Here is a 57499-nt window from a genome sequence, read left to right on the forward strand (position 1 = left end):
GGCCTGGACATCGAGCGTATCGTGCGGGTTCCACGCATGGATGTCGGTCTCGTGCGCGGTGGTAGGCGAGGTGAGTTCGTCGATCAGCGCCAGCAGTCCGCCCGGACGCAGCTCTTGCGCGTGCAGTCCGAGCGAATGGAGCATGCCCATCAGCCCTTCGCGGCATTCGGAGAGTTCTGCGTCGGTTACGCTGCCGGGCACCGGCACGCCGAGCGAGACGATCAGCCGGACGTTGCGGGCATGGAAGGGCGCATGCGCCGAGCCCGAATTCCAGACGAGATCATAAAGGCGCCTGGTGCGCGCCCTGGCAATCGCCTCGTAGATGCCGCCCTGCTCATAGCGCGGAGCGAACCAGGGGCCGACCACGCTGCCGATCCGCGGAGATGCGAAGTTCAGGACCTGGAGGCAGGCGCCCTGCGGCAGGCCTTCGGAGAAGAACTGGCCGAGGATTTCGCCGGTCCGTTCGTCGGCCCCGATCAGCGGGGTGACTTCGAGCACGAAGCCTTTGGAGCGGGCGTTGCGGTAGAGCTTCGCCCCCTCGTCATAGACCCGGTAGGGCAGCCAGTCCGAGAGCATATCGAGCCCGAAATGCGCCTGCGGCTTTTCAGGCCGAGCCGTGTCGGCAAACAGGCCCCGCGAGAGTGCGTCGCGCGCGGCAGCAAGGGATAGCGTCACTGGCTCTCTCCTTCGGTCATGTCAGGGTGGGGGACCGGCTCGCGGGGAGGGGAAAACGAGCCAGGTCCCCCGGGTTCCGGCGCGTCAGCGCCGGGCATCGCCGGAACGGGCTGCGAGGGGATGAACAGCTGTTCCGGCAATGTGTCTGCCTCTTGGGTTTTTGGCGGTTGGAAATCGGTTGCGGGGTTGCTCTCGGGCGTCGCGGCAATAGTCGATGCCAGCGAGCGCAGGACTTCGCGGCGGCCCTGCGGCGCGCGCCAGCCTGTCCCTGCCTGTTCGGGCAGCGTCAGGTGAACGACGCGCGCCTCATGGTCGCGGCCCGCCGCGTCACGGTAGGGCGTCAACACGACCTGCAGGCGGCGAACCGCTTCGCCGGTCGGGGTCACCGTCCGATGCGCATCGACCGTGTCAGCCTTTTCAATGCCGGTCGCCCCGGCATCGATCGCGGAAGTCGGCGCGCAGGTCCCTTCGGGAGCGCGGCAGGCAAAGCTGCCTTTGACGTTGCCGCCAAGGCTGGCGCAGCCACTGGCCAAAAGGAGCGGCGCAGCGAGCACCATGGCGCGAAGGATCGGAAGCCGGCTCATTGCGCCACTCCTTTGCCTTCGGCGACGAAGCGGCGGATCGCCGCGGCATCGCGGTAGCCATGAAGCACCGCCCCATCGCGGGCGCGCACGATGACGGGAGTTCCGGCAAACCCGTTGGCCTTTGCGAAGGCTTCGTTGGCATCGAGTGCCTTGGCGTCCTTGCAGGTCTTGCCGGTCGTCGGAGCCTCGCCGGCGTAGGCCGCATGGAGCGCCTTTGCCGGATCCTTGGCACACAGCACGGCCTCGGAAATCTTGCGGCTCGCCACGCCAAAGATCGAGATCGGTCGCTCTTCGACATGGACCTTGGCCTTGGCGAGCTGCGCGGTCAGGCGCTGGCAGTAGCCGCATTGGAAGTCCGAGAAGACGACCAGGCGTTCGCCCTTGGGGTTGCCCCAGTGGATCGCACCGGCGGCCGGAAGCGACGAGAGGTCGACATGGCTGGCAGCCGCCTGGACAGGCGCTTCGTCGCGTCCCGCCGGCGCATCGCTCGCTACGCGTGCCGCACCGGCCGCGAGCAGGTCGGGATTGAGTTCGAGCAGGCGGGCGGCGGTCACGTCGCGCCGCTCTTCCATGTCGTAGAGACGGCCTACGAACAGGTAGCGCGCGGTCTCGTCGATGTAGAACAGCGTGTCGCCCGAGACGACTTCGCACCAGGGGCCAAGCGTGTCGCAGCTGATCGCATCGATCGGGGTCTTGGGCAACCGCAGTTTCAGCGCCTGCGCGACATCGCTCGCCATGCCGGCGGCGCTCGCAGGCATCGCGGTGACGGCAGAGACGCCGAGCGTCAGCACGGCGGCGGCGCTCGAGAGGGCAAGGGCAAGGTGGGCGGCGCGGGCCTTCAGGCTTGGCGGCGAGTCATTGTAGTTCATTTGGAGGGGCTCCTGACGTGGACGCCGTCGAGAAAGACGATCTCGACCTCGATGCCGGTCGGCATCTCGACGACGGGTTGGTATTGTTCGGCGCGTTCGATGAGATATCGGCTGACGGTGTCGGCGGCTTCGCCGGCACCCTGGCCGAAGCCACCGGCGAGGATGTCGGTCGGCGACAGCGCTTCGCGCTGACCGTTGGCGCCGACCTGACCGGTGAAGATGCCGTTGGCGTTGGCGGAAAATCCGCGCCCGAAGCCGCCGACGATCCCGGCCAGCAGCGCCTGGCTGACAAGGCTGCCTTCGCGGCTGACCACGCGGCCGCGCACGCCCGACTTGCCGGCAAAGGAGATGAACCCCTTGACCTCGCTGACCGCGAAGCGGCCACCGGGCTGCGCGCAGGTCATGCGCACCAGCTTGACGTAGACCTTCTCGGCCGAGAGATCGCCGCGCGCAGCGCCATTCACGAGGCAGCCGGTGATGTCGGTGGTGAGCAGCTTGTTGCCGCGCATCACCGAGCGGGCCGGCCCGGTGATCCGGAGCACCACGGGAAGCGGATCGCTCTGGCTGGCAACGCCGGTCGAGGCATCGACACCCACGATGACCGTCGCCGGTGCGTAGCTGTTGGGCGGAAGGTAATCGCGGCTCGCCTCGAGCAGCAGGGCTGGCGCAGTCTCAGCCGCACGCGGCTTGCCGTCCTTGCCCGCCTCCGTGCCGAAACTCATCAGGCTGAGCTGGCCGCCCTGCGCCTCCGGCACTCCTCGCGGTGGCTGGACAGTTCCGCCGGTGCCGACGCCGGGGCCATAGGCAGGTGGCGGTGGCAGCGGCGGCGCGGCGGCCGGCGCTTTCGCAGCGTCGCTGAGCTGTGACCGCAGATTGGCATTCTCGGCCGAGATCGCGTCGATCGCCGCCTGGCCGTCGGAGCGCATCTGCGCGTTCTCGCTGCGCAGCGCTTCGAGTTCCTGTTCGATCTCGGGGCGTGGGAGCTGGGCTTGCTGCAGATCCTTGATCGCACGACCCTGTGCATCGAGCCGGTTGCCGTAGCTCGCAACGAATTCGCGCTGCGAGAGGTTGCGATTGACGAGGCCGCCGGTGTCGATCGTCGCCGCACCATTGGCATCACTGCCGCCCTCGTCGCCGTCGCCGCCGAAGATGAACATCCCGCCGCCGATGAGCGCGATGGCTCCGATCCCGGCGAGCAGCATCTTCTGGCGCTGCGCGATCTGCGAATTGAGGTTGCGCCGTCCGCTTTCGCGCGCTTCTGGCGAGCCCGGCAGAGGCCTCTTTTCGGCATCCTTCTGTGTTGCCTCGGCCATCAGTCGAGCCCTCCCCTGGCAAAGACAAGGAAGGCACTGGTCGCTTCACCGGGAGCGAGTGCATCTCGGCCATAGGCGAAGGCGAGCGCGCCTGCGGGACCTTCGCGCTCGGAGCCAAGCGCAAGGCTTTCCTGGCCAAGGTTGCGTACGAGGAAGCGCTGTCCGGTGAGTTCATCGCCCTGGTATTCGGCGACCAGCTGGACCTCGATCCCGCCGGTGCGGCGCGGAGCAGACAGTTCAGCGCGAGCGGTGAACCCGGGCAGGACGGCATCGCTCGCCATCGCCTCGATCAGGCGGATCGCGGCGTCCTCGGGTCCGGTCTCGGTCTCCCAGTCGGCAGCTTCGTTTTTCGCGAGCGCGGGATTGGTGATGAAGAGCTGGGTCGCTTCCTCGCCGCCGAGGCGGCAGGCGAACTTGTAGACGTAGCCCGCCTCGCTGGTCGCAAAGAAGCTGACCCGGGCAGCGGCAAATTGCGGGGGCACGGAGATATAGATGTCTCCACGCACCGGCTCGTGCGTCACCTGGAAGTCGTTGTAGGGAAAGCCGCTCGCGATCTTCGAGACATTGGCAAAGCCGTCATCGATGAGCGCGATCCGCGTGAGTTCGCCGCGAGCGAGCTCGCAGTCGATGGTCGCATTGTCAGCGGCTTCGACGAACTGATCGGCATGCGCCGGGACCGGCGCGAGCGCGAAGGCGAGTACGGCGAGGCCGGTCAGCTTGAGCCCTGGATCGGGGCGCCTTGTCGCGCCGATCGCGAAGCAGGCAAGGCCGGTTCCGGCAAGCGCAGCAGCGAGGGGAGATGGGAGAAGGCTCATTGGCCGGGTTCCTCCTTGTCGGTGGGAAGTTGCTCGAAGCCGGCGAGCGCGAGGCTGAGACCACGCTTCGACCAGCGGAAACGGAAGGAGCGGCGCTGGCTCGCGATCACTTGCGCGCCGACAAAAGTCTTGAGAGTGCCGGTAACGGTCGAGGTCAGGGCCTTTGGATCGACATGCATTTCCGCGATCACGAAGGCCTGGCTGATGTCCGAGCCGCGCTGTTCCTCGACGATTCTGACGAGCTCGGCCTTGAGGCGACCGTGCGCGGCGGGATCGGCGAGCTTCAGGATGTTCGCCATCCAGTAGTCGAGGCTTTCGGGTGCCCGGTTGAGGAGCATCAGCGCCGTGTCGCGGGTGACGAACTCGAGATAGGGCGCGTCGATCCCGCCGCTCGAGACGGTGATTCGCTCGGCGGTAATCGGCACCAGCACAACCTGCTCGTCGCGGGTGACCGCGGCGCCGAGGCTGACCAGCGCGGTCAGGCCCAGGACAGCTGCCAGCACGGCAAAGCGGTTGCGTTGCCGAAGGTAGGTCTGCGCCTGTTCGTGCGCGAATTCTGCTCGCATGGGTCGCCTCCCTCAGCCTGCCAACAGGCGGCAGTGGGAGGGCGGCGTGGCTTTCAGCCCGAGAAAGCTCCCGGGCAGGTACCAGTACGCAGCATGCACCAGTGCCGAACCGGCGCCGCGTGCCTTTGCCTTCCGCAAGGCGAGCCAGGCCCCGGCGGCCAGGCCGATACCGATGAAGATATGCTGCGAGAGAATGCCCCAGGCGAAGGGAATGAGAATCCCTGCAAACTCGTCGATGGTCCAGAAGCCGATGAGCTCCGGGTCGTCGAGCCGCCGTGGAACGAGGTACCTGTCGGCCATGCCGCCCTCCTGTCGTAACCGGAACCGCTGATCAGATGACCGCGGTCACGACCGAGGTGACGATCGGCACGCCGGTGCCGACGCCGATCCCGACGCCGACCGGCACCGCGACCTGGCCGAGCGAGAAGCGCCCGGAGGCGAGACCGATCAGACCGCCCGCGAGGCTGAGCACGGTGATGATCTTGCCGCCCGAGCCTTCAAGGAAGTCGGTGAACTTGGTCAGCGCGGGATCGAAGGTGGTGTCGGCGCCGGCAAAGGCTGCACCGGCGCATGCCAGCGCCACGCAGGCGGGAAGAATGTAGTCGCGGCCGCGAGCACGGTTGGTCGTGCGCTGCTGGGCCGGAAGGGCTGTCTTGGTGGTCATGGATGAAAACTCCGAGGGATTGAACATCAGCCAGCGATGCGTTCGCTGTATGTTCTTTCCTCTCCCCGGAGCAGGGATGTAGGAAATCGGGAATTGGATTTTGGGGCTGCCGACCAAGCAAAAAGCGACATCGGGAGGTGCGCTGGCCGGGATTCGCGCAGGCTGATCGCGAAGCAGCGCCGACTGTGCCGGCATCTGAGCGAAGCGTGCCGTGATACGCGCAAATGCGGCCGGAATTTGCGCGAATCACTGAAGGAAGCCGATTCGCTCCCTCCTCTATGTTCTCTTAATGTTCTTTTCGTTTTCCTACAGGCTTCCTTCGCGGTTAGCCGGTGAGTCGATCACCTCCAGAGAAAAGGACTCGTCGATGACCAACATGGCGCTCTTTGCCGAACAACAGGTTCGCGCCGACCTCGCCCGGCTGCTTTTGGCAGCCGTCGAAGCCAGCGGCCGTGCCCGCTGCGACATCGCACGCGACGCGCAGATCCATAAGGATGCCCTGCGCCGGGTCCTTGCAGGCGAACGCTCGGCCAGCCTCGGTGAAGCCTTGCGTATTCTCGCGGCGTGCGGCGTCGCGCCGCACGCACACCTGCTCCTGTTCCTCGTCAGCAGCGGCGATCACGCGATCGCTTGGCTGCAATCGGACCTCGCGCAGTTCCTCGAGGACTTTTCCGGCGAACTGCCTTCAGCACTCGAACGAGTCCTCGGCAATCAGGTTCATGACGTGAAGCCGCGTTGGGCCAAGGGTACGGCGCACCGTGTCGCCCGCCTGCTTTCCGATCACATCGATGAGCTCGAACGCAAGGACGCGCTGCTTGGCGATGTCTTCGCCGGTGCCGAAGGAGGCCATCGTGGGTGAAGAGATCGACAAAGGAGCGACGGAGTCTCGCAGGGTGACGCGGCTAATTCGCTTGCCCGAAGTGCAGCACCGCGTCGGGCTTGGCCGTTCGACGATCTATCGCTGGATGAGTGAAGGCAAGTTTCCGAAGCCGGTGCAACTCGGTGGTTATGCGGTCGCATGGGCGGAAGACGAGGTACAGGCCTGGATAGCGACGCGGCTGAAATGAAGGCGAACAGTCCATTCATGGACGATCTGGATCTGAATCTCGGAATTGCGGAAGCGGACGGGGCTTGGGGTCCTGCGCAGGAATCTTCGCAGACGGATCGAGACCCGGATAATCCTTATCGAAGCCGACCCCATGTCTTCGCGTGGATTAGGGCAAGGGATCCTGTCCGGACCACCATGGTTGCAGGCAGTTATCGCAACAGGCGCCGTCACATCACAATCGTCTTAAGCTCGATGCTTGCTTGCTACTGGCTTGCGGGGAAGCTGGCCTGTCCGGAGCGCACGTTCAACTATGGATCGTAGCGAAGAAGTCGCAACGCATTGAACACGACGAGAAGCGTCGATCCTTCATGCATTACGACAGCGGGCCCGATCCCAAGCCCGAATATGGTCGCGGGAACCAGCAGAGCGACCACGCCCAGGCTGACATAGACGTTCTGGCGGATGATGCTGCGCGATTTGCGAGACAGGCCGACAGCAAAGGGCAGATGGCGCAGATCATCCGCCATCAAAGCGACGTCCGCCGTTTCAAGCGCGACGTCGGATCCGGCGGCGCCCATGGCGATGCCGACTGTGGCGCGCGCCATGGCGGGCGCATCATTCACTCCGTCGCCGACCATGGCGACCTTTGCTTCCCGGCTGAGCGCCTCGATAGTCGCGACCTTGTCTTCGGGCATGAGGTCGCCGCGCGCCTCGTCCAGCCCCACCTCGGCGGCGATAGCCTCGGCAACCTTGGCGTGATCGCCCGAGATCATGAGCATCCGTTCAATGCCAAGCTTGCGCAGTTCCTTCAGCGTCTCCTGCGCGCCGTCGCGCGGCGTATCCATCATCCCGATTACGCCGAGATCGCGTCCGCCGTAGCGCACGGCCATCGTCGTGCGCCCCTCATCGCGCAGCTTCTCGATGGCGTCGGCTGACGGTGTGCCGAGTGGTTCGAGCCCATCCGCGCCGAACATCTCCGCCTTTCCGATCCATGCCGTCTTCCCTTCGAGCATGGCTTTCACGCCGCGTCCGGTCAGGCTTTCCAGGCCCTCGGCTTTCCGATCCGCTGGTGCGTCCAGACGCGCCTTGCCATCCCTAACGACCGCTTGCGCCAGCGGATGGTCGCTCAGCGCCTCGACCGCCACGGCGACTTGCAGCAACTCACGTTCATCAATGCCCGGGGCCGGGATCACATCGGTTATCCGCGGCTCACCTTCGGTGAGCGTGCCGGTCTTGTCGAAGGCGATGGCCTTCAGCGTGCCGAGATCTTCCAGCGCTGCACCGCCTTTCACCAGCACGCCGCCACGTGCCGCGCGGGCAACGCCGGACAGCACGGCACTGGGCGTGGCGATTGCCAGGGCACAGGGACTGGCCGCGACCAGCACGGCCATGGCACGATAGAAACTCTCGCTGAAAGGCTCGTCAATCACCAGCGGCGCACAGAGCAACAGCGCGGCCAGCAGTAGCACGAGAGGGACAAATATGCGTTCGAACTTGTCGGTCATCCGCTGGGTGGGCGAGCGTTCGGTTTCCGCTGCAGCCACCAGCGCGGCAACCTTGCTGAGCGTGCTTTCGTTCGATTTACGCGTTACCTCGATTTCCAGCGCGCCGCTGCCATTGATGGTCCCGGCAAAGGCGCGCGAGACGGCATCGACGGCGCCGGCAGCCGTGCGCGCTGCGGCACGATCCTCAACCGGACGTTTGTCGACCGGAATGCTCTCGCCGGTCACGGGTGCCTGATTGATGGCAGACTGACCCTTGATGATGAAACCATCGGCAGGCAGGCGCTCGTTGGGACGGACCAGCACGACGTCGCCGACGACAAGTTCCTCGACTGCGACATCGACCGGCGATCCGTCGCGCAGCACGGTCGCGCGTTCGGGTGCAAGTTCGGCCAGCGCGTCGATCGCGCGCTTCGCGCGGCCCATGGCGAAACTTTCCAGCGCATGACCCAGGCTGAACAGGAACAGCAGCAGTGCGCCTTCCGCGAACTCGCCCAGGATCGCCGCCCCCGCCGCCGCGACGAGCATAAGCGAATCGATCTTGAACTGGCGTGCCCGCGCATTCTCGACTGCTTCGCGAAGCGTGAATAGTCCGCCGAAAAAGTAGGCGGCGACATACCCTGCCAGAGGCACCCAGTGCGGCGCGGTGGGCACCAGCTTCTCTACCGCAAACCCCACCGCCAGCGTGATGCCGGAAAGGATAGCGAAGGCCAGTTCTACGGGGAGGCCGAAAAGCTTGGCAACCCCATGCGCGTGATCGTGATTGTCAGCCATATATTCAGATCTCCCCAGAGGGATATTCGCGGCGTTCGGCGCGAGTCAGGTTGAGCCGGAGCATCGCTCGCCAATTCTCACGCCATCCGACATCTTGGCCGTTCGCGCGCAGCACCAGCCGGGCAATGGCAGGAAGGACGAAGAGTGTCAGCGCGGTTGCGGTGATCAATCCGCCGATCACGACAGTGGCGAGCGGACGCTGGACTTCCGCGCCCGTGCCGGTCGCAAGGGCCATCGGCACGAAGCCGAGCGAGGCCACCAAGGCTGTCATCAGCACCGGTCGCAGCCTTGCCAACGCACCGTCACAGATCGCGTCGTCGAGCGACATTCCCTTGTCGAGGCGCTGTCGTATCGCGGTCATCATCACGAGGCCATTCAGCACCGCGACACCCGATAGGGCGATGAAGCCCACGGCGGCGGACACCGAGAACGGCATCCCCCGTAAGGCAAGCGCGAAAACCCCGCCTGCCAGTGCCATCGGGATCGCGCTGAACACCGCCAGCGCTGGCACCCATCCGCCGAGCGCCATGAACAGGAGCAGCAATACCAGCGCGAAGCAGACCGGAACGACGAGGGCGAGCCTTGCCTGCGCGGCCTGGAGGTTCTGGTATTGCCCGCCCCATTCGATGAAGGATGCGGCCGGCAGTTCGACGCTTTCGAAGACGCCTGCCCGGGCCTCCTCGACAAAGGACCCGAGATCGCGTTCGCGCACGTTCGCCGACACGATCACCAGTCGGCGACCCTGCTCCCGGCGAACCTCGGCGAGACCATCTACCACTTGGAAATCCGCCAGCGTGCGAAGCGGGACCGTGACCCCGCTTTCGAGGACTATGGGCAGAGCGCCGAGCTGATCGAAATCGTCCCGGGTCGCATCGGCAAGCCGCACGACGACATCGAACCGGCGGTCACCCTCGAACACCAGCCCGGCGGGGCGGCCGCCCAGCGCGATGGCCACGGACTGCGCGACCTCCTCCACGGTCAGACCATAGCGGGCGATCGTCGGTCGATCGAAGGCGATGTCGAGCGTGGGGAAGCCGGTGACCTGCTGGACCTTGACGTCGGCAGCACCCTCGACGCCGCGAAGCACCCCGGCCACTTCTCCGGCTGACCGGGTCAGCGCCGTGAGGTCGTCTCCGTAGAGCTTGACCGCTACGTCGCCGCGAACACCCGCGATCAGCTCGTTGAAGCGCAGTTCGATGGGTTGGCTGAACTCGTAGAGGTTGCCGACCAGACCGCTGAGCGATTCCTCCATCTCGGCGACGAGTTCGTCCTTCGACAGGTCGGGATCGGGCCACTCTTCGCGCGGCTTCAGGATGACGTAGGCATCGGACGCGTTCGGCGGCATCGGATCGCTCGCGACCTCGGCCGTGCCGGTGCGCGAGAAAACCAGTTCTACTTGTGGGAAAGCCTCGAGCTTGTCCTCCACCTGTCTCTGCATGGCGAGCGAGCGTTCGAGCGAGGTCGACGGTATCCGCAGCGACTGAACCGCGATGTCCCGCTCGTCGAGCTGCGGCGTGAACTCGCTGCCGAGAAAGGTAAACATGAAGGCTGCTACGGCAAACATCCCGGCACCCGCCCCGATCACCGGCCATGGGCGTGCGATGGCACGTCGCAGGGCCGGGCCATAGCGTTCCTTCGCGATCCGGACCGGCTTGACCTCCTTCTCGGTCAGCTTGCGATTGAGGAGCACCGCGATCATCGCCGGGACAAAGGTCAGCGACAGCACGAAGGCGGAGGCGAGCGCCAGCATGACCGTGATGGCCATGGGCGAGAACGTCTTGCCCTCGACACCGGTGAAGGTGAGAAGCGGCGCATAGACCAAGAGGATGATCGCCTGGCCGTAGACGGTCGGCCTGATCATCTCCTGTGCCGCCAGCCGCGTCTCGGTCAGCCGCTCGCCGAGGCTGAGCAGTCTGCCTTCGTGGTGCTGCCTCGCAGCGAGCCGCGCGACGCTGTTCTCGACGATGATAACTGCGCCATCGACGATTAGGCCGAAGTCCAGTGCCCCGAGGCTCATCAGGTTGCCCGAGACACCAAGCCTGTTCATTCCCACCGCTGCCATCAGCATGGATATCGGAATGACCAATGCGGCGATGATCGCTGCCCGGATATTGCCGAGCATCAGGAACAGGACTGCGATCACCAGAAGCGCGCCCTCGACGAGGTTCTTCTCGACCGTGGCGATGGTCGCATCGACCAGCGACGAGCGGTTGTAGACGATCTCGGCGACCACTCCGGCAGGGAGCGAGGCGCGGACTTCTTCCAGTCGCTCGGCCGAGGCGGCAGCCACGGTGCGGCTGTTCTCGCCGCTGCGCATCAGGACCGTGCCAACGACCGCTTCCTCGCCGTTGAGCGAGGCAGCGCCGGTTCTGAGGTCGCCGCCGATGCGAACCGAGGCGACATCTCCGATCCGGATAGGAACGCCCTCGCGGGTCGCGACCACTGCCTGTTCGATGTCCTGTGTGCCCCCAAGCCGCGCATCGACGCGGACGAGCAGAGCCTCCCCTGCACGATCGACGAAGTTTGCGCCTTCGGCGAGGTTCGCCGCTTCCAGAGCATCGATCAGGGAGTCGAACGACAGACCGTAGCCGGTCAGACGGGCAGGATCGGGCTGGACGAGGAACTGCTTCTCGTAGCCACCGATCGAGTCCACGCCCGCCACCCCGTCGATGGAGCGCATGAGCGGAGCCACCACCCAGTCCTGCACCGTGCGAAGATAGGCTGCCTTGGCGACCTCGGTGTCGAGGCGCTCGCCGCGTTCGGTGATGAAGCTCCCGTCCGCCTGCCAGCCGGTTCGACCACCCTTGGGCGCATCGCGACCTCCCGGATACACGTATTCGATCGTATACATGAGCACTTCGCCCAGGCCCGTCGAGATCGGCCCCATCGTAGGCTCGGCGCCTTCCGGCAGCGAGGCGCCGATCGGGGCGAGCCGTTCGTTCACCTGGCTGCGTGCAAAGTAGATATCGGTGCCTTCTTCGAAGATCGCCGTGACCTGGCTGAAGCCGTTGCGCGAGATCGAGCGGGTCATCTCGAGCCCCTCGATCCCGGCAAGCCCGGTCTCGATGGGAAATGTCACCTGCGTCTCCACCTGCGACGGGGAGAGCGCGGGCGCGCTGGTGTTGATCTGCACCTGCGTGTTGGTGATGTCCGGCACCGCATCGATCGGCAGGCGCAAAAGGTTCATGGCGCCGTAGATCGCGGCGAAGACGGTCAGGACGATGACCGCCCAGCGGAACCGCACGGCGATGTCGAGGATGGCCCCGATCAAACCGTGGCGATGGCTGGCCGAACCGGTGTGGTTTCCCACCTCGGGCGTGGGCCGTGTCTCAGTGACCATGTTCGGCGCCCTCCTTCCCGAGTTCGGCCTTGAGCAGGAAGGCGTTGGCGACAGCGATCCGCCATCCCTCCTGGAGGCCGGAGAGAATTGTCACCATGCCCGCAGACCGAGTTCCGACTTGGACCTCGCGGGCCTGGAACCCGGTCTTCGTCCGGACAAAAACGACATCGCGCCCCTCCACCACCTGGATAGCGTCCTCCGGCACCGCGATGCGGTCGCGGTCGATCTCACCCGAAGGTCTGATCCGCGCCTGGAGAAACGCGCCCGGCTGAAGGCCAGGAATACCGCGCGACAACGACAGGACCGCAGTGGCACTGCGGCTTTCCGGATCGAGAGAAGGCGTGACCGAACGCACCCGGGCGCCAATTTCGCGGCCATCGCCGACGACCAGCACGGCCTCGTCACCAGGCTGGATGCGGGAGGCTTCAGCGGAAGGGAGCGCCACCTCGATCTGAAGCCCGTTCGGATCGACCACGCTGTAAAGCTCCTCGCCGGCGTTCACGAAGGCTCCGAGCACAATGGGTGCCGCGGTGATTCTGCCGGCCAGAGGAGAGGTGACTGCCAGCGATCGCCCATCACCGCTGACACCGGCTGCTGCTACTGCCGCCTGCGCCCGTTGCAATTCCGAACGCGCTACGCTGAGATTGGCCTGCGCGGCTTCCAGATCCTGGCGGGCGGTGACGTTTGCTTCGAACAACCGCCGTTCGCGTTCGTAGGCGGCCGACAGCTCGGTCACCCGGGCCCGTGCCGCGCTGAGTTGCGAGGCAAGCGCGGCGGCATCCGCGCTCTCGATGCGCGCTACGGTCTCGCCGCGTGCAACATAGTCGCCCAGCGTCTTTCCCACCGAGCGAACGACGCCAGAAGCACGGGCGTCGATCCGCGCGGAAGCGCTGGGGCTTGCAGCGACAGTCGCCGGGAAGACGAGCTCGACAGCGGCGCCAGACCGCACGGCGGTCAGCTGTATCCCGGCCTCGCTGATCTGCTCCTCGCTCAGCGTGACCACCCCCTCGGGTGTCTCAGCCTCCACTTCCTCCTGCGCATGGTCGTCGACTTTGGCGGTCGGCCAGAAGATCAGCGTCAGCGCGCCGATCGCGATTACGATACCGACGAGGATCGCCAGATTTCTGCGTGTCATTGATGTATCTTTCATTGTGCGGCCAGCCCGATCAGTTCGGCTGCGGCCAGCCCCCTCTGTTCGCGGGCTGCGATAAGCGCCTCGCGGATCGTGTCGCGCGCCTCGGCGGCAGCTAGAACTTCGATCAGGGGGAAACGTCCGTTGCGATATCCGATGCTCACGAGGCGTAGCGCCTCCTCCGCCTGCGGGAGCGATGTCCGCGACAGGGTCTCGACGCGCGCTTCGGCACCAAGATACCTCGCCCGGGCGGTGGCGACCGTCTGCTCGTAGTCCGCGAGGGCTACGGCTTCGCGAGCGTTCGCTGCCCGCAACCGAGCCTCGGCAGCCGCAACGTTACCCTGGTTGCGATCCCGAAAGGGAAGCGGGATCGAAACACCGACGAGGAAGGCGTTATCGCCGCTTTCCCCGAAGCGCCGCACGCCCGCGGAGACTGTCGGATCGGGAATACGCAGACTTCGCTGCCGCTCGATTTCCGCCGCAGCAGCCGTGCTATCGGCACGCGCAACCCTGTAGGTCAGGCTATCGGCCGCCCCGGCCATAAGTGAGGCGGGCGGGAGGATATCCGGAAAATCCGCCGGAACGAAGGGCGCTTCACTGCCCGCCCATAGAGCGGCAAGCGCAATCCGGGCCGACAGGCTCTCCGCCTCGGCCTCGACGAGATGCGCGCGCGCTTCGGCGAGGGCTGCATCCGCTCTCAGCGCGCGCAGAGGCGGCTCGCGGCCGACCTCCACAAGGACACCGGCGATGCGCGCCAGTTCTTCATTGCGCGCGACCACATCCTGCGCAAGTTCGACCCGGGCAGCAGCGGCAGCAGCCCTGAGGTATCGTTCGCGCACTAATTGTCCGAGTTCCACCGTGGTCAGATCGGCCCTGAGGGCTGCGAGTTCCGCCTGGGCTTCAGCCGCACCGACACGGGCGGAACGTTTGCCGCCGAGTTCGAGACGCTGGCCTACAGAGAGGGTATACTCGGTCGCCTGAAGGCCGGAAAAAGCCCCGCTGCCAGCGAGGTTCTCGACCTCGAAGGACACTTCGGGATTAGGCCGGAGACGGGCCTGATCGACAAGCGCCGCTGCCGCCTCGGATTCCGCGCGGGGTCCCACGAGGCGAGGGTTGGTGGCGGGGGTATCGGTCTCAATGGCAACCCCGCTGAGCTCGAGGGCGTCGTCGAGCGTGACGACACGCTGGGCCTGCGCGCTGGCAGATCCCGTGGACAGGGCGAGTATCAGTCCCCAGACGGGGACTGCTCGCCACGATATGGCGGACATGAATGACTATTCCTCTGCTGACGTTCAGTTCGGCGTCGGATCACTGGTCCGACGCGCGGCGAACGTCAGGCTCGAGGAGGGGGTGTGGCCAGTTCTGCCAAGCCAGAAGCGGACCAGGGTTGGTCGGCCGCCCGGAGCACCGCTACAACCTTGCCGAGCACAGCAGGTTTTGACGATTGGCCCACGGCCTGCGATGCGTGATGGCAATGGCCATGCGCACAGGTACCGTGCTTCTCCGGACCCGTGTCGTCATTGCCCGGCTCGTCATGCTGCTCAAGCTGAGATGCGACCGGAGTCTCTCCCGCGCATTCGGCCGCTTCCGCCACCGGAGTCCACAGGACACCGAATGCGGTGCACAGCGTGATCAGCTGCAGCAAGAAGGAGCGGGCGAAGAGCCGGGTCATCGCGTGTCCGATACCAGCGCGAACTCCACTACGGAAGAACTATTTTGAACGAGGAAATGTGATGTCATCACAAAGCGATAGTCCTCTCTAGCGCGTTTCTTTTTTACCCATCATTTCGATTTGTTGGTAGACCTAGCACACGTCTGATCTCCGGCTCTATTTCCATCCGGGTGAAAGCACTGACATTGGAACGGCCGGTGTTTCCGACCGGCAGCTTTCCTGTAGCGTTACCCAGGGGAGCGAGCGCAAGCCTGAACATCTGACCGCGGACCTCCCGCCAGTCTCCTACTCTCCAGGCAAGCCGCAGCATGCGCAAATGCGCGACGCAGTGCGGTCCGAAACGGTCTTGAGCGACCACGTGGGCGCGCTGGAGATGGTGCCAGGCTTCCTCGAAATTCTGCTCCTTCGCGGCCTTCGCTGCGCGTCGGTATTCTTCTGCGAGGAATGCATTCCTGCTGCTGATAGTATTGCTATTCATGGGCCAGCTCCCGCCGCGCCTGCCCGAATACCTCGATGCTTCCCCAGAACGCCAGTCCGGCCATGATCGAGGCGACCAGCAGGTCGGGCCATGCCTGACCCGTTCCGAAAACGCCGAGAGCGGCCCCGAGAACCGCGATGTTCCCGATGGCGTCGTTGCGCGAGCAAATCCAGACCGACCGCATGTTCGCATCGCCCTCGCGGAAGCGGAAAAGCATAAGTGCGACGATTACGTTGGTCGCCAACGCCAGCGTGCCGACTATTCCCATCGTCGAAGGCTCCGGATCGGCACCTGCTATGAGGCCATAGATGGCGTAGCCGATCACCCAGATACCGAAGGCGAGCATGGTTGCTGCCTTTATCAGAGCAGCTTTCGCCCGCCATGCGAGCGCCATCCCGGCAACGCCCAGGCTGATCGCATAGTTCGCTGCATCGCCGAAGAAATCGAGCGCGTCGGCCTGAAGGGAGCGGGAATCGGCAGCGATACCCGTTACCATTTCGACTATGAACATGGCTGCGTTCGCGATGAGCGCGATCCAAAGGGCGCGGCGCCAGCGCGGCTCATTGTGCGCAGCGGTATCGGGTTCCGGTGTCTGGCAGCAGGACTTGGCCATGCGGCTCTCCTTGCAACATTCGAGTCGCAAGCACATATGCACCTTGTAGCAACTACAAGGTCAAGCGATGCGTATCGGAGAACTCGCCAAAGCCACCGGCACCAAGGCGGAAACCATCCGCTATTATGAGCGTGAAGTTGTTCTGCCCGTCGCCGACAGGACTGATAGTAACTACCGTGATTATTCCGACAGCCATTTGGCTACCCTGACTTTCGTGCGTAGGGCTAGAGGCTTGGGATTCAACATGGTGCAAGTGAAAGAATTGCTCATGCTTTCCGATCACGACGACAAGCCCTGCGAAGATGTTGATCAAATCGTGCGGGATCATCTCGAGGATGTCGAACGCAAGATCTTAGATTTGCAGTCACTCCATGGCGAGCTTGGGCAGCTTCTTCATTCCTGCCGTTCGGACAGGGTAGGCGAGTGTCGCATTCTCGAAAGCCTCGCGCGCCCCATGCGTTGACAATGACTGGCGGAGGGTCGGCTTTGGACGTCATTGGATGCAGTCTCAGAAGACCGAAATGAGGTGCAAGGCGTACATTGATCCCGCCCTGACTTCAGTAGCCGCAGAACCAATGTTGAGTCCCAAAAAAGCTACGTGATCATCCAAATAGGATGTTCATTAGCTGTCCTAAATTGAACACATCAAAAATGAAGGCCCGCCATTCGCCCACACTAAGCGGCGGTGTTCAAAACCAGAATCGGACGCCCACAACGTAGTTGGTCACGCTCGGATCCTCGCCCGCAATGCGGGCATAGTCGGCGCTTTGGCCCACCTTCCATTCCTGTTCAACGCCGACATAGGGCGCGAATTCACGCGCGAATTCGTAGCGCAGCCGCAGTCCGAGTTCGACCGATTCGAGACCTGCTCCGACACCCAGTTCGGGAATGTCCTGCGCTGACAGGTTTACTTCGGCGCGCGGTTGCAGGATCAGGCGCTGGGTAATGCGCTGGTCTAGTTCGGCTTCCACACGTGCCGTCAGATCGCCTTTGGTGGACAGGAACGCGGCCGCGTCGATCTCGAACATATAAGGCGCAAGTCCCTGCACGCCGATGACGGCATGGGTGCGTTCGGGACCGGTCAGGTCCTGTCGAACACCAGCCTGCAGGTCCCACCAAGGACCGATCGCGTGGCTCCAAAGGCCTTGGATTTCGGCGGACTCGGGCTTCTCTCCGAAGGTACCTTCGCCCTCGCTCTTGAACCAGAATTTGTCGAGGTCGCCGCCGTAATAGCCTTGCACGTCCCACAAGTAACCATCGCCACCTTCCCGTGCGCGATACTCAGCCCGATCGCCCTGGAACCAGAACACGTTCATCCCGCCGTTCTCGGCGCGCAGAGCATCGCGCGAGGCGCGCATCGCTTCGGCGCCCCAGATCGCGTCGGCGGCGCGGGGCGGTCCCGATCCCGCCGCTGCCGGAGGCGGTCCTTGTGGGATGGGTGTCATGTCCATCGTGCCATGGTCCATGGCTCCGTGGTCCATGTCTCCATGGGCCATCGTCTGATGGTCCATCGGCGCTTGGCCGGACGATTGCATCCCTTCATGGCCCATCGCCGCGTGGTCCATGCTTTCCATATTGGAATGTTCCATCGCCGGCATCTCGCTATGATCCATCGCCGAATGGTCCATGGCGGAATGGTCCATTCCTTCCATTTGAGCGTGGTCCATCTGCGAATGATCCATGCCAGAATGGCCCTCGTGCCGATCGGCGGAGACTGGTTCCCCCGGTGGCGTGGCAGGCTCACAAGCCCCCTCGGGCACCGGATGGCCCATGGCGCGATGGCGTGCGGCTTCCTGTTCGCATTCGGTCTGGGCTGGCGATTGCGCGCTAGGCAGCGCGTGACCTGAATGGTCCTGTGCGATAGCGGGAGTTGCGGCGCTCGCGAGGAGCATGGCGACGACCAGGCGCATCAGTCTTCTCCCACCCGCTTCACATCGGGTGCCGAAGGCGGCTTGGCGACGGTCACGATCTGAAACATGCCCGAATGCATGTGGTAGAGCAGATGGCAGTGGAAGGCCCAGTCGCCCTGTTCGTCGGCGGTGAGGTCGAAGGTCGCGCTGCCGCTGGGCTGGACGATCACCGTGTGCTTCTGCGGCTGGCGATCGGCAGGCGCGCCGTTGACCAGTTCGAAGAAATGGCCGTGCAGGTGGATCGGGTGCGCCATCATCGTGTCGTTGACGAGTTTGACCCGCACGCGTTCGTTATAGGCGAAGCGGATCGGATCGTCGCTCACGGCGGTGAACTTCTTGCCGTCGAACGACCACATGTAGCGCTCCATATTGCCGGTCAGATGAATCTCCATTTGTCGTGACGGGCGGCGCAGATCGTCGTTCGGTTCGAGCGCGACAAGATCTTTGTAGTTCAGGACTTTGTGCGGCACGTCGTCCAGCCCAAGGCCAGGATCGCCCATGCGATCGACCGGATTCATCGACACCATGTCGATACCGGGGCCGACCTTCACACTGGGCGGCAGCAGGGACGTGTCGCGCATGTTCATGCCGCTCATATCCATTCCGGACATCGGATCGGGGGTCGCACCCTGCGATGACATGTCATGGCCCATGGCCGTATGATCCATGCCGGCCATGTCGCCGCTGCCATGGTCCATTCCACCCGACCCGTGGCTCATACCCATGTCCGCCATCGTCAGAAGCGGCGGATCGCGCAAGGGCGGGATAGGAGCCCGCGCGCCGGGACGCGAGGCGAGGGTCGCCACCGCCATGCCCGACCGGTCCATGCTCTCGGCCACGATTGTCCGCGCCTCACCGGTCGGCTCGACAACGATGTCGTAGGTCTCCGCCGTGCCGATCTGGAACTCCTCGACCTCGACCGGGCGCACGTTTTGCCCATCGGCGCCAACCACCCAGAACTTCACCCCGGGAATGCGGACGTTGAAGAAGGTCATCGCGCTGCCGTTGATGACGCGCAGCCGCACCCGCTCGCCGGGATTAAATAGGAACTCGAGACCCTCTTCCGGGCCGCGTCCGTTGGCGAGATAGGTGTAAGTCGAGCCCGTCACGTCCAGGATGTCGGTCGCCATCATGCGCATGCGCGCCCACATCCGCCGGTCTTCGCCAGAGAGCGGATAGTCGTCGGTCCAAGTGTTCTGCTGGTAATTGAAGTAGCCTTCGCCCTTCTTCAGCTTGTCCATGATGGTGTGCGGGTGGAGCGGGGTGAAATCGCTCAGCAGCAGCACGTAATCGCGGTCTGCCTGCACCGCGTCCGGGCCGGAGGGTTCGACCACGATCGGCCCGTAATGCCCCGCCTGTTCCTGCAGTCCCGAATGGCTGTGCCACCAGTAGGTGCCGTGCTGGCGAAGCGCAGGGATGTCGTAGACGAAGGTCTCACCCGGCTTAATCCCGGGGAAGCTGACGCCAGGGACGCCATCGAACTGGAACGGCAGCAGCAGGCCATGCCAATGGATCGAGCTGTCCTCATCAAGAGTGTTCGTGACCGCGAGGCGAACCGGCTGACCTTCGCGCAGGCGCACCAGCGGACCGGGCACGCTACCGTTCACGGCGACTGCGTGTCCGCGGCGGCCCTGCACGACGCGCGGGCCTTCGCCGATTGTCAGGGCAATGTCGCGGCCTGACACCGCGTCGAAGCCAGGGCGGATCGATCCACCGCCGTGCAGATCGGCACCGCGTGCCCAGGCGGGCAAGGCCAGTGCACCTGCGCCAAGCGCTCCTGCTCCAATCAGTCTTCGACGGGAAACCAGCAATTGAGACATGGGTCTTGCAACTCCTTCTGCCCTTGTCATATATACCCCCCAAGGGTATTGCAAGATACCCCGCAGGGTATTCCCCGCAGATGGAGCGTTAAACGTGTCAGCAACCGATGGTTCCCGCATCGTAAATCGTCTTCGCAGGATCGAGGGACAGGTGCGCGGCGTGGCGCAGATGATCGAGGATGATCGTTACTGCATCGACGTCCTGAACCAGGTCCAGGCGATCAAGGCTGCTCTCGGCCGTGCCGAGAGCGAAATCTTAAAGCGCCATGCGGCTTGCTGCGTGGCTGAAGCGATCGCCAGTGGTGACGCAGATGAACAGAAGCAGAAGTTCGGCGAACTGGTTGACCTTTTCGAGAAGGCCAAGCGGTGAACTTCGTTCTGCGCCTTTTGGCCAGCCTGGCTCTTCTTCTCTCTGCGACGATTGCGTTCGCGCATGGCGACAAGAAGCACAGGGAGGCGAAACGTCCTGCTGCAACCACAGCGGTCGCTGCTCAGCCCGCTCACGATATGGAAGCGATGGGTCGCGCCGCAGTTACCGAAGAAACCACGCAAGGCCATGATGCCGAGCAGGTGGAGCGCGGTGGCATCGCTGGTGCCTTGAAAAGCCTGCATCCGGCAACCGTCCACTTTCCCATAGCGCTCTTGCTGATGGCAGCACTTACCGAGCTGTTCGTGATGGCGCGCCGCACTCCCGAACGCGAAGCTGCCGTGAAGATCATGATCTACGGCGGCGCTGCGGGCAGCGCTGTTCGGATGGATACATACCGGACTGTGGTTCGGCGGTGATACCGTCATGCAGCTTCACCGGTGGAACGGGATGTTGATCGCAGCCCTCAACTCGGTGGCAGCGTGGATCGCGTTTCAAAATCCGCAGTCTCGCCTTGCTTTTCGCCTCATGCTTTTCCCGATTGCAGCGCTGCTGATCGCTCAGGGTTACATGGGCGGCGAACTCGCTCATGGTCTCAATCACCTCAAACTCTGAAGGAGCCTGCAATGCGATTCAATTCTCACGCACTCGCCGGAAAGTCGTTGCTTGCGTCAGCGCTCTTGCTTCCGCTGGCAGCTTGCAGTGATGCCGGCGCTCCGGTGGAAGAGAAAACTCCGGCAGCTCATTCAATTAGCGCCACGCCGGCTCCGGTTGCTTCCGAGCCGGTCACCGAACTGGTCGCTGAGCCCACAGATGACACGCCAGTCGCCGCATCGGTTCCGCAGCCTGCAACCACCAGCGCGCCCGCGCCTTCCGCTCGCAAGGCTGCGCCGGCACCCGTCGCAACTCCCACGCCGACTGCAGCCGCTGATCCGCATGCCGACCACGACATGTCCACCATGTCCGACGAAGAAATGAAAGCAATGGGACACAACTGATGAGCCAACACAGAAATCTGACCCGTCGCCCGCTTCTCCCCATACTTGGCACGATGTTGCTCGCAGCCTGTACGGGCGCGGCGCAGGCAGCCAGCTTCACCATGTATCGCGATCCCAGCTGCGGATGCTGCGAAGCCTGGGCCACGCACATGCGGCAGCGCGACCGGCATGAAGTCGCCACATTCGATCACCCCGACATGGCGTCTGTAAAGACGCAGAACGGCGTGCCCGATGACCTTCGTTCGTGTCATACCATGATCGCGGATCGCTACGTCATCGAGGGCCACGTACCCGCCGCCGAAGTCGAGCGTCTGCTCGCGGAAAGACCCGACTGGGTCGAAGGGCTCGCGGTCGCCGGTATGCCGCTCGGGTCGCCCGGCATGGAAGCGGGGGGCAAAGTGCAACCCTATCAGGTCATAGCGTTCGGCAACGGTCGCCGCGAGGTGTTCGCGTCCTATCCCTGATTTTCAGTCATACGTACCTGCGAAGCAGAGGAGCCAATCTATGAGCTGTTGCGACACCCACCACGCAGGCAAAGGCCAAGGTGAAGCTACCGCCATCGACCCGGTCTGCGGCATGAGCGTGACGATCGAGGGTGCTACGCATATCGCCGAGCACGACGGCGCGACCCATTACTTCTGTTCGGTGCGGTGCAAGGACAAGTTCGTCAGCGATCCGGAACATTATCTATCCGGAGCGCATCTCAAGCAGGTCGAGGACGTTCCGGAAGGGACGATTTACACCTGTCCCATGCATCCCGAGATCCGGCAGGTAGGACCGGGAAGCTGCCCCATCTGCGGAATGGCTCTGGAGCCTGAGACGGTCAGCCTCGAGGATGGACCCGATCCCGAACTCGTCGACATGACGCGCCGGTTCTGGGTCAGCGCGCTCTTCACCATGCCGTTGTTCGTTTATGCGATGAGCGACATGGTGCCCTGGATCAGCTTCGACCGGCTGATCGAACCGGCACGCGCGCAATGGGCGCAGCTGGCGCTCGCCACACCAGTGGTTCTGTGGGGCGGGTGGCCGTTTTTCGTGCGGGCGTGGCAGTCGCTCAGGACCCGCAACCTCAACATGTTTACGCTGATCGGCTTCGGCGTGGCGATCGCGTTTCTGTTCAGTCTCATCGCGACGCTCCTGCCCGGCATATTCCCACCCGCGTTCCGCGATCACTCAGGCCGAGTCGGCGTCTATTACGAGGCGGCGGCTGTCATTACGACTCTGGTGCTGCTGGGCCAGGTGCTCGAACTCAGGGCGCGGGGCTCGACCTCGAGCGCGCTGCGTGCACTGCTCGAACTTGCGCCGCCGACCGCGCTCAAGATCTTCGGCAGCGGAGGTGAGCGCGAAGTGTCGCTCGACCAATTGGCAAGCGGTGACCTGCTCCGCGTCCGCCCCGGTGACAAGGTGCCGGTCGATGGCGAAGTGACCGAAGGTGCGAGCGCGATCGACGAGTCAATGATCAGCGGTGAGCCATTGCCCGTGTCCAAGAAGGCCGGCGACCAGGTTATCGGCGGAACGGTAAACCAGACGGGCGGCTTCGTTATGCGAGCGGGCGCGGTTGGCAAGGACACGATGCTGTCCAAGATCGTCCAGATGGTCGCCGAAGCTCAGCGCAGCCGCGCACCGATTCAGCGTCTGGCCGATCAGGTCGCGGCCTGGTTCGTGCCTTCGGTGGTCGTGATCGCGGTCGTTACCTTTATCGTCTGGGCGGTCTGGGGGCCATTCCCCGCGCTTGCCTATGCGCTGGTCAACGCGATCGCCGTTCTCATCATTGCCTGCCCATGCGCGCTCGGCCTCGCAACGCCGATGTCGATCATGACCGGGACCGGCAAGGGCGCCCAGCACGGCATCCTCATTCGCAACGCCGAGGCACTTGAGACGCTCGAAAAGATCGACACGCTGGTGGTCGACAAGACGGGCACTCTCACCATGGGGAAGCCTGATCTCGTCGCCGTCACTCCCCGAGTGGGCCTGGACGAGGCCGGGTTCCTTTCCGCCGTCGCCGCGGTCGAAGCGGGGAGCGAGCATCCGCTCGCCCATGCAATAGTTGAAGGCGCCAAGGCGCGAGGCGTGGCGTTCGAGGCAGCGTCTGATTTGTCGTCGACTACCGGCGAGGGTGTCGAGGCGCGCGTAGGCCCGCGCAAGGTCGCCATTGGCAACGAGAAACTGATGCGGCGGCTCGGTATCGATGATGCGGAATGGCTCGCGTCCGGAGAAGCCGGACGCTCTCAAGGCCAGACCGTGATGTTCGTGGCCATCGATGGCGCACCGGCAGGGCTGATCGCGGTCGCCGATCCGATCAAGCCGACCAGCGCTGCGGCCATTCGGGCGCTGCACGAGCGCGGGATCGAAGTGGTCATGCTGACCGGCGATAGCCGCGCCACCGCCGAAGCCGTGGCCCGCCAACTCGGCATCGATGAGGTCGAGGCAAACGTCTCGCCCGAGGACAAGCATCGCAAGGTCGAGGCGCTCAAGGCCTCCGGTAAGCGTGTCGCAATGGCAGGGGACGGCATCAACGACGCGCCAGCGCTGGCGGCTGCGGATGTCGGCATTGCAATGGGAACCGGCACCGATGTCGCAATCGAAAGCGCCGGTGTCACGCTGGTCCGCGGCGACCTGACCGGTGCGCTCCAGGCTATCGTGCTGTCGCGCGCCACCATGCGCAATATTCGCCAAAACCTCGTATTCGCGTTCGGTTACAATGCGCTCGGCATACCGGTGGCGGCGGGCGTGCTGTTTCCCGCCTTTGGCCTTCTTCTCAATCCGATGATCGCCGCCGCGGCCATGAGCCTCTCGTCGGTGTCGGTCATCGCCAATGCCCTGCGTCTTCGTGGGCTCAAACTTCCAACCTTGAGCGAAGGTCGGCCATGATCCCGGCAACGGCAATCGGGATTTCACTCTTTATTGCGTCACTGATCTTGCACCTGGCCATGCTGAGACTTGCGAAGAAGCTTTCACCGCCGGGGCTTGCGCCGACCGGTTTGCGGCTGACGGGCGGATCATTGCTCGTTCTCATCAGCCACATGATGGTAGCCGTTGTTTTCGCGGCCGGTTTTGCATGGGCCACCTCGCTCGGTCTTGGCGGGTTCGCCAAGGAACCGGCCATGTCGCGCATGGATTACTATTACTTCGCCCTGATCACCGTGACGACAGTGGGCCTGGGCGACATCTATCCAACCGATCACCTTAGGGTGATTGCGGGCATCGCGTCGCTAACGGGCTTCATCCTGATCAGCTGCACAGCCCAGTACGTATACAAGACGATGAGCCAACAGGAGGATTGAATGGCCGACAACCAGAACGCGGATCACCAAGAGCATGGTGGTGGAGGCAACTACTGGCGCTTCATGGCGATGGTGGCGACTTCGACCGCGATCATGTTCGGCCTGATGTATCTAAACACGTACGAGCTCGATCACGCGTTCTGGAGCGAGACGCGCTTCTGGATGACGTTCGTCATGGGCGGCATGATGATGATCGTCATGCTCCTCTTCATGTGGGGCATGTACAAGGACAAGACCAAGAACTTCATCATCCTGGGCGTAGGCGCGCTGGTCTTTGCCGTTGCACTTTGGCTGGTCCGCAGCCAGGCGACCGTCAACGACGAAGAATACATGTCGGCCATGATCCCTCACCATTCGATCGCAATCATGACGAGTGCGCGGGCTGAGATCACCGATCCACGTGTTCGCAAGCTGGCGGACTCGATTATTGAGGCTCAGGTCAAAGAGATTGCAGAGATGAAGTTGCTGATCGAAGATATCGAACGGAACGGTGAGATGGGCGACGGTGAGCCACTCCCCGCGCGGACGACCGATCTCACACCAGAGCTATTGCAGGAAGCCGAACAGGCGGTCGAGCGTCCTATCAGCCCGGAGGTGAGCGACGAGGTTACGATGGGCGAATAGAGGCTCCCGGCGGATTTATCCCGCAATTCACGGAAATGTGAATTTGCGGGATAAAAACGTGCTCGGATGGCTCTGCGGAGAGGGTTTGCGGATCGTTTTTGCGAACCCCCATCGACGATGCCAAAGCTAGAAAATGGCGAAATCTAAGTCCTGAAAAAGGTATCGAACCAATGCATTAGACGGCTTTTGAGGGCCTTTTGAGGGCTTTTTGGAGTCGGCCGAATTCCTATCTATCTGATAAAATGTAGAAAACTAGTTCGAATTTGATGCCCAAAAAATACCGCAATGTTCTTACAAATAATTGGGCGAGGGGGACCTAAGTCCTTGCGACGCATTACCTTTGCATGAGCATACTTCACACGCGACTAGGCCGCGGAAAACCCATCCTGCTCGTCCACGGCTTGGGGGGGAAGCCGTCGGTCCTGGGATACGATCTCGCCTGCCCTCGCCCAAGCGAGGGAGGTGATTATCCTGGAACTGCCTGGCCACGGGCAGGCTCCCGCACAGGCCGACAGCGGTACGTTCGAAGGGCTGGCGCGGAGCCTGGACGATTGGCTCGTCCAGCCGTTCGTTGTGCTGATAGATGCAGAAGCCGACTACCTGTCGGAAGAGACTGAACGATCAGGAGTTCCAACGCGGAAACGTCGCCATCCGCCGAAACGACTTGGGTATATCCTGCCAGCACGGCACTGCGCGCTGTTCTGTCACACACAGCAAAAACCGGAATATCAAGTAACGGAAGAGGTGAAGGATTTGCGCCGTAAAGCCCGCGATCTGAAAGAGTGCGTGGCCGACCTGACGCTGGAGAACCGTCTGCTCAAAAAAGCATGACCGGGCTTGGGGAAGACGACGCATGAGATATCCCGCATCCGGGAAGCTGGAGATCATCCGGATCGTCGAGCAGTCGCACCTGCCCGCCAAGCGGACGTTGGACCAGCTCGGTGTGGCACGGCGAACCTTCTACCGCTGGTACGACCGCTACCTCGAAGGTGGGCCGGAAGCGCTTCAGGATCGCCCCCTCAGCGCCGAGCCGGGTGTGGAACCGCATCGGCGAGGACATCCAGCAGCAGATCGTCGGACTCGCGCAGGAGCAGACCGATCTATCCCCGCGCGAACTGGCGGTGCGCTTCACCGACGAGAAGCGCTACTTCGTTTCCGAAGCCACGGTTTACCGGCTGCTCAAGGCCCATGATCTGATCACCAGCCCGACCTTACACTGTGATCAAGGCAGCAGAGGCGTTCCACACCAAAACCACGCGGTCCAACGAGATGTGGCAGACGGACTTCACCTACTTCAAGATCATCGGATGGGGCTGAGTCTATCTCTCGACCGTGCTGGATGATTACTCGCGCTACATCATCGCCTGGTGGCTGTGCTCCACAATGTGTGCCAGCGACGTCACCGACACGCTCGATATGGCGCTGGCCGCCTCCGGCTGCGACCATGCCAATGTTCTGCACAGGCCGCGCCTGCTCAGCGACTATGGCCCCAGCTACATCGCCGGAGAACTGGCCGAATACATCGAGGCCAATAGGATGAGCCACGTGCGCGGCGCCCCCTTTCATCCGCAGACGCAGGGCAAGATCGAGCGCTGGCACCAGTCACTCAAGAACCGCGTGCTGCTGGAAAACTACTTCCTGCCCGGCGATCTCGAACAACAGATCGAGGCCTTCGTCGAGCACTACAACCACCAGCGCTACCACGAGAGCCTCGACAATGTGACGCCTGCCGATGCCTACTTCGGCAAGGCTCCTGCCATCATCAAACGCAGAGAAAGGATCAAACGAAAGACACTCGAATATCGGCGCTTGCAACACCGCAAACTCGCCGCCTAAACATCAATCCCGGACGAGGCCCACGCTCCGCAAGCCTACGCCGCAAGTTGTGCCAAATGTTCTGACGACTGACACTATAAGGCCCGCTGAACAACAAGGCTTATACAAAAGCCCAGCGTATAGTTCCCATGCCGAACGAGTATCAATCGGCCATCAAACCCTGCCAGCAAAGGTCAATGTTCACCCGCTCCGGACTAATTGCCGGTAGATTGATTACTGGAAGCGACCTTGCTGAAGTTTTTGTTAGGGTGCGCGTGTCATCCCGCGCTATCCCATCATCTGAACCATCCCCGCAATCGATGCGTTCTAGGAGCGCGAGGCGGAAACGATTGCGAGCAATAAGGTTCGACGTTCCCGCCAAGCTTGAGGTAGATCAAGTTGTCTGGCGCAAAGATGTGCTACCGGCGACCTTGCCGAATGAGGTCGCCCATGATGCCTACCAATACTGAAAGACTGGAACTGCGCCGGAGACGAATGGCGGAAAGCCCGCCTATCCTGCGCGGTGGCTTCAGACCATTCTTCCTCGGTGCCGCAGCTTGGGCCATAACCGCCCTCGCGGTATGGCTGACCGTGTTTTTTGGCTTCGTGCCGTTCGAACTTCTCGACAATCCGCTCGCATGGCACCGTCATGAAATGCTGTTCGGCTTTGTCGGTGCAGCAATCGCGGGATTTGTGCTTACAGCAGTTCCGAACTGGACGGGGCGGCTGCCCATTGCAGGTGGTCCCTTGGCCGCACTTTTCGCAATATGGCTCGTCGGAAGACTTCTTCCGTTCGCATCGTCCGACCATAATCCCATACTCATTCTCGTCGATGGAGGCTTCTATCTCCTTCTGGCATCCCTCCTCGCACGCGAGATAATTCAGAGCAGGAACCGCAATCTGCCTGTCGTCGCGATCGTCCTCCTTTTTGGAGCCGCCGGTATTTTAGACCGGCTCGAGATGGCAGGTTCGTTAGATTCTTCGCTTGGATGGCGCGCCGGACTCAGTCTCGTCGTCCTATTAATCGCCATCATCGGCGGACGGATTATCCCGAGCTTTACGCGCAATTGGCTATCCTCCATCGGCGCTCGTGAACCATTGCCGGCTCAGCCCCGCACGTGGGACAAGCTGATTATCGCGCTGACAGCCGCCGCGCTTCTGGCGTGGCTTAGCACACCGTCCAGCTTAGTAAGTTCGGTGCTTCTATCGAGCGCTTCCGCTGCCCATTTTTTCCGCCTGTCGAAATGGCAGGGCTGGCGGTGCTGCTCCAACGCTCTGGTGTGGATCCTGCACTTGGGATACATCTGGCTGCCGGTGGGACTCTTGCTTCTCGCCGTTGCCCAAGTCGAGATCACATCAGAGACAGCGGGTATCCACGCCCTGTCGACAGGAGCGATGGCAACGATGATCCTCGCTGTCATGAGCAGAGCCAGCTTAGGGCATACCGGCCGAGCGCTCATCGCCAGTCGGGAGATCACCGCCTCATACATCCTCATCACGGTTGCGGCTGTTACGCGGGTTCAGGCAGCCCTCTCCATCGGCGACGGTCGGGTAGCACTGGCAGTTGCTGGAGCGGCTTGGTTCGGAGCGTTCGGCCTCTTTCTTTTCCGATACGGACCGATCCTGTGCGCGCCGCGACTCGATGAGAACACGAAGGAGGGTCAGGCATGACAGACCGCTCAGTTCTCAGAACACTGGTTCTCGCTGTCGCCGCTCTTGCGACGCTTTTTTCGCTATCGTTTATCGCAACGCCAGTAAAATTCCTGGCAGCTGACGTGCCGATGTCTCATTTGCTCGCGGTGGGACGAGTGACCTTCCGGGCGTCCATCGCAATCGAGAGCATTTTGCTGTTTGCCCTTTTCGTCTCGGCACGAGGGCCATCGCGCCGTTTGATCATTGTAGCGATCGCGACTGTGGCACTGCAATGGATCTTCATCATGCCTGAATTGAACGATCGCACGATGGCGCGGATCGCAGGGGCGGCGGTCGGACCATCGGCGCTTCACCATTGGTGGATCATCCTCGATGTCATCCGTTTGGCAACTTATGCCTTCGTCGTCCACACGTGCTCACGCCATTTGCGCAATACTGTCGGGACGAACGTATTGGAAAGCTGAGCATGCAGGGCTAAATGGTGGCCATGCAGGCCGATGATCCGACAAACGAAATCAATTTCTGTCAGGCTTGTTCCGTCCGAAACCGCGCGATCTGCGCCGACCTGGACGACCAAGAGATAGCGCTGTTGAACAAGATCGGGCGCAGAAGGCGTCTGGCGCCCGGAGAAACCCTTTTGTGGGAAGGCGACGAAGCCGTCTTTGTCGCCAACGTGGTTTCCGGTGCGCTGAAGCTCTTCACCCAGACGAGTGATGGCCGGGAACAGATCCTCGGGCTCGCCTATCCATCCGATTTCCTCGGTCGTCCCTTCGGCGAGGTTTCTCCCTACAGCGTAGAAGCTCTGGGCGAATCAATCGTCTGCGTCTTTCAGCGATCGGATTTCGAGCGCTTTGCCGAGGAGCATGGGCGGCTGGAGCACAAGTTGCTTGAACGAACGCTGGGGGAGCTCGACAGAACTCGACGCTGGATGTTGCTTCTGGGGCGGATGAACGCCGAAGAAAGGCTCGCCGCTCTGTTGCTGGAAATCGCCTCACGAACAGTCTTGGCCACTTGTGAGAATACGAGCCGGAAATTGCCTGACGAGTTCGAGCTTCCGATGTCGCGCCAGCAAATCGCGGATATTCTCGGCCTCACGATCGAGACGGTAAGCCGCCAGTTCACAAAGTTCCGCGAAGAAGGCGTGATCGAAATACAAGGCCGCCGTGACATCACCATTCGCAAGCGTGACGCTCTCGAGATGCTGGCTGCATAGGAGCGCATTTTGCCCTGTCGCCAAACCTCACGCGCCAAACCGTAAAAACTATTCGAACCATTTGATCTGTCTCAAAGACCTGGCTGAAGATTCACCGCAGACCGCGATCTCGAACCTCCTGCGGAGCTCCGCGCTTTGTCCGACAATGATTTTCAGCGCCTTTTCGCTGCCATACTCGATTTGGGTCTGCCAAAATCGATGGCATCACGCCTTCGCGCATTTGGCCGTGAAATCGACGTCAAATGCGGCACGGTCGCCGAGTTCGATGAGACCAGCGATAGGTTCATTGTGTTTGTCGCGAAGGGCGTTGCGAAACTAGTCGGACATCTGGGAAACGATCGAGAGCAGATCGTCGCATTAGTGCTGACAAACGATCTCATCATGCAATCCCGGACGGGAACCGTGCCATATTTCCTATACGGCATCACCGATTGTCGCCTGCTTGCCTTCCCAGCGGATGCTTTCATCCGAACCGTAGCGGCCGATCCTGACATAGCGAAGGCGATTTTCGACCGTATGTTCGTCGCGTTCGATCAATCCCGAGACATGTCAGTGCTCCTCGGCCGCAAGACCGCTCAGGAACGCGTTGCCAGTTTCCTGTCATCGATGGCTGATCGCATCGGGAACGAAGATGAGAATGCAGGATTGCTGAGTCTCCCGATATCACGACGTGAAATCGCCGATAGTCTTGGGTTGACCATCGAAACGGTCAGTCGACAGTTCACCGAGCTGCGGCAACTTGGTGTCATAGACACGAATGGAAGGTCCGAAGTCAAAATTCTCGATCGGCTTCGCATTCGGAAACTGGCAGCCCTTCCTCTCTGAAAAACAAAACTTTTCGAAATTTGACCCAGATCAATGCGGTCTGCTGGCGAGCAGCATAGGCAAGGGAAAAGTGATCGGAGTATTAGATGCAAGCTGAAGCTGCACTGGGGCGGGTAGGTCTCTGGTTGTTGGTCATGGTTCTTTCAGTCGTCATGGTTGCGACGGCTGCGGACCAAGGGATGGCCGCGCACGCAACGATAATCGGAATTATCGCCTTTGTGATGGTGTGGGTTACCGCAGCGCGCTTCGATCCGCTGGGGAAGGCGCAGGGCTTCTTCAAGATGCCCGAAGGGCCATCGCGATATGACGACGATCCCATTCGCTGGGGTGTCTTGGCTACCATGTTCTGGGCTTTGGTTGGCTTGCTTGCTGGCGTTTTCATCGCGTCGCAACTGGCGTTCCCGCAGCTCAATATCGAGCCCTACTTCAATTTCGGCCGCGTGCGACCGCTTCATACCTCTGCGGTGATCTTTGCGTTCGGTGGCAACATTCTCATCGCGAGCAGCTTCTACGTCGTCCAGCGCACCTGTCGCGCTCAGCTGGCATTCCCCGCGCTCGCCCGGTTCGTCTTTTGGGGCTACCAGTTGTTTATCGTCCTGGCGGCATCGGGTTATCTTTTCGGTGTCACGCAGAGCCGAGAATACGCCGAGCCGGAATGGTATGTCGACCTGTGGCTTACCATTGTCTGGGTAGCCTATTTGATCGTTTTCGTGGGCACGCTGGCTCGCCGGAAAGAACCGCACATCTATGTCGCGAACTGGTTCTACCTTTCGTTCATCATCACCATCGCGATGTTGCACATCGTCAACAACCTCGCGGTCCCCGTTGCTTGGAACGGGTCGCTATCCTTCTCGGCCTTTGCAGGAGTTCAGGACGCTCTGACGCAGTGGTGGTATGGTCACAACGCCGTCGCGTTTTTCCTCACCGTGCCGTTCCTCGCGATGATGTATTACTTCGTGCCGAAGCAGGCCGAGCGACCGGTCTATAGTTATCGTCTGTCGATCATACACTTCTGGTCGCTGATCTTCCTCTACATCTGGGCCGGCCCGCACCATCTCCATTACACGGCACTGCCCGATTGGGCACAGACGCTTGGCATGGTGTTCTCTGTAGTCCTTTGGATGCCAAGCTGGGGCGGCATGATCAACGGGTTAATGACGCTCAACGGGGCATGGGACAAAGTCCGCACCGATCCAATCATTCGCATGATGGTCATGGCTATGGCGTTCTACGGCATGGCGACCTTCGAAGGGCCAATGCTCAGTATCAAGGCCGTCAACTCGCTCTCGCACTATACCGACTGGACCGTCGGCCACGTGCATTCCGGAGCGCTTGGCTGGAACGGGCTGATCAGCTTTGCAGCGGTCTACTTCCTTGTGCCGCGCCTGTGGAAGCGTGAGCGAATGTATTCGCTGCGCATGATTAACTGGCACTTCTGGCTCGCGACGCTCGGCATCGTTTTCTACGCAGCCAGCATGTGGGTGGCGGGAATTACGCAAGGGCTGATGTGGCGTGAATACGGGCCTGACGGTTATCTCGTGAACAGCTTTGCAGAGACGGTCGCCGCGCTGCATGAGCTTTATATCATCCGCGCATTGGGAGGCGTCATGTATCTCAGCGGAGCGATCATCATGGGCTACAATGTGTGGATGACCATCGGCGGCAGGCTCCGCGAGGAAAAGCCGATGGGAGCCATGCCCGCTTATGACTCCGACAAAGACCGACCCATTGCAGGTTCGGCTTCCCCCGAACCTGCAGAATAGGATAGATCGTCATGGGCCTCGCTACCCAACACAAGAAGCTGGAAAAGAACATTAACCTACTCGCGATCTTCTCCTTCATCGCAGTGTCGATCGGGGGCATCGTCGAGATTGCGCCTTTGTTCTGGATCGACAACACGATCGAGGAAGTAGAGGGAATGCGACCCTACACGCCGCTGGAGCAAGCGGGGCGCAACATTTACGTGCGTGAGGGCTGCTATTCCTGCCACAGTCAAATGATCCGTCCGTTCCGCGACGAGGTGGAGCGTTACGGACATTACAGCCTCGCCGCCGAAAGCATGTATGATCATCCCTTCCAATGGGGTTCGAAGCGCACGGGGCCTGACCTGGCGCGCGTCGGCGGGCGGTATTCGGACGAATGGCACGTCCAGCATCTCGGGGATCCGCAAAGCGTGGTCCCGGAAAGCATCATGCCAAAATACTCGTTCCTCGGTGACACGCCGCTCAATACGGACAACGCTGCCGCCATGCTGGTTGCTCTTAGAAGGGTTGGCGTCCCCTACTCGGATCGCGACGTTGGCGAAGCGATGGCGGACATGATCCTCCAGGCCGATCCCGATAGCGGCGGCGATGTCGAGGATTTCCAGCAGCGCTACCCCAAGGCGCAGGTTCGCGATTTTGATGGTGATCCGAGCAAGCTTACCGAAATGGACGCGCTCGTCGCGTATTTGCAGATGCTTGGCACGCTGGTCGACGTCGATAGTGCGGCAGCACAAGAGCGGCTGGCCGAGGAGAAAGGCCGATGAGCCTCTACGACCAGTTGCGCCACTTCGCCGATAGCTACGGCCTCGTCGCCCTTCTGCTTCTGTTTTTCGGCATATGCCTCTGGGTGTTTCGCCCCGGCGCAAAGCAACGCAATCAGGAAGCCGCGCGTTCGATATTCAATGATGAAGACACCGGGGAGCGCCACGATGGCAAATAAGCGCATCGACGAGCCGACCGGCACAGAAACCGTGGGACATGAATGGGACGGTATCGAGGAACTCGATACGCCGATGCCGCGCTGGTGGCTCTGGACCCTCTACGCGACGATTGTCTGGGGGGTGATCTACGTGATCCTCTATCCTGCATGGCCGCTGATCAACAAAGCAACCGAAGGCGTGCTCGGCTGGAGCAGTCGCGGAGAGCTCGCCGAAGAGATGAGCGTTGTCGACCAAGCGCGGACTACTGTGCGCGAAGAGCTCGCGCGCATTCCGATCGAACGCTTGCCAGAGAACAGCGAACTATTTGGGCAGGCAGTGGCTGGTGGCCGGTCTGCTTTCCAGGTCCATTGTTCGCAATGCCACGGCTCGGGAGCGGCCGGTAGCCAGACCTTGGGCTATCCCAACCTGAACGATGATGACTGGCTCTGGGGCGGAGACCTCAAGGCTATTGAATACACGCTTGTGAACGGCATTCGTGCACCCGGCGTCAACGATACACGAATGAGCGTTATGCCTCCATTCGAAGGAGCGTTTGATGCAGACCAACTCACTGCAGTTACGAATCACGTCCTTTCCTTAAGCGGGAAGGCGCCGTCGACCGCTTCCGGAGCTCAGCTATACCAAGACAACTGCTCCGTTTGTCACGGACCTGCAGGTGAGGGAAATCGTGAGCTTGGTGCGCCGCGCCTTAACGATGCAATCTGGCTTTATGGGAGTTCGCCCGAACAGTTGCGCGCTCAAATTCTGAACCCCAAGATGGGACGCATGCCGCACTGGAGCGGACGTCTCGACCCGGTCACGATCAAGATGCTGTCGGCCTATGTGTGGTCTCTCGGCGGCGGCGAAGAATTCGTCGAGGTCGCTGAAGATCCTGCGGTGGAGGTCGATGAAGAACCGTGATCCCAGTCGCGCGTCGAGCGCTCCTCCTCGCCGCGAAGGCGCGGAGCGTGACTGGTCGGTCGTCGTTGAGGACGGGCGGGCCAAGACGAACGAGCCTGTCTCGAGCGCCGTAGCCAACCCGGAAGCGACGACATTGCGGCACGAACCGCACGAGCCGCCGCGACAGCACCTGCCGACGAAACTGTTCGAGAAGCGCACAAAGGTCCACAACAAGCGGATCGATGGGCGTTTCCGGCGTTTCAAATGGTTCGTCATGTTCGTTACTTTGGCGATCTACTACGCCACGCCGTGGATCCGATGGGATCGCGGACCCTATGCACCCGACCAGGCCGTGCTGGTCGATCTCGCCAACCGGCGCTTCTACATGTTCGGTATCGAGATCTGGCCGCACGAGTTTTACTACGTGGCAGGCCTGCTTATCATGGCCGCACTTGGCCTGTTCCTCGTGACGAGTGCGGTTGGACGCGCCTGGTGCGGATACGCTTGCCCGCAGACTGTCTGGACAGACCTGTTCCAACATGTCGATCGTTTCGTCGACGGCGATCGTAACGCGCGCATGAGGCTCGATGCTGCACCGCTTGGCCCGAAGAAATTTGCGAAGCGCACGTTCAAATACACGATATATCTCGTCATCAGCTTCTGGACTGGCGGTGCATGGATCATGTATTTCGCCGATGCGCCAACATTGGTGCGAGACTTCTGGGCGGGCGAGGCGGCACCGGCCGCATACATTACCGTCGTCATCCTGACCCTTACCACCTTTACGCTCGGCGGCTTTATGCGCGAGCAGGTCTGTATTTACATGTGCCCCTGGCCCCGCATCCAGACCGCGATGATGGATGAGAAGTCGCTGCTGGTGACCTACAAGGACTGGCGCGGCGAACCACGCGGCAGCGTGAAGAAGGCGCAGAAGAACCCCGGCAAGTTCGGCGATTGCATCGACTGTTTGCAATGCGTCGCTGTCTGTCCCACCGGTATCGACATCCGCGAGGGTCCACAGGTGGGCTGCATCACCTGCGCGCTCTGCATCGATGCGTGCGACAAGGTTATGGCAGATATCGGCAGACCACGCGGCCTCATCGACTATGCAACGCTGGAAGATTGCGAAAAAGAGGCGAACGGCGAACCCACGCGCTCGCCCTGGAAGGCGATTTTTCGACCGAGGACCATCGCCTACTTTCTGATCTGGGGCAGCATCGGCCTTGCCATGCTGTTTGCCCTAGGTGTGCGAAGCCATGTCGGTCTGTCGGTTTCACCCGACCGTAATCCGCCCTACATCCTGATGAGCGACGGGTCGGTGCGAAATTCCTACACGCTGAAACTGCGTAATATGGAAAGTCGCCCGCGCGAGATGGAGATCGCTGTCGAGGGGCTGCCTGGCGCACTCATGTGGACCGATACGATCGGAAGAGACGATGCCGCGGGCACGCAAATCAAGACGGTTCCTGCCGATCAGGTCCTCTCGGTTCGCGCTTATGTCATCGCGCCGGAGGGCACTTCGACGCAAGAGTTCAACTTCAGAGTGACCTCGCGCGACGAGCAGCAAGAGTCGGCGACAACCGAAACGCGGTTCGATACGCCCGGAGGTGAGCGGTGAAGCGCGAATTTACCGGCAAGCATGCGGCGACTATCATCGTGTCTGGCTTTGCCATCATCATCGCGGTTAATTTGTTCATGGCCACGCTTGCCGTTCGCGGATTCGGCGGCGTAATCGTCGAGAACTCCTATGTGGCAAGCCAGGAATTCAACGATTGGCTAGACGCGGCGGAGAAGCAGGAAGCTCTGGGTTGGATGGTCGAGATGACCCGGAGCGAGAACGGGCACCTCTTGATCGAGACTGCTTCGGTGCCGGCCGGCGCCACCGTCACTGCCGTGGCTCGCCGGCCCCTTGGGCAGGCGGAAACCACGACCCTGAGTTTGATTGAGGCGACCCCGGGCAATCACATGTCGCTCGAACCGCTCGATACAGGACGTTGGATTGTCCGTCTGACAATCTCGTCCGAGGATGGTCATACCTGGGCGACTGAAGAGCATCTGTCGTGAACGCCCCGGCAACCCTGGATTTTCCTGAACGTCCAGGCCTGATCGATAGCCGGTTCACCGTTCCTGGCATGCGCTGTGCAGGTTGTATCGCCAAGATAGAACGCGGTTTGCAAGAGCTCGACGGTATCGAGGCAGCGCGCGTCAATTTCTCCGCCAAGAGGGTGGCCGTCCGGCACGACAGGGCGCTCGATGCGGGCGATCTTGTCGATGCCATTCGAAAGATCGGTTTCGAGGCTCAAATCGCCGAGGCGAATCCACTGGGCCAAGACGATACTGAAAGGCGTATGCTCCTGCGCTCGCTTGCCGTGGCGGGGTTCGGCATGATGAATATCATGCTGCTTTCTGTAAGCGTCTGGTCGGGCGCGGGCGGAGTGACGCGCGAACTGTTCCACTGGCTCTCAGCTCTGATCGCGTTGCCGGTGGTCGCCTATGCAGGGCGCCCCTTCTTTTCCAGCGCAGCCATGGCCCTGCGGCATCGCCGGACCAATATGGACGTGCCAATCTCGATCGGAGTCCTGCTGGCGACCGGGCTAAGTGTGTATGAGACCACAACTGGCGGCGAGCATGCCTATTTCGACAGCGCGGTCATGCTGCTTTTTTTCCTGCTTTGCGGTCGCGCGCTCGACGCAACCATGCGCAATAAAACGCGGGCAGGCATAGGCGCGCTCCTTTCGAGGATGGGCAAGTCAGCAAGGATTCTGAAGGCTGATGGATCAAGCCAGACGATTGCCGCGCAAGATCTCGAGCCTGGAATGCTCATGCTCGTTGCTGCAGGTGAAGCGCTGGCTGCCGATGGCGTAATCGAAGAGGGAAAAACTTCGATAGACAATGCAATGCTTACTGGTGAAAGCACGCCAGAGGCTGCTGCAGAGGGGAACACAGTCTACGCCGGGGCGATCAATCTCGGTGACCCGATCCGCGTCAGAGTAACCGCCGCCTCTTCGGATACCGCGATAGCCGAGATCGCGCGCCTGATGGATGAGGCGGGTCAGTCGCGTAGCCATTATGTCCGCATCGCCGATCGCGCGTCGCGTCTGTATGCGCCTGCCGTCCATACGCTTGCGATGCTGGCGTTTGTCGGATGGATGATCGCGGGTGCGGGTTGGCACCAGTCGCTCGTAATTGCTATCGCGGTGCTCATCATCACCTGTCCTTGTGCGATGGGACTGGCGGTCCCCGCTGCTCAGGTCGTGGCGTCGGGAGCGCTCGCGAAAAGGGGGGTGCTGGTCAAGGATGGGAGTGCGCTCGAACGGCTTGCAGAAGTCGACTTGGCATTGTTCGACAAGACCGGCACGTTGACGCTTGGTGAGCCGGTCCCCAGCCTCGATCATTTGACGGATGAACAGAAAGCCATCGCGCTAGGATTAGCGCAAGCTAGTCGGCATCCCTTGAGCAGAGGCATCGCATCCGCCCTGGAAGAGGCAGGCGTTCCCGCTGCATCGCTTACCGCAATCACGGAAACAGGAGGACGAGGCGTCAGCGGGATGCATGGCGAAACTCCGGTTTCGTTGGCGCGAGGTGATTTTGATCAAGCCGGTCTCGCATCCTCGCTGCATATCGCAGAGCAAACAATCGCAATCGCGTTCACTGACCCGGCGCGAACCGATGTGACTAAAACCCTCGGGGATCTTCGGGCACTCGGTGTCGAAAGCAAAATCGTGTCAGGTGATCGCCAGTTGCCGGTTCTTGCCCTTGCAGGCGATCTCGGCATTGAGGGCAAGAGTGAAATGCGTCCCAACACCAAGCTAGCACTGCTTGATGAGTTGAAGAGCGCTGGACGCCGCCCGCTGATGGTTGGCGACGGCATCAACGATGGTCCTGCCCTGGCTGCGGCCCATGCTTCCATTGCGCCCGGCACTGCCAGCGACGTGAGCCAACAGGCAGCAGACGCGGTCTTCCTCGGCAAGAGACTCATGCCAGTTGCCCTAGCCATCGTTGTCGCCCGTCGAACCATGCGCATCGTCCGCGAAAATTTCGGATTTGCCATCGGCTATAACGTGCTTGCTGTGCCGCTTGCACTTGCGGGTTTCGTGACCCCGCTCGTCGCCGCGGTCGCCATGTCTCTCAGCTCGCTGGTAGTCGTTGGTAATTCCCTAAGACTTGCCCGCGTCAGGCACGCTCCGTGAACGTCTTGGTCTTCCTTATTCCGGTCGCGCTGTTTCTGGGTGGCGCCGGGCTTGTCCTGTTTTTCTGGGCCATGCGCGACGGCCAGTTCGAGGATCTCGACGGTGCGGCAAACCGCATTCTTATCGATGACGAGGAAGACGATCGGACTGCGATAGGCGAGGGAGAGGATCCTCCCCGATGAGGACCGGTACGTTTGCACTTCTAGCGCTACTTCCGGCATCGTTCGGGCCTGTTCCCATATCTGCCAAGACCGTCGAAGCGCTTGTTTGCGGTGGCGGCGTCATCAGTATTCCGATCCCGATGCGCGAGACTCCACCTGTCGCTCCCTGTCATAGCAAGGGTTGTCATGCACTCTACTCTCGCAAACGAATTGATCCAGCGCAATGAACGTGATTTCCGATACGAGTAAAGAGCCCGCCATGTGGCCTTATCATCCTGACCTGCTGGGAACTCCGGTTCCCCGCTACACGAGCTATCCGACAGCGGCCGAGTTCGCACCCCTGTCGCCCACCCAATATGCCGAGGCGCTTGGCGGCGCGCACGGCGCCATCTCGCTCTACGTCCATATCCCGTTCTGCGAGAAGATATGTTTCTACTGCGGGTGCAACACCGGCAAATCAGGCAAACGACAGCGTCTCGAATCCTATCTCGACGCCCTGTCTTGCGAAATCGATCTCGTATCGAGCATTTTGCCACGTGATGTTTCGGTGCGTCGGATTGCATTCGGGGGTGGTAGTCCAAATGCGATTAGCCCGACCGAATTCCTTACCCTAGTCGACCGCTTGATCGCACGCTTCAGCATCGATGATCCGACCTTCTCGATCGAGCTTGATCCTCGAACGTTCTCGCAAGAATGGGCAAAGGCGATCGGGAGTGTCGGCATCCAACGCGCAAGCCTCGGCGTGCAGACTTTCGCTACCCACTGCCAAGAAGCCATTGGACGCGTGCAACCCGAGAGCCTTATCGAGCACAGCACCGATCTTCTCCGAAAATACGGAGTTTCTTCGCTCAATTTCGATTTGATGTATGGCCTTCCGCACCAGTCGCAGGAAGATCTCAGCGATAGTCTGCAGCGCACACTCGCCATGGGTCCGGACCGCATCGCGCTCTTTGGCTATGCTCATGTTCCGCATCTGATTGCGCGACAGCGTGTCATCGATGGGAATGCACTACCAGGTTCGGAGCAGCGCTTCGCGATGGCCGAACTCGGTCATGCTCTGCTTACAGAGCAGGGATATCGATCAATCGGATTTGATCACTTTGCCAAACCCGATGACCCACTCGCTCTGGCATCTGCTGCAGGAACGTTGCGACGAAATTTTCAGGGCTTCACCGATGATCAGTCGCCCGTCTTGATCGGGCTTGGCAGTTCGGCAGTAAGCAGCTTCCCGCAGCTCTTGGCGCAGAACGAAAAGAACAGTGGCCGTTACAGAATGCTCGCAGGGCAGAGCCGACTGACGAGTGCGGTTGGCATCACTCGGACCGAAGACGACCGCCATCGCGGGGAGATGATCGAGTCACTCTTGTGCCGCGGCAGTGCTGAAGTCCGGCGAGTCACGACTCAGGAACCTTTGGATGCCCTGCAACCATTTCTCGATCTCGATCTTGCGAGCATCGAAGATGGCCTTCTTGCTATAACGCCCTCCGGACTACCCTATGCACGCGTGATCGCTGCCTTGTTCGATACATATTGCCCGCAGTCTGTCCGTCGTTTCAGTTCGGCCGTGTGACGCGGTCCCAAAGGAGTTTTCTCGATGCCACTGTGGTTCCTTCCTGCTCTCATCGCGCTTTTCGCCGTCGTCAGTCTGGTCGCTGGGATATGGCTGTTGCTGCACTTGCGCGATGTCGCTCGTGTATTCCGGGGCGACAGGCCTGGGGAAATGGTGCGTGGGCCGGGGCGAAGGAGGGCGACACCCGCAGCGGTTTGGACAGCGCTGCTCATATTTAACGCAGGCTGGATCGCCTGCATCATTATCTGGGTCTTTGTCTTAAGCGGTGAAGCCAACATGGCGGTCAACGCGAAGGGGTAGCTCTTTGTCGCTTTTGGAGATGGAAGTCGCATCACCGAGGTCAGGAAGCCGCTCCTCGTACCGCCCATTCCTCCAAAGCTCCGCGCCAGACTGGCATTCGCGTCCCATCAATGTCCCAGCTCACGTCGGCTTTGTGGGGAAGAGAACGCCCGCTCACTCTCCAATAGTCCTCAAAGGTGCCGTACCAGGGTCGTTCTCGGAAGCCGCGACCTTCCTGCCGCGGCCTGTCCTCTGCACTGACGGATGCAATCGTTTCATCCGCTTTAAGCTTGAATAATACGGAGGCGCGGACACCAAAAGCATGCACAGATGCCCGGAGTGTATTGTCCGCTTCCTCGGCCCAACTTACTCGGTCATTTGATAACAAAGCGTCAGGCGCCCAGGGTAACTCTGCAAGATACCGCATCAGTTCCCCCTTCAGCAAAGTGGGGCTCGGCTTTGCTTGTGACAAGGTGATTCCGCCAAGACATCTTACGGAACCGTGAGGAAGTCCGTTTTGTAGTTCATCGCGAACTTGCAGGAGACCTAAAGGGCCAACGCTCGCCGTCAGAAAGCTGGCTGGTCGGTATCTATCGACTGGCGAGCTTGAAATTTCATCCATCGACCGGCCGAACCGGTCCGCAAGATTCCACGCTCCTCAATCTTACTTGCGTCTCAGCACGAGCAACTTGCGCGCCAATACGCTCAGCAAGTCTTATCAACGTCTTTGGGCGGGTCATACCGTTTGGCGAATATTGGACATTGCTGGACTTGCCTTTGTCGAATCGCGATGCTGCCAGCATGGCCATAACAGAAAATATTCTCGTGACTGGGGGTAGCGGAACTGTCGGCAGGGCAGTGGTGCAAGCCTTGCGGGATACCGGCAGGGCACCAATTATCGCTAGCCGCGACGGCAGTCGTGTTGATGAAGTTCAATTCAATTTTCTCGACAGAGCAAGTTGGGATTTGGCCTTGTCCGGAGTGACGCGGCTATTCCTCCTGCGCCCTCCGCAGATCACTGACATTGATAACACGCTGGGGCCGTTCGTCCGTATTGCAAGGTCCATGGGCGTCGAACACATTGTCTTCTTGTCTGTCGCTGGTGCGGAAGATTTTCCGCTTCTGCCGCATGCGAAGGTCGAACGCTATCTCGCCGAAACATCGGGCTGGACAATTTTGCGCCCCGGATTCTTCGCTCAGAACATGGAGACCGCTTACACCGAGGATATTCGGTTCGACAACTGAATTTATGTGCCAGCGGGCAAGGGCAGGCTGGCTTTTGTCGACGCCCGCGATATCGGACAAGCAGCAGCCGGTTGTCTGTTACGACCCGATCTGCATTACGGTACTGCGTATGAGTTGACAGGTCCCGTAGCAGTGACGTTTACGGAAGTGGCTGACTACCTTTCCTTTCTGCTTGACCGTGAGAATTCTTACGAGCCAGCCTCGATTATCGGTTACTTGGCGCACCTTCGCTCGCAAGGTGAGCCCTGGAGCAAGGCGGTAGTCCAGACTGCGCTTCATGTAGGCCTTCGTTTTGATAAGGCTGCAGATATTGCGTCCGATCTTGCTCGACTGATAGCCAATAAACCAAGGAGTATCTTCGACTATCTTGATGATCGGCGGGCGACATGGCGGTGACGCCATCGATTGTTCTATAGGAACGCTGGCTAGGCTCGCGTTTAGAGAAAGAGACGACGCATGAGATACGCAGTATGTGTTATTCTGGTTTCGCTGATGTTGGCAGGCTGCCAATCGAGCGAGAGCGTGAGGCTTGCGAACGACCAAAACAAGGCACCTGACTTTGTCGTGGCGGTCTGCGGAGAATGCCACGCTGTAACCGCGAACGCCGTTTCGCTACGATCCGACGCACCCGGATTTGCCGACATCGCGAACAGCCCCGGCCTTACGCGCGAATCCCTCGAGACCTTCTTGTCAGATGCGCACAATTACCCGATGCAGATGGATGTTGATCTCGATGAAGGGGACATAAAGGTCATCGCCGATCATATCATGACCCTGCAATCGAAAGATTATATCCGACCACCATCCTGAAAAACGCCGAGTTCCCGCCCGCTTCGTTTCTAGAGATCGACGATCCCGAGCCAACTCTATATCAGCTTTTCAGGCAGGGTGGAGAATACTCGCTTTGTCCGAAATTGGGTAGCGAAGCGGACATTGCTTAGGCTTGATTCTCGAAGCCGGAGAATCAGTTTTGAGTCCTGAAAAAGGCATCAAACCAGTACATTAGTCGGGATTTGCGGGCCTTTTGAGGGCTTCTTGAACAACCGAATTTTCTAAGTGTCTGACAACCAATTGGAAAATGGCTCCGATGTGATGCCTCTTCTGGGCACCACTTTTCGTGAAGCGCGGAAAACCGCCATTTTGTGGCCACCCCACTCCTGACTGCTGAGAACTTGCGAAAGGGGCTCGCATAGCTCGGTCCGCCTCGCATCCTCATTCTGGTCGTTCGGGCTGTCGCCCACGTGGCTGAAAGCGAACCGGCGGCAATTCCTGCCTCGCTACTCGACGATCAACGACACTCCGCGGGGAAAGGCTGCTTCAATCCTCGTCAGACTGCCGCTTTGTCAAAGCAGTTTCGGATTAAGCGCCTGTTTCAACGGATCGAGCCATGGCTCGAAAGGCTTCCACGCATTCTGGCCCTTGCGGTTGATTGGGCGACGGACTTGTTCGCTGCTGGCCGTGCGGACCGCGCGTGTCGTCTTATGGAAGTCGAGGCATGCTTCCTCGAAAGGCAGCCCGCAATAATCGAGCATCCGGCGCGTCTGGCCCTCCAGGTCGTCGAGCACATACTCGTGGTTCACGCGCAGCACCCTGCCGGGCAATACGCGGTCCCAATGATCCATCAGCGTCACGTAGTCGGAATAATAGCGACCAACTTCGGTGAGGCCGTAGGTGAATTCCTGCCCTTCGGCGAAGAGCTGTTTGAAGCCGGAAAAGCAGCAATCCATCGGCGCACGGCGTGCATCGATAATCTTCGCGTTGGGCAGGATGAGGTGGATGAGGCCGATATGCCGGAAATTGTTTGGCATCTTGTCGATGAAGAAGGGCGCGCCCTGGCGGTGGACGCGCGTATCCTCAATGAATTTCTTCCCGAATGCCGCGAGCTGCTCGCGGGTGAGGTCGTGCAGCACTTGCGGATAGCGCGACTGGCCCGCCTTGCGGCCCCGCAGCCGGTGGGCGAGCGCGAGGATATTGGGCAACTCGAGCGTCCCGTCGACCTGGCTGTGGCTGGCAAGAATTTGCTCGAGCAGGGTCGAGCCGGCGCGTGGCAGGCCGATGATGAAGATCGGGTCGGGAGCGGAATGGCCGGCTCCGGCATGCGCATCGAACAGCGCGGGCGTGCAGACCTCGGCCTGCTTCGCCAGCTCCTCGCTCATGGCATCGGCGCTGTAGCGGGTCTGCGCGCGCTTCAGCGCGTTGCCTTCCTCGTAGAAGCGGAAGGATTGCTCGTAATCGCCGCGGTCCTCGTAAGCCTTGCCGAGCGCGAAGGAGAGGTGGACGCGGTCCATGAAGGCGAGGTCGGCGCGGGCGGCCTGCTCGCGCATGGCGGCAATTTCCTCGTCGGGAAATTCATAGGTCTTGAGGTTGGCGAGCGCGTAATAGGCATCGCCATGGTCGGGCCTGGCGGCAAAGGCTGCGCGGTAGCTGGCGACGGCGTCCTGTTGCCTGCCCGTGGTCTTGAGCGCGTGGCCCCGACTGGTCAGCGTGGCAGGGTCCTGCGGCAGTTTTTCAAGCACTGCATCGAAGAGTTCGAAGGCCCGGTCATAGTCGCCCGTCTGCATGCTCTCGATGGCGAGATGCGACTGGAACAGCGGGTTCTGCGGGTCGCGCTCGAGCAGTTCCTCTGCCTCCTCGCGCGAGCGTTCGAACTTCTGCCTCCGGCGCAGCGCATCGATGTAGTCGAGGCGAACCTGCACATTGTCGGGTTCGAAGGCCTTGGCGCTGTCGAGGAGGAACTCGGCATCGTCGAGAATACCCAGCTTGATGCCGATTTGGGCGAGCAGCCGCATGCCTTCGACGCTCTTGGGATGGCTGCGCAAGTAGTGGCGGCAAATCTCCTCTGCGCGGAGCAACCTGCCTTCGTGCAGGTGGTGGGTGACCGCGACCAGTTCGCGCGGGAGGGCTGCGATGCGCTCTGCCTGCGCCTGTGCCGAGCGGGCTTCCGCCATGCGGTCCGCCTGCGAGAGCAATTCGGCAAGCGCCCGCCAGCTTGCGTCGAGAGCGGGATTGAAGCGGGTGGCGCGGGTGTAGGCTGCAATGGCCTCGTTCGCCTCGCCCCGGTCGCGTGCAAGGTGCCCCGCCTCCTGCCACGCGCGGCCATATTCGGGCATGGCGGCATGCAGCTTGGCCAGTGCATTCTCGGCGTCGGTGAAATCCTTGGAGAAGCGGGCGGCTACAGCGAGCATGTACAATGCCTCGGCATCCTCGCCATCGAGCGCCAGCAGTTCCTCTGCAAGGGCCCGGCCGCGCGCGAAATCGCCCGCCTGGAGCGCTGTCTGCGCTGCTTTCAATGTGTCTTCACGCACTGCCATGACCCGCGCCCTAACAAGCAAAAGCGGCGGAAGCGATATCGAACCGCTCCCGCCGCCTTTCGTTCACGCGAAACGCGCTATCAGTAGTCGAAACCGACGCGCAGGCCGACCGTCAGCGGACGGTTGGTTGCGATGCGCTTGCGGTCGTTGACGAAGTTACCCGAAATCTGCGCACGTTCGTCGAAGATGTTGTCGCCGAACAATTCGAAGCTCCATTGGTTCGACGTGACACCTGCCGACAGGTCGAAGATGGTGTAGCTGTCGAGTTCGAGCTTGTTGATTTCGATCACGTCGGTGAACTTCGATGCCGAATGGTTCATCTGCGGCTGGATGAAAGCATCCCAGTCACCCGAGAGCGCCCATTCGTAGCGTGCACGAAGGTTGCCCTGGAACGAGGGTGCAAAGGCGAGTTCGCCGCCCTCAACCACGTCGTCCGTCGGAATGAGGACTTCGGTGATTTCCGTGTCGAGGATGGAGAATGCCCCCGAAACCGTCAGGCCCGGCACCGCGTAGGGTGCGACAGTGAAGTCTGCTTCAAGCCCCATGATTTCTGCATCGGCCGCGTTGGCAGAGAAGAAAAGGTTGGTAATCGAGGGGTCGAAAATCGTAGTCTGCAGACGCGAGATATCGACGTAGAAGGCGCTGCCGTTGAAGCGGACCTGGCCGTCGGCAAGCTCGGTTTTCCAGCCAAGCTCGTAGTTCTTCACTTCGTCGGTTTCGAGCTCGAAGGGAACCACGAAGCCTTCGCCATTGGTGGCGCCGCCCGGACGGTTGAGCAGGCCCGGACGGAAGCCTTCCGAGTAGGTGCCGTAGAACATCAGGTCGGGCGTCGGGGTCACGGTCAGCGTGCCCTTGTAGATGACACCCTTGGCCTTGGCTTCATCCGGAGCGCGAACAGCGTTGTAGACGAGGCGTGCCTGCGACTGGCTGAGGCCTGCATCGCGGATGTCGCGGAAGGTGTCTTCGCGCGTGAACGTCTGGCGCAGCGCCGGGTCGCAGCTACCGATGAAGGTGTAGCGCCCGTCACCATCGTAGAGGTCGGAGATATTGGTCCCGAAGGCGTTCTGGTCCTCTGCGCTGAAGCTGTTGCAGAAGCTGGAGTTCGCGCTGCCCTCGAAATCGACCCGCACATTGTAATAGCGGATGCCGCCGGTGAAGGTCAGCAGGTCCGGCACGATGTCGACGCTGGTTTCGCCGAAGATGCCGAACTGCTTGTCGGTGCGGCGGATGTCGTTGCGGAAGATGGTTTCAGGCGCGAACGGACCCGGGTCGGTGTTGAAGCCGGGGAAGGGGAAGTTCGGCTTGAACTCGCCGAAGGGGTCCGCGAGCGTGTTCGACGGGTAATTGAAGTTGTTGCGTTCTTCCAGTTCGAGGTCGGAGAAGAACACGCCGCCCGTCGTGCGGATCCAGTGGTCCGCATCGGTGCTGAAGCGGAATTCGTTGGTGAACACCTTGGTGTTGCTGAGCGAATCCACATTGAGGATGGGCGAGTAGCAGGTGCCGCTCGGGTCGGCGCTGCCCGGATAGGTCGCGCTGCCGTCACAGATGTAATAGGGCAGGTACTGGCCGACGAAGAGGTAGTCGGTGTAATCGACGACCTGCTCGGTCGTACGGTCGGTATAGGCACCGGTGTAGACGATATCGAGCGCGGCAAGGCGGCCCTCGATGGTCCAGCTGGTGTTGGAGAATTCATCCTCGAGAGTGTCGTCCACGAAGCGTTCGATTTCGAGGTCGTCGAGCCCGTCGAGGGCCGGGTCGGCGAAAAACACGCCGTCGCTGTCGACCTGTTGGCGCGTGTGCGCGGCGGTCACGGTCCAGTCGGGCGTGATTTCCCACAGCGCGGTGGCGCGGCCCCCGATGTACTGCGTGTCGTTGAAGTCGTCTTCGACGATGTCGGCGTTGTCCGCCTCGATGAAAGTGACATCCGACAGGTCGGCACCGGCCTGGAACCCTGCGCGAAGGGCATTCACGGGCACGCCGTTTTCGCGCACCGTGCCTTCGGGGCGGAAGCGTGCGCTTTCGCTGAGGTCACGCGTGCCGAGGACATTGTCGATATAGCCGCCCTGATGGTCGTAATAAGCGACCGCGCGAAGCGCGATGGTCTCGGCCACGGGCAGGTTGACCATGACCTCGCCCTTGTAGCTGGCTTCGCCGCCCTTGGTGAAGGAGAGGCCGGCATCGGCGCTCATGTCGAAGCCCGAGAGCGAGGGCTTGGCCGTGATGAGGCGGACGACGCCTGCCTGCGAACTGGCGCCAAACAGCGTTCCCTGCGGACCCGAGAGGACCTCGATACGCTCCATGTCGGCGGCATAGACGTCGAGGTTGCGGCCCGGCTGCGCAAGCGGCTGTTCGTCGAGGTAAAGCGCGACGTTGGGCGCAAGGCCGGCGACACCGGCGGTCGTCAGGTTCGGCGTCGTCGAGGCGAGGCCGCGGATGTAGATGGTGCTCTGACCCGGACCGCTGCCGCCTGCAGTGACGGTGGGAAGCTGCTCGAGGTAATCCTCGAAAGTGTCGATCGCGAGTTCGTCGAGCTGTTCGGCGCCGATTGCTGCAACCGAGACAGGAACATCCTGCAAATCTTCGCTGCGCTTCTGCGCGGTGACGACGATGGTCTGCACCCCGCCCTTGCGCTCCTGCGCTTCGGGCTGCTGCTCGGCTTCCTGCGCGACGGTCGGCGATGCGATGGCAATGGCGAGCGCGCTGACGGACGCGCCGCTGACGAAAGTCTTCATGACTGGAATTTCCCCCTGAGGAATCGAAAATTGGCAGACCTGCCGGACGGCAAGGCCAGTATTCGCGAGGAGATTGGTCTCACAATCCCGCTCGACGAAATCAATAAGGGGAGCATGCCGTGTCGGCCACAGCCCGGGCGATAATTTTCATAATGAATTGGAGTCTGTTGCGAAGCGACAACAGAATGCACGAGAGCAAAGTATATTTAAAATTGCTCCAAAGATAGTTCATTTATTCAGAAATTTTCTCTCATCGAGGCAATTTTTGACTCCTTAAGAGAGTAGAACAACTCATAGTAATTGCAAATAGAAATCGTTCTATTCGTCCAAAACGTGGATTTTTGCTGCAACCTATTGGGCGGCCTTTATTTCGCTCCCGCCCAATCTGCGCACCCCTCGGCAGTAGTCGGCACGCCGTGACGCTTGCGCCTGAGGTCGAAGACAACTGCTTTCACGATTGCGATGGCCATCAACGCCACCACGAAGGAGAAGGGCAGCGCGCCGATTATCATCGTGATGCGGATGGCGTCGATGCCGCCGAGGATGAGCATCGAGCCCACCACGAAGGCCAGCGCAGCGCCCCAGAACAGGATATGATTACGCCGCTGCCCCTCGGTCTCGCCCGCGCCGTTGATGGTGTTGACGATGAGGATGGCGCTGTCAGCCGAAGTCACGAGGTAGGTCATCAGCAAGATGACCACGAGGCCGAAAACGACATTCGCAACCCCTTCGGACAGGAGGACCGACAGGGTGGCGAACAGCTGGTCTGAAATCCCGGCTTCAACAATAGAGCCGCCCGCAGCGCCGCTGAGTTCGAGGTCGATGGCGGTCCCGCCAACCAGCGCCATCCACACGAAACACATCAGCGATGGCACGAGGATGACCCCAAGCACATATTCGCGAACGGTCCGCCCGCGGCTTATGCGGGCGATGAACATGCCGACGAAGGGTGCAAAGGCTATCCACCAGGCCCAGTAGAAGACCGACCAGTCGAGCTGCCACTGGACAAGCGCGTCCCCCGTTTCGCTGCCACCGGAGAACATCGTAAGCGAATTCGGCACGATGGTGCGCAGGTAGTCCCACAGGCCTGTCGCGAGAAGTTCGAGGCCCAGCAGTCCCGAACCGGCAATCGCAAACAGCGCCAGCAGGGCGAACGAGAGGCCCATGTTGAGGTTCGACAGCCACTTGATACCGCGCCCCACGCCGGACAGCGCGCTGATGGTCGATGCTCCGACCAGCACCAGCAGCGCCACGATGACGGCAGCGGCCGAGGAAGAGCCATCGGCATCCAAGAGCCAGTTACCCAGGCCCAGCCTTGCAAGCCCGGCCACGAATTGCTCGACCCCCAGACCCATTGTCACGGCAACCCCGAGGATAGTTGCGACGACCGCGACGACATCGATGAGATGCCCCCAGATGCCGGACATGCGGAGGCCGAAGAGCGGCGCAAGCGCAGACCGGATGGTGAGTGGAAGATTCCGACGATATGCGACGTAGCCGATGGCCAGGCCCACCAACGCGTAACTGGCCCACGCAGCAAATCCCCAATGGAGGAAGGTGTAGATATAGGCCGGTCGCACAGCTTGCGCGGACAAAGGTTCGACGGTGCCTCGAATGATGTCCGGATTATTACCAAAATGGGCCATCGGCTCGCCAACCGAATAGGTCAGCATACCGATACCGATGCCCGCCCCGAACAGCATCGCGAACCACGAAAATCGACCAAATTCGGGCTTTTCATCCTGCTGCCCTATGCGCAGGCTCCCGGCGATCGGCCACAAGGCAAGAAGGAAGCAAACCGCCATCAGCGCAGCGACCAGGTAGACGTACCAGCCCGCAAAGCTCGAAATGATGGTGGAATTCGCCGCAGAAAGTGTCTCGCTCGCGCTCACTGGGAAAAATATCGCCCACATGATGATGAGCGAGACAATCACTTTCGAAGGGATTGTGACCGCCCGGCTAAACCCATCGTAGAACCCCCTATCGTGTGTATTGATCGGCAATTCCACCAATGGCGGAGACACACTTGCGTCATCATGGGAACTCATTGGTTTTCCATCCTGTCGGCAGGTGCAGGCTCGCTGGTATGAATCGCCGATTGGCTAGCTACCATGGGCGAGCGCGCTGAGAGTGGGTAAGCATAGGTAAGCTGAGCGGCAATGCAAACCTGCCGCGGGCTGAGAAGAGGGCGTGCCGATCGCAGATAGCGAACGTAACCCGCCGCATTCTGTTCTCCTTCCATTGAGCTGGAGCGGTGGTAATAAAATTTTGGGAGCACATGAAGACGCCATTTGGACGTGACGCCCTTCGTCGGAATTTTCCTCATGCCAACACACGGTGCGTTGGCGGATGCGCCACCTTCGACCACATCAGGCCGATAGCAAACAGGCCATTCGCGAGCCCAAAGCTTCCCTTGAATTGCGCCGCCGGGCTGGAATTAGGGTCTTCGCGAAGAAATTTCCCAATGATTTGAGTGCCCATTTTTGTCGTCTATGGGGCACCACATTCAGATATGGCGCTACACCCCCATTGAGGGGCTATCCTCGCGCTTTCGCCGAGACGAGCATTCCTCTCTCGTGTTTGCCTTTCATCCCAGCTCGTGCACCCGGCCTTGCTTGCGTGAACTCATTCCGGTGTCCCGCCCATAGCCTGGTAGAGCCCGACCAGCGCGGTCAGTTCCTCCGCTCTTACCTGTACCAGCGACAGCTCGACGCCCAGCAAGGCACGCTGTGCATCGAGCTGCTCGATATAGGGCGTGTAGCCGGCGCGATAGCGATTTCGTGCATGACGCAGGGCGTCGGTCACGGCCGCCCGCTGGGATTCGAGTGCGGCTTCCTGCTGATTCAGATTGGCCAGCACCGCCATGCGATCTTCTACTTCGCGAAAGGCGTTGAGGACGGCTGAACGGTAAGCCCAGGCGGCCTGGTCGCGCTGCGCTGTCGCTCCGTCGAGCTGCGCCTGCACCTTGCCGCCTTGGAAAATGGGGGCGAGGATGCTGCCGCCCAGCGACCACACGCTAACCGGATCGGCGAGCAGATCGGACAACACCACACCTGTTGCCGCCCCGAGATCGATCGAGGGCATGAATTCGGCGCGGGCCATGCGCATTTTCGCATCGGCCGCTACGATACGGTATTCGGCAGCTGCGACATCGGGGCGGCGGCGCAGCAGTTCGGAGGGAAGCGCCGCTGGTGCCGGTGGCTGGCGCAGGCCTGCCAGCGTTCCGCCGCGCTCGATCGCGCCCGGCAGTTCGCCGGTGAGTACGGAGAGCGCGTTTTCCTGCCGCGCGATCTGCGCTTTCAGCTGCGGGACGAGCTGGGCGGTGGCCTGAAACTCGGCCTCGGCCTGCCTTAGAGGTAGCTGGGAAGTGTAGCCGACCTCGGCCCGGTCGCGGGCGAACTTCACCGCCTCCTGCCGTGCAGCCAGCGTTTCTTCTAGGATGGTGAGACGCGCGTCGAGTGCGAGCAGGGTAATGTAGCCGCTGGCCGTCGCAGCGCTCACCGAGAGACGTGCTGCCTCCGCGGTGGCAGCACTCACAGCGACACCCGCCTCTGCCGCATCGACGCGGGCAGAGTTCTTGCCGAACAGGTCGAGTTCGTAGGAAGCACGGAATGCAGGCTGTGCAGCCAGTGTGGTTTGCGCCTGACCGAACGGGGACACTTCGCGCCGGACACCGCCCTCGACTCCGGCGCCAAGCGAGGGGAGGAGGAAGCCGCGCGAGGCTCGCTCTGTTGCGCGCGCTTCCTCCACACGAGCGGCGGCTATTTGGACGTCGGAATTGTTGAGCCGTGCCTGTTCGACAAGCCGCGAAAGCTGCCTGTCACCGAAGGCGTCCCACCAGTCCGCTTCTGCTGGAACAGTCCCCTCGAGGCTGGTTCGCCACTCAGCCGGCGGAGCAACGGCGGCGCCAAGCGGGGCCTCCTGCAGTGTGGGCGCGCAGGCGGAAAGGGCGAGGGCGCTACTGACCAGGACGGCAAGGGTTCTGCTCTTCACGATCAGTCCTCCGTATGGACAGTGGCGACGACCGACATGCCCGGGCCGAGCCGCTGGGCGGCTTCCTGCCCCTTGTCGAGCACGATGCGCACGGCGATGCGCTGCGGCACCTTGACGAAATTGCCTGCGCCGGTGTCGGGTTTCACCAGGCTGAATTCGCTGCTGGCAGCCGGCGCAATGCTTTGCACCCGGCCAGTGAGTTCCAAGCCACCCAGCGCGTCGATTTCGAGGGTGGCGCGCTGGCCGACCGCCATGTTCGCGGTCTGCGTTTCCTTGAAATTCGCCACGACCCATAGGTCGTCGGGGACGATGTACATGAGCTGGGTCCCGGCAGTGACCAGCTGGCCGACGCGCGCGCTGACCTCGCTCAGCCGTCCTGCACGCGGCGCGCGGATCTCGGTGCGCGAGAGCTCGAATTCGGCGAGGCCCTTGGTTGCCTCCGCGCCCGCCACCTGCGCCTCGAGTGCGCCGCGCCCGACGGTGACCGAGCGCACGTTCTCGGCCGCAATGGCGCGCTGCGCCTGCGCCTGGCTGACACCCGCCTGCGCCTGTTGCAGCGCCGCGCGGGCCTGGTCGCGCTCACGCAGCGACACGGAGCCTTCGCCAACCAGCTCTGCGATGCGGTTCATGTCGGCCTGCGCCTTCTGCAGTCCGGCGCGGGCCGCAGCGACGGCGGCATCCTGCGCTTCAAGCTGCGCCTGTGCCGAGCGCAGGCTTTGCGCGCTGTTGGCCAGCGTCGCTCGCTGCGCTGCGGTGTTGGCCGCGCCCTGCTGGAGCTTCTGCTGGTAGGGCGCATCGTCGATCCGGGCGAGCAGCTCGCCCTTCTCCACGCGCTGGAAGTCCGCCACCGGCACCTCGACGAGGTAGCCTGCCACCTGCGGGCTGACGACCGTGGTGCGCCCGCGGACATAGGCGTTGTTGGTCGTCTCATCGCCACCGCCGAAGGGCGGGAGGTCCCAGGCGAACAGGGCCACGAGGACGCCGAGGAGGATCGCCCCGACCGCTACCACGATCCGGCGGCGCGAGGGGTTGGGCGACCAGCCTGTCTCCTGCTCGGGCGCGGGCGCGTCTTCGGTCATGGTTTCGGTTTCGGAAGGGTTCGGATCGGTCATTGTCTGGTCCTTGCGAGCATGGCCTCCATGAAGGCCAGTTCCTTGGCGAGCGGGTTACGCCCGCGGATCTTGTCGATGAGCCACGGCACGAAGACGACGGCGAAAGTCACCGCCGAGAGCGTGCCGATGAGGAAGAAAACATCGTTGAAGGCGAGCACCGCAGCCTCGCGGCCGACTTCCTGCGAGATGCTCGCGGCGGCGGACTGCTGCTGGAGAGCGGGGTCGCCCTGAAGCGGAGCGGCACGCTGTGCGGCATTGCCAAGAGCCTGACCCAGTTGCTGGTTCGCGAGGGTGAGCGTGCTTCCGGCGTCGATGAGATGCGTTTTCAGGCGCACGGTGTGGAAGGCGGACAGCAGCGAAATACCCGCAAGGCCGCCGATCGATTGCGAGAGCGAGAATATCGCGATGAAGCTGATGACATAGCTCTGGCCCGCCGCAAGCGCGCGCAGCATCCCCTCCATCATGATCGGTCCCATGGCGAAGACCGCACCGAAGGCGATGGCGGCCTGCGTGAGGTAGAGATCCTGCGGCCTTGTCATCACCCCGGTGCGCGTATCGGCAAAGGCGGCGATGCAGATGACGAGGATGGCGAAGAGCACGGGCCGGGTCAGGTCCTTGGGGTCGAGCCGCACCACTGACAGCGCCATGCCGCCGAAGGTGGCCCCGGCGAGGACCCAGAAATAGCCGGTCAGCTGCTCGTTGCCGTAGCCCAGCGCGGCGAACATCCCGCTCGCCCCGAAGCCTTGCTCGGCAACGAGGATGCGCACCGTTGCCCCGATCAGCGCAAGCGCGAGGATGGAGCGGCTCGACAGCCAGCTTAGGTCGAGCATGGGGCTCTTGCGGTTTGCTTCGATCAGGAAGCACCCGCCCAGCGCTAGGATGCTGGTGGCCAGCGCATAACCGAGCCATGGCGTGTCCCACCACTGGATGCGGCCCTGGATCAGGAAGGCGCACAATGCGGCGACCCCGATAATGAACAAGGCGATGCTCGGGATATCGAGCTTCTCGAAGGTCTGCTTGCGGATACCCGGCGGCAGGCGCAGCCAGTAGACCATCCCCAGGCCCAGCAGCGAAAGCGCGAACTGAAACTGGAAGATATGGCTGATGTCGCCGTCGACCAGCAGGGCCGGCGAGAGTGCGCGAGTGAGCGGGAAGGCGACCTGCGTGAGGCCGAGCGAGATTACCAGTCCGCCAACACGCATGGCCGCGGGCAGCCCCTGCATGAGGTAATAGATCGCGAGCGCGGAGAGGCCGCTGGCGGTAATGCCCGCAACTGCGCGCGCCGCGAGTTCGGGATAGTAGCCGGGACCGATCATCTGCACGAAATTAGCCGCGACCAGTCCCGCCATGGCCCAGCGCACGAAGGGCTGGATGCCGAATTCCTGCCGCACTCGGAACAAGAGCATGCTCATGGTGGCGTAGGTCGAATAGAAGGCCACCGTCAGCCAGCCTGTCTCGACCGGTGTCAGCACGAATTCGGCCTGCAGCGCGGGTGCGTTGGCAAGCAGGAATCCGTTTTGCGCGCCGCCTACCAGAGCCATGAAGATACCGATGGCGAGATAGGCCGCGCGGCGCCCTGGGGGGTGGTCGGGGTTGGCCGGAGAGCCGGGGAGGATCGGCATCTCGTGCGGCTTGAAGCGGTAGCCATCCACAGTGTCGATGAGGGTGTCGCGTTCGGTCACGGCATCAGCGCTCCGTTGACGAGAACTTCTTCAAGCGCAGCTGCAAATTCAGCATCGTCTTCCATCCCGCCAACAAGCTTGCCGAGGCGGTCGCGCCGGGCGACGGTGCTGGCAGCGGAATAGATGAAATTCGCCACCCGAAACTGGAGGTGCGTCGGGGCCTTGCCACGCTCGTCCGCTGCAGCTTGCGCCAGATCGATGAAATGCCGGTGAAGCGGCTGCGAAAGCGTTTCGAGCAGCCATTGCGAGCGGTCGCTATCGATCGTTATGTCGCGCAGCAGCAGGCGTGGGACCTCTGGCCGATCGAGGAGATAGGCGAGGAACGCGCGGGCCGAATGGTCGAGCCGATGCTGGGCGCTTGCCTCTTCGCTATCGCCAGGGGCCCGCTCGAGCGCCTCGCGCAGATCTGCCCCGGCCTGCGAGACGATATCCTTCCACAAGCCCTGCTTGCCGCCAAAGCGATAGGAAATCAGCGCAACGTCGACCCCGGCATCGCCGGCTATCTCGCGCAGCGACGTCGCCTCGAATCCCTGCGCGGCAAAGCGCTGCAGCGCGGCCCGCGAAATCGCTGCACTGGTGTCGCTATCGGTATCTTTCGGGCGTCCACGCCCGCGTCGCTCGGCCATTCACCGCTCCTTGTGCGCTGCAACATAAGGCCCGGCGGTCGAGTATTCAATGATTGTTGAATAAATCGACCTGGGCCCGCTGCCATTCGCGCGGAGCGACCCGTCATCGGTGGATAAGCCCTGTTCCCCAATCGGTTCCGTCAGAGAGGAAAAATTGCATTTCGAAACCGAACTGATGCTGGCGTGTTTCCATCACGAAGCCCGGTCGGATTGCGACGGGCGCTATTCTCTCGATAAAGGACTAGGCACATGAAAATCCTCATGGTTCTAACCAGCCACGACCAGCTGGGCGATACCGGCAAGAAAACCGGCTTCTGGCTCGAGGAATTTGCAGCGCCCTACTACGTGCTCAAGGATGCGGGCCACGACATCACGCTGGCGAGTCCGGCCGGCGGGCAGCCCCCGCTGGACCCCAAGTCCGACGAACCCGATGCGCAGACCGATGCGACCAAGCGGTTCAAGGATGATGAGGAAGCGCAGGCGCATCTCGCTTCGACCCATAAGTTGGCCGATGTCGACGTTTCGCAATTCGACGGGGTGTTCTATCCCGGGGGGCACGGGCCGCTGTGGGATTTGGCGGAAAGCGCCGATTCCAAGGCGACCATCGAGGGTGCGCTCTCGGCGGGCAAGCCGGTTGCGCTCGTCTGCCATGCGCCGGCCGTCCTCAAGAACGTGACGTCTCCCGATGGCGAACCGATCGTGAAGGGCCGCAAGGTCACCGGCTTCACCAACGAGGAAGAAGAAGCGGTCGGCCTGACCGACGTGGTGCCCTTCCTGCTCGAAGACGTACTGAAGCAGCAGGGCGGAAATTATTCCAAGGTCGGCGTATTCGAACCCTATGTCGTGCAGGATGGCCTGCTGATCACCGGCCAGAACCCGCCTTCGAGCGAGCCTGCTGCGGAAAAGTTGCTGGAAACTCTGGCCAAGGCCGGTTGATCCTCGCTGGCAGGCGCGTCAGTCGAGCCTGCCAGCTTCTTCCCGCACGATGCGGGCCAGCTTTTCGTCGCGCTTCGAGCGCGTCTTGCCCTTGAGCCAGATCAGGCGCAGTTCGAGCAGTGTCGGCTGGCCGAGGGGGGCTTTCGACAGCTTGTCTCGGTCCGGAAATCCGAGGATCCCGCTGCGCGGCAGGATCGTGTAGCCGAGCCCGCCTGCAACGGGCGCGGGTATTTGCCCGATCTGGTTCACCGAGCTGCGGATGCGCAGGGTCTCCCACCCGCGATAATCCGGGGCGAAGTTCGCGCCGAGGACAAGATCGGCATATCGCGGCCCGTCGGGGTGGTGGATGTATCCGAGGTCCTGGAGGTCGCTAAAGCGTGGCGTCCTGCCCTGCCATGCGCCGGGAAGGACGAGGTCGAGAGGTTCCGCGCCAAGCCTTTCCATTTCAAGGCGCGGATGGCGCTGGTCGCCCGACACAATTCCGAAATCGAAAGCGCCCGCCAAGACACCCTGGAGGATGCTTTCCTCCGGCGCTGCATCGAGTGTGATCGAGAGGCCGGGCGCCTCAGCCATCCATTCGATCAGGCGGGGATAGAGAAATGTGGCGAAGCTGCCTGAACAGGTCAGCGAAAGCTTCCCCTTGTCCGCATCCTCATCGTCGAGGCTCGCAAGGAAAGCGCGCTCTTCGCGCCAGCGGGATTGGGCCAGGGCCAGCGTCTTTTCACCTGCCTCGGTAAGGAGAAAGCCGGGCGCCTCGCGTTCGACCAGCTTCGTGCCAAGCCTTTCTTCCAGCTTCGCTATGTGCTGCGACATGCCCGGCTGGGTCATGTGAAGCCGCTCCGCCGCCCGCGTAAAGCTGCGCTCCTCGCAAAGGATGCGGAAGGATTCGATCCAGCCGGAATTTAAAGCGGTCATAACACGATCTTATCATATAGATAGAAAATGATAATCTAAATTTCTGCCGCGCCGCCCCGATATGCGTTGTGTCCCAGAGAAAGGAAACGACATGAATGTATCGCCTAAGACCTTTTCGCATATCGGCCTCTCCGTTCCGGATCTCGAGGCGGCGGTGAAATTCTACACCGAGGTTCTCGGCCTCTACACTATCATGGAACCGACCGAGGTCTTCGAGGATGACAGCCCGATCGGCGTCATGTGTACAGACGTGTTCGGCCCGGATTGGAAATCGCTGAAGATCGCCCACCTCGCGACGGCCGATCGTGTGGGTATCGAGATCTTCGAGTTTCCCGAAAACTATGCGCCGGAAAACAATCTCGACCATCACCGCCACGGAACTTTCCATTTCTGCGTGCAGGACCCGGACGTCGAAGGCCTGGTCGAAAAGATCGTCGCCGCGGGCGGCAAGCAGCGTATGCCGATCCGGGAATATTATCCGGGCGAGAAGCCCTATCGCATGTGCTATGTCGAAGACCCGTTCGGGATCGTCTTCGAAGTCTACAGCCACAGTTACGAATTGACCTATTCCGAAGGCGCCTATTCGTGATCGCGGAACCCGGCGGGACGG

At 61.7% G+C, this 57499-nt stretch carries 55 protein-coding genes and 1 pseudogene (1 of these 56 only partly in view); 30 read left to right on the forward strand and 26 right to left on the reverse strand.

All coding sequences use genetic code 11. The features are described from left to right. The 8 genes in view from traC to K3148_RS07385 are tightly spaced (at most 31 nt apart) and all read right to left on the reverse strand, a layout consistent with a single transcriptional unit that may run on beyond the window. A protein-coding gene (traC, locus tag K3148_RS07350) for a type IV secretion system protein TraC (protein WP_221424206.1) crosses the window boundary here: on the reverse strand, positions 1-675 show its 5' portion. The gene continues 1869 nt to the left of window position 1, outside the view; only the first 675 of its 2544 coding nucleotides appear in the window; it begins with the start codon at positions 673-675; the stop codon falls past the left edge of the window. Beyond that, entirely contained in the window at positions 672-1259 is a 588-nt protein-coding gene (locus K3148_RS07355; protein WP_221424207.1) for a hypothetical protein, read from the reverse strand. Before K3148_RS07355 ends, traC begins: the two co-directional genes overlap by 4 nt. Further along, positions 1256-2128, reverse strand: a complete 873-nt coding sequence (locus tag K3148_RS07360) for a DsbC family protein (protein ID WP_221424208.1) — start codon at positions 2126-2128, stop codon at positions 1256-1258. Before K3148_RS07360 ends, K3148_RS07355 begins: the two co-directional genes overlap by 4 nt. Continuing rightward, on the reverse strand, positions 2125-3441 hold the full coding sequence (locus tag K3148_RS07365; RefSeq protein ID WP_221424209.1) for a TraB/VirB10 family protein: 1317 nt from the start codon (positions 3439-3441) through the stop codon (positions 2125-2127). The genes K3148_RS07360 and K3148_RS07365 overlap by 4 nt, the downstream gene beginning before the upstream one ends. Beyond that, positions 3441-4256, reverse strand: a complete 816-nt coding sequence (locus K3148_RS07370; protein WP_221424210.1) for a type-F conjugative transfer system secretin TraK — start codon at positions 4254-4256, stop codon at positions 3441-3443. The genes K3148_RS07365 and K3148_RS07370 overlap by 1 nt, the downstream gene beginning before the upstream one ends. Further along, a complete protein-coding gene (locus K3148_RS07375; protein WP_221424211.1) occupies positions 4253-4822 on the reverse strand; it encodes a type IV conjugative transfer system protein TraE in 570 nt (189 codons plus the stop codon). The genes K3148_RS07370 and K3148_RS07375 overlap by 4 nt, the downstream gene beginning before the upstream one ends. A gap of 12 nt (positions 4823-4834) precedes the next feature. Beyond that, the gene (gene traL, locus K3148_RS07380) at positions 4835-5122 is read right to left on the reverse strand and encodes a type IV conjugative transfer system protein TraL (RefSeq protein WP_006834208.1); all 288 of its coding nucleotides are present in this window, start codon (positions 5120-5122) and stop codon (positions 4835-4837) included. Positions 5123-5153: 31 nt separating this feature from the next. Continuing rightward, the gene (locus K3148_RS07385; RefSeq protein ID WP_221424212.1) at positions 5154-5486 is read right to left on the reverse strand and encodes a hypothetical protein; all 333 of its coding nucleotides are present in this window, start codon (positions 5484-5486) and stop codon (positions 5154-5156) included. Between the two features lie 367 nt (positions 5487-5853). Here K3148_RS07385 and K3148_RS07390 point away from each other — a divergent pair, with 367 nt between their 5' ends. Both K3148_RS07390 and K3148_RS07395 read left to right on the forward strand, forming a co-directional pair. Further along, positions 5854-6345: a hypothetical protein gene (locus K3148_RS07390; RefSeq protein ID WP_221424213.1), complete on the forward strand. Its 492-nt coding sequence runs from the start codon at positions 5854-5856 to the stop codon at positions 6343-6345. Then, a complete protein-coding gene (locus K3148_RS07395) occupies positions 6338-6553 on the forward strand; it encodes a helix-turn-helix transcriptional regulator (RefSeq protein ID WP_221424214.1) in 216 nt (71 codons plus the stop codon). Before K3148_RS07390 ends, K3148_RS07395 begins: the two co-directional genes overlap by 8 nt. A 289-nt stretch (positions 6554-6842) precedes the next feature. On the opposite strand, the gene K3148_RS07400 is transcribed toward K3148_RS07395, so the two are convergent. The 7 genes from K3148_RS07400 to K3148_RS07430 form a co-directional block, all read right to left on the reverse strand. After that, the gene (locus tag K3148_RS07400; protein WP_221424215.1) at positions 6843-8810 is read right to left on the reverse strand and encodes a heavy metal translocating P-type ATPase; all 1968 of its coding nucleotides are present in this window, start codon (positions 8808-8810) and stop codon (positions 6843-6845) included. A 4-nt stretch (positions 8811-8814) separates the two neighbouring features. Beyond that, positions 8815-12081 (reverse strand): efflux RND transporter permease subunit, encoded by a 3267-nt coding sequence (locus K3148_RS07405; protein WP_221426652.1) that lies wholly within the window; start codon positions 12079-12081, stop codon positions 8815-8817. A 58-nt stretch (positions 12082-12139) separates the two neighbouring features. Next, positions 12140-13285, reverse strand: coding sequence for an efflux RND transporter periplasmic adaptor subunit (locus K3148_RS07410; protein ID WP_221424216.1), 1146 nt, complete (start codon positions 13283-13285; stop codon positions 12140-12142). An 11-nt stretch (positions 13286-13296) separates the two neighbouring features. After that, positions 13297-14550, reverse strand: coding sequence for a TolC family protein (locus tag K3148_RS07415; protein WP_221424217.1), 1254 nt, complete (start codon positions 14548-14550; stop codon positions 13297-13299). A 65-nt stretch (positions 14551-14615) separates the two neighbouring features. Further along, a complete protein-coding gene (locus tag K3148_RS07420; RefSeq protein WP_061921343.1) occupies positions 14616-14954 on the reverse strand; it encodes a hypothetical protein in 339 nt (112 codons plus the stop codon). Positions 14955-15057: 103 nt separating this feature from the next. Next, positions 15058-15432 (reverse strand): DUF3703 domain-containing protein, encoded by a 375-nt coding sequence (locus K3148_RS07425; RefSeq protein ID WP_221424218.1) that lies wholly within the window; start codon positions 15430-15432, stop codon positions 15058-15060. Beyond that, a complete protein-coding gene (locus K3148_RS07430) occupies positions 15425-16045 on the reverse strand; it encodes a cation efflux transmembrane domain-containing protein (protein WP_109808968.1) in 621 nt (206 codons plus the stop codon). Before K3148_RS07430 ends, K3148_RS07425 begins: the two co-directional genes overlap by 8 nt. 67 nt (positions 16046-16112) lie before the next feature. Between K3148_RS07430 and K3148_RS07435 the strand changes: the two genes are divergently transcribed. Beyond that, positions 16113-16508 carry a MerR family transcriptional regulator gene (locus K3148_RS07435; protein ID WP_221424219.1) on the forward strand — a complete coding sequence of 132 codons (396 nt, stop codon included), beginning with the start codon at positions 16113-16115 and terminating at the stop codon, positions 16506-16508. 226 nt (positions 16509-16734) lie between these two features. On the opposite strand, the gene K3148_RS07440 is transcribed toward K3148_RS07435, so the two are convergent. Both K3148_RS07440 and K3148_RS07445 read right to left on the reverse strand, forming a co-directional pair. Continuing rightward, complete coding sequence (locus tag K3148_RS07440) at positions 16735-17955, reverse strand: copper resistance protein B (RefSeq protein WP_221424220.1); 1221 nt, start codon at positions 17953-17955, stop codon at positions 16735-16737. After that, on the reverse strand, positions 17955-19775 hold the full coding sequence (locus K3148_RS07445; protein WP_221424221.1) for a copper resistance system multicopper oxidase: 1821 nt from the start codon (positions 19773-19775) through the stop codon (positions 17955-17957). The genes K3148_RS07440 and K3148_RS07445 overlap by 1 nt, the downstream gene beginning before the upstream one ends. Before the next feature lie 94 nt (positions 19776-19869). Between K3148_RS07445 and K3148_RS07450 the strand changes: the two genes are divergently transcribed. From K3148_RS07450 to K3148_RS07555, 23 genes and pseudogenes are all read left to right on the forward strand, one after another. Beyond that, a complete protein-coding gene (locus tag K3148_RS07450) occupies positions 19870-20145 on the forward strand; it encodes a metal-sensitive transcriptional regulator (protein ID WP_221556736.1) in 276 nt (91 codons plus the stop codon). Next, positions 20142-20561: a DUF2231 domain-containing protein gene (locus tag K3148_RS07455; RefSeq protein WP_345719521.1), complete on the forward strand. Its 420-nt coding sequence runs from the start codon at positions 20142-20144 to the stop codon at positions 20559-20561. Before K3148_RS07450 ends, K3148_RS07455 begins: the two co-directional genes overlap by 4 nt. A 31-nt stretch (positions 20562-20592) precedes the next feature. Beyond that, positions 20593-20757 (forward strand): hypothetical protein, encoded by a 165-nt coding sequence (locus tag K3148_RS13980; RefSeq protein ID WP_345719522.1) that lies wholly within the window; start codon positions 20593-20595, stop codon positions 20755-20757. A gap of 11 nt (positions 20758-20768) precedes the next feature. Next, a complete protein-coding gene (locus K3148_RS07460) occupies positions 20769-21140 on the forward strand; it encodes a hypothetical protein (RefSeq protein ID WP_221424223.1) in 372 nt (123 codons plus the stop codon). Beyond that, positions 21140-21604 carry a DUF411 domain-containing protein gene (locus K3148_RS07465; protein WP_239804764.1) on the forward strand — a complete coding sequence of 155 codons (465 nt, stop codon included), beginning with the start codon at positions 21140-21142 and terminating at the stop codon, positions 21602-21604. The genes K3148_RS07460 and K3148_RS07465 overlap by 1 nt, the downstream gene beginning before the upstream one ends. Positions 21605-21644: 40 nt before the next feature. Beyond that, positions 21645-24011 (forward strand): heavy metal translocating P-type ATPase, encoded by a 2367-nt coding sequence (locus tag K3148_RS07470; RefSeq protein WP_221424224.1) that lies wholly within the window; start codon positions 21645-21647, stop codon positions 24009-24011. Continuing rightward, positions 24008-24424, forward strand: coding sequence for a potassium channel family protein (locus K3148_RS07475; RefSeq protein WP_221424225.1), 417 nt, complete (start codon positions 24008-24010; stop codon positions 24422-24424). Before K3148_RS07470 ends, K3148_RS07475 begins: the two co-directional genes overlap by 4 nt. Beyond that, entirely contained in the window at positions 24425-25048 is a 624-nt protein-coding gene (locus tag K3148_RS07480; protein WP_221424226.1) for a DUF305 domain-containing protein, read from the forward strand. Between the two features lie 735 nt (positions 25049-25783). Next, positions 25784-26884: pseudogene (locus K3148_RS07485) on the forward strand (IS3 family transposase); the annotation flags it as partial. A gap of 429 nt (positions 26885-27313) precedes the next feature. Further along, entirely contained in the window at positions 27314-28534 is a 1221-nt protein-coding gene (locus K3148_RS07490) for an NnrS family protein (RefSeq protein ID WP_221424227.1), read from the forward strand. Then, positions 28531-28980, forward strand: a complete 450-nt coding sequence (locus tag K3148_RS07495) for a hypothetical protein (RefSeq protein ID WP_221424228.1) — start codon at positions 28531-28533, stop codon at positions 28978-28980. Before K3148_RS07490 ends, K3148_RS07495 begins: the two co-directional genes overlap by 4 nt. A gap of 23 nt (positions 28981-29003) precedes the next feature. Next, the gene (locus K3148_RS07500; protein WP_221424229.1) at positions 29004-29729 is read left to right on the forward strand and encodes a Crp/Fnr family transcriptional regulator; all 726 of its coding nucleotides are present in this window, start codon (positions 29004-29006) and stop codon (positions 29727-29729) included. Between the two features lie 135 nt (positions 29730-29864). After that, entirely contained in the window at positions 29865-30554 is a 690-nt protein-coding gene (locus K3148_RS07505; protein WP_221424230.1) for a Crp/Fnr family transcriptional regulator, read from the forward strand. A gap of 86 nt (positions 30555-30640) precedes the next feature. Next, positions 30641-32317 carry a cytochrome-c oxidase, cbb3-type subunit I gene (gene ccoN, locus K3148_RS07510; RefSeq protein WP_221424231.1) on the forward strand — a complete coding sequence of 559 codons (1677 nt, stop codon included), beginning with the start codon at positions 30641-30643 and terminating at the stop codon, positions 32315-32317. Positions 32318-32328: 11 nt separating this feature from the next. Continuing rightward, the gene (gene ccoO / locus K3148_RS07515) at positions 32329-33081 is read left to right on the forward strand and encodes a cytochrome-c oxidase, cbb3-type subunit II (RefSeq protein WP_221424232.1); all 753 of its coding nucleotides are present in this window, start codon (positions 32329-32331) and stop codon (positions 33079-33081) included. Beyond that, positions 33078-33257 carry a cbb3-type cytochrome oxidase subunit 3 gene (locus tag K3148_RS07520; protein WP_221424233.1) on the forward strand — a complete coding sequence of 60 codons (180 nt, stop codon included), beginning with the start codon at positions 33078-33080 and terminating at the stop codon, positions 33255-33257. Before ccoO ends, K3148_RS07520 begins: the two co-directional genes overlap by 4 nt. Next, on the forward strand, positions 33247-34158 hold the full coding sequence (gene ccoP / locus K3148_RS07525) for a cytochrome-c oxidase, cbb3-type subunit III (RefSeq protein ID WP_221424234.1): 912 nt from the start codon (positions 33247-33249) through the stop codon (positions 34156-34158). Before K3148_RS07520 ends, ccoP begins: the two co-directional genes overlap by 11 nt. Then, a complete protein-coding gene (gene ccoG, locus K3148_RS07530) occupies positions 34145-35755 on the forward strand; it encodes a cytochrome c oxidase accessory protein CcoG (RefSeq protein WP_221424235.1) in 1611 nt (536 codons plus the stop codon). Before ccoP ends, ccoG begins: the two co-directional genes overlap by 14 nt. Next, positions 35752-36201: a FixH family protein gene (locus K3148_RS07535; protein ID WP_221424236.1), complete on the forward strand. Its 450-nt coding sequence runs from the start codon at positions 35752-35754 to the stop codon at positions 36199-36201. Before ccoG ends, K3148_RS07535 begins: the two co-directional genes overlap by 4 nt. Next, entirely contained in the window at positions 36198-38327 is a 2130-nt protein-coding gene (locus K3148_RS07540) for a heavy metal translocating P-type ATPase (protein WP_221424237.1), read from the forward strand. The genes K3148_RS07535 and K3148_RS07540 overlap by 4 nt, the downstream gene beginning before the upstream one ends. Next, a complete protein-coding gene (gene ccoS / locus K3148_RS07545) occupies positions 38324-38509 on the forward strand; it encodes a cbb3-type cytochrome oxidase assembly protein CcoS (protein ID WP_221424238.1) in 186 nt (61 codons plus the stop codon). The genes K3148_RS07540 and ccoS overlap by 4 nt, the downstream gene beginning before the upstream one ends. A gap of 238 nt (positions 38510-38747) precedes the next feature. Beyond that, complete coding sequence (gene hemN / locus K3148_RS07550; protein ID WP_221426654.1) at positions 38748-40058, forward strand: oxygen-independent coproporphyrinogen III oxidase; 1311 nt, start codon at positions 38748-38750, stop codon at positions 40056-40058. 24 nt (positions 40059-40082) lie between these two features. After that, complete coding sequence (locus K3148_RS07555) at positions 40083-40358, forward strand: hypothetical protein (RefSeq protein WP_247711510.1); 276 nt, start codon at positions 40083-40085, stop codon at positions 40356-40358. 40 nt (positions 40359-40398) lie between these two features. Here the strand turns inward: K3148_RS07555 and K3148_RS14030 are convergent, their stop codons facing one another. Continuing rightward, a complete protein-coding gene (locus tag K3148_RS14030; RefSeq protein WP_425594631.1) occupies positions 40399-40959 on the reverse strand; it encodes a DUF6920 family protein in 561 nt (186 codons plus the stop codon). 179 nt (positions 40960-41138) lie between these two features. Here K3148_RS14030 and K3148_RS07560 point away from each other — a divergent pair, with 179 nt between their 5' ends. Next, complete coding sequence (locus tag K3148_RS07560) at positions 41139-41582, forward strand: SDR family oxidoreductase (RefSeq protein WP_221424239.1); 444 nt, start codon at positions 41139-41141, stop codon at positions 41580-41582. 456 nt (positions 41583-42038) lie between these two features. Beyond that, a complete protein-coding gene (locus tag K3148_RS07565; protein ID WP_221424240.1) occupies positions 42039-42392 on the forward strand; it encodes a hypothetical protein in 354 nt (117 codons plus the stop codon). A gap of 533 nt (positions 42393-42925) precedes the next feature. Here the strand turns inward: K3148_RS07565 and K3148_RS07570 are convergent. The 7 genes from K3148_RS07570 to K3148_RS07600 all read right to left on the reverse strand — a co-directional run bounded on the left by K3148_RS07570 (position 42926) and on the right by K3148_RS07600 (position 55038). Further along, on the reverse strand, positions 42926-44893 hold the full coding sequence (locus tag K3148_RS07570) for a tetratricopeptide repeat-containing sulfotransferase family protein (protein WP_221424241.1): 1968 nt from the start codon (positions 44891-44893) through the stop codon (positions 42926-42928). An 80-nt stretch (positions 44894-44973) separates the two neighbouring features. Beyond that, positions 44974-47625 carry a TonB-dependent receptor gene (locus K3148_RS07575; RefSeq protein ID WP_221424242.1) on the reverse strand — a complete coding sequence of 884 codons (2652 nt, stop codon included), beginning with the start codon at positions 47623-47625 and terminating at the stop codon, positions 44974-44976. 365 nt (positions 47626-47990) lie between these two features. After that, entirely contained in the window at positions 47991-49634 is a 1644-nt protein-coding gene (locus K3148_RS07580) for a BCCT family transporter (RefSeq protein ID WP_247711511.1), read from the reverse strand. Positions 49635-50250: 616 nt separating this feature from the next. Next, positions 50251-51618: an efflux transporter outer membrane subunit gene (locus K3148_RS07585; protein WP_221424244.1), complete on the reverse strand. Its 1368-nt coding sequence runs from the start codon at positions 51616-51618 to the stop codon at positions 50251-50253. Between the two features lie 2 nt (positions 51619-51620). Then, on the reverse strand, positions 51621-52730 hold the full coding sequence (locus tag K3148_RS07590; protein ID WP_221424245.1) for an HlyD family secretion protein: 1110 nt from the start codon (positions 52728-52730) through the stop codon (positions 51621-51623). Further along, positions 52727-54412, reverse strand: a complete 1686-nt coding sequence (locus K3148_RS07595) for an MFS transporter (RefSeq protein ID WP_221424246.1) — start codon at positions 54410-54412, stop codon at positions 52727-52729. The genes K3148_RS07590 and K3148_RS07595 overlap by 4 nt, the downstream gene beginning before the upstream one ends. After that, positions 54409-55038: a TetR family transcriptional regulator gene (locus tag K3148_RS07600; RefSeq protein ID WP_221424247.1), complete on the reverse strand. Its 630-nt coding sequence runs from the start codon at positions 55036-55038 to the stop codon at positions 54409-54411. The genes K3148_RS07595 and K3148_RS07600 overlap by 4 nt, the downstream gene beginning before the upstream one ends. Positions 55039-55287: 249 nt before the next feature. On the opposite strand from K3148_RS07600, the gene K3148_RS07605 reads away from it, so the two are divergent. Beyond that, positions 55288-55974: a type 1 glutamine amidotransferase domain-containing protein gene (locus K3148_RS07605; RefSeq protein ID WP_221424248.1), complete on the forward strand. Its 687-nt coding sequence runs from the start codon at positions 55288-55290 to the stop codon at positions 55972-55974. Between the two features lie 18 nt (positions 55975-55992). Here the strand turns inward: K3148_RS07605 and K3148_RS07610 are convergent, their stop codons facing one another. Next, positions 55993-56889, reverse strand: coding sequence for a LysR family transcriptional regulator (locus K3148_RS07610; protein ID WP_221424249.1), 897 nt, complete (start codon positions 56887-56889; stop codon positions 55993-55995). Between the two features lie 91 nt (positions 56890-56980). Here K3148_RS07610 and K3148_RS07615 point away from each other — a divergent pair, with 91 nt between their 5' ends. Next, positions 56981-57478, forward strand: coding sequence for a lactoylglutathione lyase family protein (locus K3148_RS07615; protein WP_221424250.1), 498 nt, complete (start codon positions 56981-56983; stop codon positions 57476-57478). Positions 57479-57499 lie beyond the last annotated feature (21 nt).

This window comes from Qipengyuania aurantiaca, from assembly GCF_019711375.1.
GTDB classification, from domain to species: domain Bacteria; phylum Pseudomonadota; class Alphaproteobacteria; order Sphingomonadales; family Sphingomonadaceae; genus Qipengyuania; species Qipengyuania aurantiaca.

Coding starts and splice junctions, on each gene's coding strand:
- K3148_RS07355 (WP_221424207.1), bottom strand. CDS start 1,259: ATGAGCCGGCTTCCGATCCTTCGCGCCATGGTGCTCGCTGCGCCGCTC.
- K3148_RS07360 (WP_221424208.1), bottom strand. CDS start 2,128: ATGAACTACAATGACTCGCCGCCAAGCCTGAAGGCCCGCGCCGCCCAC.
- K3148_RS07365 (WP_221424209.1), bottom strand. CDS start 3,441: ATGGCCGAGGCAACACAGAAGGATGCCGAAAAGAGGCCTCTGCCGGGC.
- K3148_RS07370 (WP_221424210.1), bottom strand. CDS start 4,256: ATGAGCCTTCTCCCATCTCCCCTCGCTGCTGCGCTTGCCGGAACCGGC.
- K3148_RS07375 (WP_221424211.1), bottom strand. CDS start 4,822: ATGCGAGCAGAATTCGCGCACGAACAGGCGCAGACCTACCTTCGGCAA.
- traL (WP_006834208.1), bottom strand. CDS start 5,122: ATGGCCGACAGGTACCTCGTTCCACGGCGGCTCGACGACCCGGAGCTC.
- K3148_RS07385 (WP_221424212.1), bottom strand. CDS start 5,486: ATGACCACCAAGACAGCCCTTCCGGCCCAGCAGCGCACGACCAACCGT.
- K3148_RS07390 (WP_221424213.1), top strand. CDS start 5,854: ATGACCAACATGGCGCTCTTTGCCGAACAACAGGTTCGCGCCGACCTC.
- K3148_RS07400 (WP_221424215.1), bottom strand. CDS start 8,810: ATGGCTGACAATCACGATCACGCGCATGGGGTTGCCAAGCTTTTCGGC.
- K3148_RS07410 (WP_221424216.1), bottom strand. CDS start 13,285: ATGACACGCAGAAATCTGGCGATCCTCGTCGGTATCGTAATCGCGATC.
- K3148_RS07415 (WP_221424217.1), bottom strand. CDS start 14,550: ATGTCCGCCATATCGTGGCGAGCAGTCCCCGTCTGGGGACTGATACTC.
- K3148_RS07420 (WP_061921343.1), bottom strand. CDS start 14,954: ATGACCCGGCTCTTCGCCCGCTCCTTCTTGCTGCAGCTGATCACGCTG.
- K3148_RS07425 (WP_221424218.1), bottom strand. CDS start 15,432: ATGAATAGCAATACTATCAGCAGCAGGAATGCATTCCTCGCAGAAGAA.
- K3148_RS07430 (WP_109808968.1), bottom strand. CDS start 16,045: ATGGCCAAGTCCTGCTGCCAGACACCGGAACCCGATACCGCTGCGCAC.
- K3148_RS07435 (WP_221424219.1), top strand. CDS start 16,113: ATGCGTATCGGAGAACTCGCCAAAGCCACCGGCACCAAGGCGGAAACC.
- K3148_RS07440 (WP_221424220.1), bottom strand. CDS start 17,955: ATGCGCCTGGTCGTCGCCATGCTCCTCGCGAGCGCCGCAACTCCCGCT.
- K3148_RS07445 (WP_221424221.1), bottom strand. CDS start 19,775: ATGTCTCAATTGCTGGTTTCCCGTCGAAGACTGATTGGAGCAGGAGCG.
- K3148_RS13980 (WP_345719522.1), top strand. CDS start 20,593: ATGTTGATCGCAGCCCTCAACTCGGTGGCAGCGTGGATCGCGTTTCAA.
- K3148_RS07460 (WP_221424223.1), top strand. CDS start 20,769: ATGCGATTCAATTCTCACGCACTCGCCGGAAAGTCGTTGCTTGCGTCA.
- K3148_RS07465 (WP_239804764.1), top strand. CDS start 21,140: ATGAGCCAACACAGAAATCTGACCCGTCGCCCGCTTCTCCCCATACTT.
- K3148_RS07470 (WP_221424224.1), top strand. CDS start 21,645: ATGAGCTGTTGCGACACCCACCACGCAGGCAAAGGCCAAGGTGAAGCT.
- K3148_RS07475 (WP_221424225.1), top strand. CDS start 24,008: ATGATCCCGGCAACGGCAATCGGGATTTCACTCTTTATTGCGTCACTG.
- K3148_RS07480 (WP_221424226.1), top strand. CDS start 24,425: ATGGCCGACAACCAGAACGCGGATCACCAAGAGCATGGTGGTGGAGGC.
- K3148_RS07490 (WP_221424227.1), top strand. CDS start 27,314: ATGATGCCTACCAATACTGAAAGACTGGAACTGCGCCGGAGACGAATG.
- K3148_RS07495 (WP_221424228.1), top strand. CDS start 28,531: ATGACAGACCGCTCAGTTCTCAGAACACTGGTTCTCGCTGTCGCCGCT.
- K3148_RS07500 (WP_221424229.1), top strand. CDS start 29,004: ATGCAGGCCGATGATCCGACAAACGAAATCAATTTCTGTCAGGCTTGT.
- ccoN (WP_221424231.1), top strand. CDS start 30,641: ATGCAAGCTGAAGCTGCACTGGGGCGGGTAGGTCTCTGGTTGTTGGTC.
- ccoO (WP_221424232.1), top strand. CDS start 32,329: ATGGGCCTCGCTACCCAACACAAGAAGCTGGAAAAGAACATTAACCTA.
- K3148_RS07520 (WP_221424233.1), top strand. CDS start 33,078: ATGAGCCTCTACGACCAGTTGCGCCACTTCGCCGATAGCTACGGCCTC.
- ccoP (WP_221424234.1), top strand. CDS start 33,247: ATGGCAAATAAGCGCATCGACGAGCCGACCGGCACAGAAACCGTGGGA.
- ccoG (WP_221424235.1), top strand. CDS start 34,145: ATGAAGAACCGTGATCCCAGTCGCGCGTCGAGCGCTCCTCCTCGCCGC.
- hemN (WP_221426654.1), top strand. CDS start 38,748: ATGTGGCCTTATCATCCTGACCTGCTGGGAACTCCGGTTCCCCGCTAC.
- K3148_RS07555 (WP_247711510.1), top strand. CDS start 40,083: ATGCCACTGTGGTTCCTTCCTGCTCTCATCGCGCTTTTCGCCGTCGTC.
- K3148_RS14030 (WP_425594631.1), bottom strand. CDS start 40,959: ATGGATGAAATTTCAAGCTCGCCAGTCGATAGATACCGACCAGCCAGC.
- K3148_RS07560 (WP_221424239.1), top strand. CDS start 41,139: ATGGCCATAACAGAAAATATTCTCGTGACTGGGGGTAGCGGAACTGTC.
- K3148_RS07565 (WP_221424240.1), top strand. CDS start 42,039: ATGAGATACGCAGTATGTGTTATTCTGGTTTCGCTGATGTTGGCAGGC.
- K3148_RS07570 (WP_221424241.1), bottom strand. CDS start 44,893: ATGGCAGTGCGTGAAGACACATTGAAAGCAGCGCAGACAGCGCTCCAG.
- K3148_RS07575 (WP_221424242.1), bottom strand. CDS start 47,625: ATGAAGACTTTCGTCAGCGGCGCGTCCGTCAGCGCGCTCGCCATTGCC.
- K3148_RS07590 (WP_221424245.1), bottom strand. CDS start 52,730: ATGACCGATCCGAACCCTTCCGAAACCGAAACCATGACCGAAGACGCG.
- K3148_RS07600 (WP_221424247.1), bottom strand. CDS start 55,038: ATGGCCGAGCGACGCGGGCGTGGACGCCCGAAAGATACCGATAGCGAC.
- K3148_RS07605 (WP_221424248.1), top strand. CDS start 55,288: ATGAAAATCCTCATGGTTCTAACCAGCCACGACCAGCTGGGCGATACC.
- K3148_RS07610 (WP_221424249.1), bottom strand. CDS start 56,889: ATGACCGCTTTAAATTCCGGCTGGATCGAATCCTTCCGCATCCTTTGC.
- K3148_RS07615 (WP_221424250.1), top strand. CDS start 56,981: ATGAATGTATCGCCTAAGACCTTTTCGCATATCGGCCTCTCCGTTCCG.